Annotated in this window: 53 protein-coding genes and 1 tRNA gene (2 of these 54 only partly in view); 23 read left to right on the top strand and 31 right to left on the bottom strand. The window is 72.1% G+C overall.

Annotation, left to right across the window (positions count from 1 at the left end; all coding sequences use genetic code 11):
• Window positions 1-828, bottom strand: the 5' portion of a protein-coding gene (gene asnS / locus LUTJ29_RS0105800; RefSeq protein ID WP_027071707.1) for an asparagine--tRNA ligase. Its footprint begins 573 nt before the window's first position; the window shows 828 of its 1,401 coding nt (coding positions 1-828); it begins with the start codon at window positions 826-828; the stop codon falls past the left edge of the window.
• Window positions 829-930: 102 nt separating this feature from the next.
• Here asnS and LUTJ29_RS0105795 point away from each other — a divergent pair, with 102 nt between their 5' ends.
• The 4 genes from LUTJ29_RS0105795 to rplI all read left to right on the top strand — a co-directional run bounded on the left by LUTJ29_RS0105795 (window position 931) and on the right by rplI (window position 2,798).
• The gene (locus LUTJ29_RS0105795) at window positions 931-1,272 is read left to right on the top strand and encodes an iron-sulfur cluster assembly accessory protein (protein WP_027071706.1); all 342 of its coding nucleotides are present in this window, start codon (window positions 931-933) and stop codon (window positions 1,270-1,272) included.
• Between the two features lie 230 nt (window positions 1,273-1,502).
• Complete coding sequence (gene rpsF, locus LUTJ29_RS0105790) at window positions 1,503-1,940, top strand: 30S ribosomal protein S6 (RefSeq protein WP_027071705.1); 438 nt, start codon at window positions 1,503-1,505, stop codon at window positions 1,938-1,940.
• Between the two features lie 11 nt (window positions 1,941-1,951).
• Window positions 1,952-2,182, top strand: coding sequence for a 30S ribosomal protein S18 (gene rpsR / locus LUTJ29_RS0105785; protein ID WP_027071704.1), 231 nt, complete (start codon window positions 1,952-1,954; stop codon window positions 2,180-2,182).
• Window positions 2,183-2,345: 163 nt separating this feature from the next.
• Window positions 2,346-2,798, top strand: a complete 453-nt coding sequence (gene rplI / locus LUTJ29_RS0105780; protein WP_027071703.1) for a 50S ribosomal protein L9 — start codon at window positions 2,346-2,348, stop codon at window positions 2,796-2,798.
• Between the two features lie 94 nt (window positions 2,799-2,892).
• On the opposite strand, the gene LUTJ29_RS16355 is transcribed toward rplI, so the two are convergent.
• Window positions 2,893-4,446, bottom strand: coding sequence for a DUF1501 domain-containing protein (locus LUTJ29_RS16355; protein WP_051322747.1), 1,554 nt, complete (start codon window positions 4,444-4,446; stop codon window positions 2,893-2,895).
• Window positions 4,447-4,456: 10 nt separating this feature from the next.
• Window positions 4,457-6,223: a DUF1800 domain-containing protein gene (locus LUTJ29_RS16350; protein WP_186442027.1), complete on the bottom strand. Its 1,767-nt coding sequence runs from the start codon at window positions 6,221-6,223 to the stop codon at window positions 4,457-4,459.
• Between the two features lie 328 nt (window positions 6,224-6,551).
• On the opposite strand from LUTJ29_RS16350, the gene LUTJ29_RS0105765 reads away from it, so the two are divergent.
• The 8 genes from LUTJ29_RS0105765 (at window position 6,552) to LUTJ29_RS0105730 (ending at window position 13,099) form a co-directional block, all read left to right on the top strand.
• Window positions 6,552-7,040 (top strand): 8-oxo-dGTP diphosphatase, encoded by a 489-nt coding sequence (locus LUTJ29_RS0105765; protein WP_027071702.1) that lies wholly within the window; start codon window positions 6,552-6,554, stop codon window positions 7,038-7,040.
• Window positions 7,041-7,143: 103 nt separating this feature from the next.
• Window positions 7,144-8,886: a 3-hydroxybutyrate oligomer hydrolase family protein gene (locus LUTJ29_RS16345; RefSeq protein ID WP_051322745.1), complete on the top strand. Its 1,743-nt coding sequence runs from the start codon at window positions 7,144-7,146 to the stop codon at window positions 8,884-8,886.
• 71 nt (window positions 8,887-8,957) lie between these two features.
• A complete protein-coding gene (locus LUTJ29_RS0105755; protein WP_043740587.1) occupies window positions 8,958-9,578 on the top strand; it encodes a CDP-alcohol phosphatidyltransferase family protein in 621 nt (206 codons plus the stop codon).
• A gap of 64 nt (window positions 9,579-9,642) precedes the next feature.
• Window positions 9,643-10,899 (top strand): class III poly(R)-hydroxyalkanoic acid synthase subunit PhaE, encoded by a 1,257-nt coding sequence (gene phaE / locus LUTJ29_RS16340; protein WP_186442028.1) that lies wholly within the window; start codon window positions 9,643-9,645, stop codon window positions 10,897-10,899.
• Between the two features lies 1 nt (window position 10,900).
• Window positions 10,901-11,968, top strand: a complete 1,068-nt coding sequence (locus LUTJ29_RS0105745) for a class III poly(R)-hydroxyalkanoic acid synthase subunit PhaC (RefSeq protein ID WP_027071700.1) — start codon at window positions 10,901-10,903, stop codon at window positions 11,966-11,968.
• A gap of 9 nt (window positions 11,969-11,977) precedes the next feature.
• Window positions 11,978-12,373 (top strand): DUF5329 domain-containing protein, encoded by a 396-nt coding sequence (locus LUTJ29_RS16335; protein ID WP_051322743.1) that lies wholly within the window; start codon window positions 11,978-11,980, stop codon window positions 12,371-12,373.
• A 28-nt stretch (window positions 12,374-12,401) separates the two neighbouring features.
• Window positions 12,402-12,614, top strand: a complete 213-nt coding sequence (locus LUTJ29_RS0105735; RefSeq protein WP_027071699.1) for a PspC domain-containing protein — start codon at window positions 12,402-12,404, stop codon at window positions 12,612-12,614.
• A complete protein-coding gene (locus LUTJ29_RS0105730; RefSeq protein ID WP_144774694.1) occupies window positions 12,611-13,099 on the top strand; it encodes a hypothetical protein in 489 nt (162 codons plus the stop codon). The genes LUTJ29_RS0105735 and LUTJ29_RS0105730 overlap by 4 nt, the downstream gene beginning before the upstream one ends.
• A gap of 174 nt (window positions 13,100-13,273) precedes the next feature.
• Here LUTJ29_RS0105730 and LUTJ29_RS16330 read toward each other — a convergent pair whose 3' ends face one another.
• The 5 genes from LUTJ29_RS16330 to xseA all read right to left on the bottom strand — a co-directional run bounded on the left by LUTJ29_RS16330 (window position 13,274) and on the right by xseA (window position 20,215).
• Window positions 13,274-14,701 carry an alpha/beta hydrolase gene (locus LUTJ29_RS16330; protein ID WP_051322742.1) on the bottom strand — a complete coding sequence of 476 codons (1,428 nt, stop codon included), beginning with the start codon at window positions 14,699-14,701 and terminating at the stop codon, window positions 13,274-13,276.
• Between the two features lie 63 nt (window positions 14,702-14,764).
• Entirely contained in the window at window positions 14,765-15,562 is a 798-nt protein-coding gene (locus LUTJ29_RS16325; protein ID WP_051322741.1) for an NRDE family protein, read from the bottom strand.
• Window positions 15,563-15,564: 2 nt separating this feature from the next.
• Window positions 15,565-17,037, bottom strand: a complete 1,473-nt coding sequence (locus tag LUTJ29_RS0105715; protein ID WP_051322740.1) for an aldehyde dehydrogenase family protein — start codon at window positions 17,035-17,037, stop codon at window positions 15,565-15,567.
• 38 nt (window positions 17,038-17,075) lie between these two features.
• Window positions 17,076-18,722 (bottom strand): acetolactate synthase large subunit, encoded by a 1,647-nt coding sequence (locus LUTJ29_RS0105710; RefSeq protein WP_027071696.1) that lies wholly within the window; start codon window positions 18,720-18,722, stop codon window positions 17,076-17,078.
• A 125-nt stretch (window positions 18,723-18,847) separates the two neighbouring features.
• Complete coding sequence (gene xseA / locus LUTJ29_RS0105705) at window positions 18,848-20,215, bottom strand: exodeoxyribonuclease VII large subunit (RefSeq protein ID WP_027071695.1); 1,368 nt, start codon at window positions 20,213-20,215, stop codon at window positions 18,848-18,850.
• Between the two features lie 166 nt (window positions 20,216-20,381).
• Between xseA and ispG the strand changes: the two genes are divergently transcribed.
• A complete protein-coding gene (gene ispG, locus LUTJ29_RS0105700) occupies window positions 20,382-21,662 on the top strand; it encodes a flavodoxin-dependent (E)-4-hydroxy-3-methylbut-2-enyl-diphosphate synthase (RefSeq protein WP_144774687.1) in 1,281 nt (426 codons plus the stop codon).
• On the top strand, window positions 21,655-22,338 hold the full coding sequence (locus tag LUTJ29_RS16320; protein WP_043740584.1) for a phosphatase PAP2 family protein: 684 nt from the start codon (window positions 21,655-21,657) through the stop codon (window positions 22,336-22,338). The genes ispG and LUTJ29_RS16320 overlap by 8 nt, the downstream gene beginning before the upstream one ends.
• 57 nt (window positions 22,339-22,395) lie before the next feature.
• Here LUTJ29_RS16320 and LUTJ29_RS0105690 read toward each other — a convergent pair whose 3' ends face one another.
• Complete coding sequence (locus LUTJ29_RS0105690) at window positions 22,396-23,289, bottom strand: GGDEF domain-containing protein (RefSeq protein WP_027071693.1); 894 nt, start codon at window positions 23,287-23,289, stop codon at window positions 22,396-22,398.
• Between the two features lie 93 nt (window positions 23,290-23,382).
• On the opposite strand from LUTJ29_RS0105690, the gene LUTJ29_RS0105685 reads away from it, so the two are divergent.
• Window positions 23,383-26,127: a serine/threonine-protein kinase gene (locus tag LUTJ29_RS0105685; RefSeq protein ID WP_027071692.1), complete on the top strand. Its 2,745-nt coding sequence runs from the start codon at window positions 23,383-23,385 to the stop codon at window positions 26,125-26,127.
• Window positions 26,128-26,134: 7 nt separating this feature from the next.
• Here LUTJ29_RS0105685 and LUTJ29_RS0105680 read toward each other — a convergent pair whose 3' ends face one another.
• The 7 genes from LUTJ29_RS0105680 to LUTJ29_RS0105650 all read right to left on the bottom strand — a co-directional run bounded on the left by LUTJ29_RS0105680 (window position 26,135) and on the right by LUTJ29_RS0105650 (window position 31,906).
• Complete coding sequence (locus LUTJ29_RS0105680; RefSeq protein WP_051322784.1) at window positions 26,135-27,001, bottom strand: DMT family transporter; 867 nt, start codon at window positions 26,999-27,001, stop codon at window positions 26,135-26,137.
• Window positions 27,002-27,054: 53 nt separating this feature from the next.
• On the bottom strand, window positions 27,055-28,086 hold the full coding sequence (gene murB, locus LUTJ29_RS0105675) for a UDP-N-acetylmuramate dehydrogenase (protein ID WP_027071690.1): 1,032 nt from the start codon (window positions 28,084-28,086) through the stop codon (window positions 27,055-27,057).
• Window positions 28,087-28,093: 7 nt separating this feature from the next.
• Window positions 28,094-29,149 (bottom strand): quinone-dependent dihydroorotate dehydrogenase, encoded by a 1,056-nt coding sequence (locus LUTJ29_RS0105670; RefSeq protein ID WP_027071689.1) that lies wholly within the window; start codon window positions 29,147-29,149, stop codon window positions 28,094-28,096.
• Between the two features lies 1 nt (window position 29,150).
• On the bottom strand, window positions 29,151-29,432 hold the full coding sequence (locus LUTJ29_RS0105665) for a DUF4190 domain-containing protein (protein WP_027071688.1): 282 nt from the start codon (window positions 29,430-29,432) through the stop codon (window positions 29,151-29,153).
• Between the two features lie 45 nt (window positions 29,433-29,477).
• Window positions 29,478-30,224, bottom strand: a complete 747-nt coding sequence (locus tag LUTJ29_RS0105660) for a metallophosphoesterase family protein (RefSeq protein WP_027071687.1) — start codon at window positions 30,222-30,224, stop codon at window positions 29,478-29,480.
• A gap of 18 nt (window positions 30,225-30,242) precedes the next feature.
• Window positions 30,243-31,775: an aldehyde dehydrogenase family protein gene (locus tag LUTJ29_RS0105655; RefSeq protein ID WP_027071686.1), complete on the bottom strand. Its 1,533-nt coding sequence runs from the start codon at window positions 31,773-31,775 to the stop codon at window positions 30,243-30,245.
• Between the two features lie 54 nt (window positions 31,776-31,829).
• Window positions 31,830-31,906 (bottom strand) — tRNA-Arg (locus LUTJ29_RS0105650).
• Window positions 31,907-32,087: 181 nt separating this feature from the next.
• On the opposite strand from LUTJ29_RS0105650, the gene gntA reads away from it, so the two are divergent.
• Window positions 32,088-32,798: a guanitoxin biosynthesis heme-dependent pre-guanitoxin N-hydroxylase GntA gene (gene gntA, locus LUTJ29_RS0105645; protein WP_027071685.1), complete on the top strand. Its 711-nt coding sequence runs from the start codon at window positions 32,088-32,090 to the stop codon at window positions 32,796-32,798.
• Entirely contained in the window at window positions 32,795-33,436 is a 642-nt protein-coding gene (locus LUTJ29_RS0105640) for an urea carboxylase-associated family protein (RefSeq protein WP_027071684.1), read from the top strand. The genes gntA and LUTJ29_RS0105640 overlap by 4 nt, the downstream gene beginning before the upstream one ends.
• A 27-nt stretch (window positions 33,437-33,463) precedes the next feature.
• Here LUTJ29_RS0105640 and azu read toward each other — a convergent pair whose 3' ends face one another.
• The 11 genes from azu to ccoN form a co-directional block, all read right to left on the bottom strand.
• Window positions 33,464-33,919 carry an azurin gene (gene azu / locus LUTJ29_RS0105635; protein ID WP_027071683.1) on the bottom strand — a complete coding sequence of 152 codons (456 nt, stop codon included), beginning with the start codon at window positions 33,917-33,919 and terminating at the stop codon, window positions 33,464-33,466.
• A 125-nt stretch (window positions 33,920-34,044) separates the two neighbouring features.
• A complete protein-coding gene (locus LUTJ29_RS0105630; protein ID WP_027071682.1) occupies window positions 34,045-34,767 on the bottom strand; it encodes a sulfite exporter TauE/SafE family protein in 723 nt (240 codons plus the stop codon).
• Window positions 34,757-34,960: a cbb3-type cytochrome oxidase assembly protein CcoS gene (gene ccoS, locus LUTJ29_RS0105625; protein WP_027071681.1), complete on the bottom strand. Its 204-nt coding sequence runs from the start codon at window positions 34,958-34,960 to the stop codon at window positions 34,757-34,759. Before ccoS ends, LUTJ29_RS0105630 begins: the two co-directional genes overlap by 11 nt.
• The gene (locus tag LUTJ29_RS0105620) at window positions 34,957-37,374 is read right to left on the bottom strand and encodes a heavy metal translocating P-type ATPase (protein WP_027071680.1); all 2,418 of its coding nucleotides are present in this window, start codon (window positions 37,372-37,374) and stop codon (window positions 34,957-34,959) included. The genes ccoS and LUTJ29_RS0105620 overlap by 4 nt, the downstream gene beginning before the upstream one ends.
• Before the next feature lie 22 nt (window positions 37,375-37,396).
• Window positions 37,397-37,897, bottom strand: coding sequence for a FixH family protein (locus LUTJ29_RS0105615; RefSeq protein WP_027071679.1), 501 nt, complete (start codon window positions 37,895-37,897; stop codon window positions 37,397-37,399).
• A complete protein-coding gene (locus LUTJ29_RS0105610; RefSeq protein ID WP_027071678.1) occupies window positions 37,897-39,441 on the bottom strand; it encodes a 4Fe-4S dicluster domain-containing protein in 1,545 nt (514 codons plus the stop codon). Before LUTJ29_RS0105610 ends, LUTJ29_RS0105615 begins: the two co-directional genes overlap by 1 nt.
• 228 nt (window positions 39,442-39,669) lie before the next feature.
• Window positions 39,670-39,966, bottom strand: a complete 297-nt coding sequence (locus LUTJ29_RS0105605) for a hypothetical protein (protein ID WP_027071677.1) — start codon at window positions 39,964-39,966, stop codon at window positions 39,670-39,672.
• The gene (gene ccoP / locus LUTJ29_RS0105600; RefSeq protein WP_027071676.1) at window positions 39,963-40,907 is read right to left on the bottom strand and encodes a cytochrome-c oxidase, cbb3-type subunit III; all 945 of its coding nucleotides are present in this window, start codon (window positions 40,905-40,907) and stop codon (window positions 39,963-39,965) included. The genes LUTJ29_RS0105605 and ccoP overlap by 4 nt, the downstream gene beginning before the upstream one ends.
• On the bottom strand, window positions 40,904-41,044 hold the full coding sequence (locus LUTJ29_RS18335) for a CcoQ/FixQ family Cbb3-type cytochrome c oxidase assembly chaperone (RefSeq protein WP_084524696.1): 141 nt from the start codon (window positions 41,042-41,044) through the stop codon (window positions 40,904-40,906). Before LUTJ29_RS18335 ends, ccoP begins: the two co-directional genes overlap by 4 nt.
• Window positions 41,041-41,673 carry a cytochrome-c oxidase, cbb3-type subunit II gene (gene ccoO, locus LUTJ29_RS0105590; RefSeq protein WP_027071675.1) on the bottom strand — a complete coding sequence of 211 codons (633 nt, stop codon included), beginning with the start codon at window positions 41,671-41,673 and terminating at the stop codon, window positions 41,041-41,043. The genes LUTJ29_RS18335 and ccoO overlap by 4 nt, the downstream gene beginning before the upstream one ends.
• On the bottom strand, window positions 41,670-43,145 hold the full coding sequence (gene ccoN, locus LUTJ29_RS16315) for a cytochrome-c oxidase, cbb3-type subunit I (protein ID WP_043740582.1): 1,476 nt from the start codon (window positions 43,143-43,145) through the stop codon (window positions 41,670-41,672). Before ccoN ends, ccoO begins: the two co-directional genes overlap by 4 nt.
• 275 nt (window positions 43,146-43,420) lie before the next feature.
• Here ccoN and hemN point away from each other — a divergent pair, with 275 nt between their 5' ends.
• The 6 genes from hemN (at window position 43,421) to LUTJ29_RS0105555 (ending at window position 50,403) form a co-directional block, all read left to right on the top strand.
• The gene (gene hemN / locus LUTJ29_RS0105580) at window positions 43,421-44,839 is read left to right on the top strand and encodes an oxygen-independent coproporphyrinogen III oxidase (RefSeq protein WP_027071674.1); all 1,419 of its coding nucleotides are present in this window, start codon (window positions 43,421-43,423) and stop codon (window positions 44,837-44,839) included.
• Window positions 44,840-44,872: 33 nt separating this feature from the next.
• The gene (locus tag LUTJ29_RS0105575) at window positions 44,873-45,628 is read left to right on the top strand and encodes a cyclic nucleotide-binding domain-containing protein (protein WP_051322739.1); all 756 of its coding nucleotides are present in this window, start codon (window positions 44,873-44,875) and stop codon (window positions 45,626-45,628) included.
• Window positions 45,629-45,919: 291 nt separating this feature from the next.
• Window positions 45,920-48,205 (top strand): nitric-oxide reductase large subunit, encoded by a 2,286-nt coding sequence (locus tag LUTJ29_RS0105570; protein WP_027071672.1) that lies wholly within the window; start codon window positions 45,920-45,922, stop codon window positions 48,203-48,205.
• Between the two features lie 97 nt (window positions 48,206-48,302).
• Window positions 48,303-48,569 carry a DUF6522 family protein gene (locus tag LUTJ29_RS16310; RefSeq protein WP_043740581.1) on the top strand — a complete coding sequence of 89 codons (267 nt, stop codon included), beginning with the start codon at window positions 48,303-48,305 and terminating at the stop codon, window positions 48,567-48,569.
• A gap of 160 nt (window positions 48,570-48,729) precedes the next feature.
• Window positions 48,730-49,956: an NnrS family protein gene (locus LUTJ29_RS0105560; protein WP_232221157.1), complete on the top strand. Its 1,227-nt coding sequence runs from the start codon at window positions 48,730-48,732 to the stop codon at window positions 49,954-49,956.
• Between the two features lie 42 nt (window positions 49,957-49,998).
• A complete protein-coding gene (locus LUTJ29_RS0105555) occupies window positions 49,999-50,403 on the top strand; it encodes a SirB2 family protein (RefSeq protein WP_027071670.1) in 405 nt (134 codons plus the stop codon).
• 3 nt (window positions 50,404-50,406) lie between these two features.
• Here LUTJ29_RS0105555 and LUTJ29_RS0105550 read toward each other — a convergent pair whose 3' ends face one another.
• From LUTJ29_RS0105550 to LUTJ29_RS16300, 4 genes are all read right to left on the bottom strand, one after another.
• Window positions 50,407-51,027, bottom strand: a complete 621-nt coding sequence (locus LUTJ29_RS0105550; RefSeq protein ID WP_027071669.1) for a trimeric intracellular cation channel family protein — start codon at window positions 51,025-51,027, stop codon at window positions 50,407-50,409.
• A 22-nt stretch (window positions 51,028-51,049) separates the two neighbouring features.
• Complete coding sequence (locus LUTJ29_RS0105545; RefSeq protein WP_027071668.1) at window positions 51,050-51,949, bottom strand: pirin family protein; 900 nt, start codon at window positions 51,947-51,949, stop codon at window positions 51,050-51,052.
• Between the two features lie 427 nt (window positions 51,950-52,376).
• Window positions 52,377-53,546, bottom strand: coding sequence for a copper-containing nitrite reductase (nirK, locus tag LUTJ29_RS16305; RefSeq protein ID WP_043740578.1), 1,170 nt, complete (start codon window positions 53,544-53,546; stop codon window positions 52,377-52,379).
• A gap of 142 nt (window positions 53,547-53,688) precedes the next feature.
• On the bottom strand, window positions 53,689-54,478 hold the 3' portion of the coding sequence (locus LUTJ29_RS16300; protein WP_043740576.1) for a patatin-like phospholipase family protein. It continues 263 nt past the right edge of the window; 790 of the gene's 1,053 nt are visible here — the last part of the coding sequence; its start codon lies off the right edge, out of view; its stop codon occupies window positions 53,689-53,691.

Raw genomic sequence — 54,478 nt, 5'->3', positions numbered from 1 at the left:
CGCGCGGAACATGTACTTGAGGAACTCCTCGGCCACGCGCGCGTCCTCGGCGAGGTCGGCGAACGCGATCTCCGGCTCGATCATCCAGAACTCGGCCAGGTGGCGGGTGGTGTGCGAGTTCTCGGCGCGGAAGGTCGGGCCGAAGGTGTAGACCTTGCCCATCGACAGCGCGAACGCCTCGACGTTGAGCTGGCCGGAGACCGACAGGAACACTTCCTTGCCGAAGAAGTCGCGCGAGAAGTCCACCGCGCCGCGCTCGTCGCGCGGCAGGTTGGCCAGGTCCAGGGTCGAGACCCGGAACATCTGCCCGGCGCCCTCGGCGTCGGAGGTGGTAATGATCGGGGTGTTGATCCAGTAGAAGCCGTTCTCGTGGAAGTAGCGGTGCGCGGCCTGGGCCAGGCAGTGGCGGATCCGGGTCACGGCGCCGAACAGGTTGGTGCGCGGGCGCAGGTGCGCGACCTCGCGCAGGAACTCCAGCGAGTGCGGCTTGGGCTGGATCGGGTAGGTCTCGGGATCGTCCACCCAGCCCACGACCTCGATCCTCGTGGCCTGGATCTCGAAGCTCTGGCCCTTGCCCTCGGACGGCACCAGGGTGCCGGTGGCCACGACCGCGCAACCGGAGGTCAGGCGCCTGACCTCGGACTCGTAGTTGGGGAGCGTGGCCGGCGCCACCACCTGGATCGGCGCGAAGCACGACCCGTCGCTGACGTTGACGAAGCTCAGTCCCGCCTTGGAATCGCGCCGGGTGCGTACCCAGCCACGCACGGTGACTTCGCCGCCGGCGGGGATCCTGCCCGCGAGCGCGTGTTCGACGCTGGAAACCGTCATGCCTTGGGGTCCTGCGAGGGGCCGATGGGTGGAACGCACAGTCTAACGCGCGCAACCGCCGCCTCATGCCGGTTTCAGGCGCGGCGGGCTAGAATCCCGTGCATGGCCATCAAGCTCACTCCCGCCGCCCTGGAACGCGTCCGCAGGTTCCTCGCCACCGAGCCCGGTGCGCTGGGCCTGCGCTTCGGCGTCGAGCGCACCGGATGCTCGGGCTGGGGCTACGTGGTGGACATCGCCCGCGAGGCGCGCGAGGGGGATTCGGTGACCGAGCAGGACGGGGTCCGGATCCACGTCGACCCGGACAGCCTGCCGATGGTGGACGGCACCACGATCGACTTCGTGCGCCGGGGCCTGAACCACGAGTTCGTGTTCGACAACCCCAACGCGGCCGCCGCCTGCGGCTGCGGCGAGAGCTTCACCACGGACGCCGGCAAGGCGGCCTGAGGCCGCCGGGCGGCATGCCCGCCGCCGCCGGGGGGGGCGGCCGGCCTTCCGGGCACCCGGACGGGAAGGGTCCGGCCGGCGTCTTGCCCGCAAGTCATTGATCCGTCATAATGCGCGGCTCCCTGCGGCCTTGCCGCCCGGGAGCCCTTGCTCCACCGCGTCCATCCCGGGCGTCGGGGGGCTGTCCGGATCCGCCCGCGAGGGCGACCGAATACCCGAAAGGAACCTCCATGCGTCATTACGAAATCGTGTTCCTGGTCCATCCGGACCAGAGCGAACAGGTGCCGGCGATGATCGAGCGTTACAAGACGCTGATCGAGAACGGCAACGGCAAGGTCCACCGGCTCGAGGACTGGGGGCGCCGCCAGCTGGCCTACCCGATCCAGAACCTGGTCAAGGCCCACTACGTGCTGCTCAACATCGAGGCCGCCCAGGACGTGCTGAACGAGCTCGTCGAGGGCTTCCGCTTCAACGACGCGATCCTGCGCCACCTGGTCATCCGCCGCGACAAGGCCGAGACCGAGCAGTCGCTGATCATGAAGAACAAGGACGAGAAGGGCGACAAGCCCGACCGTAACGAGCGCCGTCGTCGCGACGACGAGGAAACCCCGTCCACCGATGGCGACAGCGCCAAGGCCGAACAGGCCGAGCCGTCCGCCGCCGCCTGAGGAGCACACACATGTCCAAGTTCTTCCGCCGTCGCAAGTACTGCAAGTTCACCGCCGAGGGCGTGCAGGAGGTCGATTACAAGGACCTCAACACCCTGCGCCAGAACCTCACCGAGAACGGGAAGATCGTGCCGAGCCGCATCACCGGCACCAAGTCGCGCTACCAGCGCCAGCTGGCGACCGCGGTGAAGCGCGCCCGCTACCTCGCGCTGATCCCGTACACCGACAACCACAACATCTGACCGGGCCATCCCCCGGGCGGGCGCGCCACCCGGTGGCGGCGCCGCGGCCCCGGGGCGCCGGCAGCGGCCGCCCCGCACCGCGGGGCCGGCCGACCCGATCCGTCCGATTCGGACAGCAACCGTTGCGGCGCGCCAGCGTCGCTAACGAATACGGAGACATCCCATGGAACTGATCCTGCTCCAGCGCGTCACCAACCTCGGCAACCTCGGCGACAAGGTCACCGTCAAGCCGGGCTATGGGCGCAACTACCTGGTGCCGCAGGGCAAGGCCGTCCCGGCCACCCCCGCCAACATCGCCGAGTTCGAGGCGCGCCGCGCCGAGTACGAGGCCAAGGCCCAGGCGATCGCCGACGAGGCCCAGGCGCGCCTGGCCAAGATCGACGGCGCGAGCGTCACCATCTACGCCAACGCCTCCACCGAGGGCAAGCTGTACGGTTCGGTCGGCCCGCGCGACATCGCCGAGGCCCTGACCAAGAACGGACTGCCGGTCGAGAAGTCCGAGGTCGTGATGGGCGAGGGCCCGCTGCGCAACACCGGCGAGTACGAGGTCACCGTGCACCTGCACGCGGACGTCGAGGCGACCGTCAAGGTCATCGTCGAGGCCGAGCCGGCCTGATCCCGGCCAGCGGCTGGATGTTCGACAGGACAGGCGCCCCGGGGCGCCTGTCCTTTTTCGTGCCGGCGGCAGCGGGACCGGCCGCCTCGCCGGCCTAGAGCCGGTGCTCCTGCATCAGCCGGTACAGGCGCAGGCGCAGCCGCAGCAGCGGCTGGGAAATCCGCTTCGGGATGTGCACGGTGCCGCGGCGGTGCCGGATCGGGCCGCTGGCGGCCTCGCCCGCCACCTCGGCCGGGGCCGACGTGGTGCGGATGTCCGACAGGGCCGGCTGCGGGGCCTGGCGCACCGGCTGGCGGACCGGCTCGGGCGCGACCGCTCGCGGCGCCGCCGAGGCCGAGGCCGAGGCGAACAGGCCCAGCGGCGTGTAGTTGCCGAAGCCGGGAAACACCTGGTCGACCGCGGCGTGGCCCATGCGCTTCTGCAGCAGTTCGGCGAACACCCGGCGGTAGTCGGTGGTGACCGGGATGTCGCCGAAGTAGGGCGACAGGGTCTCGGGATGCAGCCCCGCCCAGGTGCCGTAGAAGCGGCCGCCGTTCACCGGGCCGCCGAGGACGAGCAGGGGGTTGCCGTAACCGTGGTCGGTGCCGCCGCTCCCGTTCTCGCGCACGCGCCGGCCGAACTCCGACTGCACCACCACCGTGACCCGTGCCATCTCGCCGGTCCGGGTGAGTTCGCCGTAGAACGCGGCCAGCGCCGCCGACAGTTCGGCCACGCGGTCGCGGTAGTAGCCGCCGCCGTCGTTGCCCTGGCTCTCGTGGGTGTCCCAGCCGCCCACGTCCAGCGCCGCGTAGCGCAGGCCCAGGTCGAAGCGGATCGACTGCGCCACGGTCCACAGCTGGCGGGCGAAGTTGGTGCTCGGCCAGCCGTCGGGCAGGGTGGCGGTGTAGGCCTGCTGGGCGACCGTGCGCAGCGCGGCATCGGCGGCGCGGCCGGCGTGCTCGATGCCGACGTTGCCCTGCCACAGGCTGGCGAGGGTCTCGCGTACGCCCTTGAAGCCGGCCGGCGAGTCCTGACGGACGGCCTGCCAGGCCCATGCGCCGCCGTTGAGCTGGAAGTCGGTGGGGCTGCCCATGGTCAGCGCGCCGGTGGCGCCGAGCATGTTGGCCGGCATCCGGCTGTTGACGGCCAGCGCCGGCATCACCACCGAGGAGGGGACGCCCGACTGCGCCTGTAGCGCCCGCGCGAGCCAGCCGGTGCCGTTGCCCTTGCTGCCGGGCGTGCCGAAATCCAGGTACTGCTGGGCGTCGAAATGGCTGCGCGTGACCGTGGTCTGCATGCCGCAGCAATGCACGATGGCGAGCTTGCCGTCGGCCCAGATGTCGCGCAGGCCGCTGGCCGCGCCGTGCAGGCCGAAGCCGGTTGCGCTGCCGCCGGTCGAGAGCGGCAGCGCCGCGTTCTCGCCGCTGACCGGCACGTGCAGGCGCGGGCGTGCCTCCTCGTAGTGGTTGCGGTCCTCGCCCGAGACGGGGAACACGAGGTTGAGGCCGTCGATGCCACCGCGCAGGAACACGTGCACGATGGTGTCGTAGCCGTTGGCCGCGGCGTTCGCGTCGCCGGAGAAGAACAGGGCGGGTCCCGCCGCGCCCACGGTGGCCGCGGCGCAGCAGCCTTTCAGGAATTCGCGGCGATCGAGTTCGATCCTGGTCATGGTCGCGTCCTCAACGGCTCAGGAATTCGGGGGTCATGAGGATCAGCGCCACCAGGCTGCGCAGCCGCTGGTGGTTGTAATGGTTCTTGAGGTCGCGCGTCGAGCTGCGATCGCTGTCCTCGAGCACGGTCGTGGCCGGGTCCCCGTTCTGGGCCATGAACGCGCGCAGCGCCGCCAGGCGCTGGGACTTGGGCAGGTAGCCCAGGATCTGCCGGCACCAGAAATCGACGATGCGGTTCGCGGTCCACTGGTTGGCGGGGATGTTCTGGCGGGTGGTCTCGAGGATCGGCAGCAGCTTGACGTTGCTGTCGTCGGGGCGGCTGGTCTCGGTGAGCCAGAGCAGGACCTTCCAGGTCATGCCGAAGTTGCTCGCGCCCGACCAGGCGGTGGTGATGTCGGGGTAGCCGTTGGGCGCGGCCCAGTCGTACGGCTGGTGGCCGGTGAATCCCATGCGCCAGTTGAGGTCGCCGCTGCGGTTGTCGTCGAAGTTGTAGGTCCAGTCGCAACCGGTCACCCGCAGTGCCGCCGCGACCGCCTCGAACGGCCGCCGCATCTTGCGGCCCCACGCGTTCTGCGCCTCTTCCGACAGCAGGATGTGGCGCAGCGTCCTGGCGATCTGGTCAGGCGCGCGCCAGTTGTCGCGGAACACCTTGGCCGCGCTGTCGACCAGCGACTGCGGCGGCTCGTCGCTGAGGAAGCGACGCACCAGCTTCTTGCAGATGAACCTGGCCACCCGCGGGTGGCTGGCGAGGCGGTCGAGGATGTCGCGGCCATCCTGCAGCGCGGGGCGCTCGGGGTAGAGGAAGGTGCCGAGCACGAACTTCGGCCCCGAATCGTGCCAGGGCGCGTGGTAGTGGAACTGGCCGTTGTCCTTGTCGGCGTGGGTGAACTCCCAGTGGTTGTCGTTCATCGTCCAGCCGGTGAACGCGGCCGCCGTCTCGTACACGTCGATGTCGGTGTAGCCGATCGGGTAGCTCGGGTCCTCGGGGCAGGGCGGGACCTTGAACGGATCGACGAAGCCGAGGTAGTTCTCGGCGCCGAGCGTGTGCAGCTCGAGCAGTTCGCGGGCGAAGTTCTCGTTCGGCCCGCCGCGGCGGTTGGACTTGTTGTCCAGGTAGTACAGCATCGCCGGGCTCTTCGCGACCGCTTCGAGCATGGCGCGGAAGTTGCCGAAGGCATTGGCCCGGATCACGTCGCGGTTGTAGTGCCCGAACACCGGGCAGATGCTGTAGTCGCTGACCATCACGTTGAAATGGTCGTGCCAGAACATCGTGGTGACTTCGAACAGCTGCCGCTTCGAGAACACCGCCCGCACCAGCGCCTCGCGCTGGACTTCCCAGCCCGGGCGCATGCGGATGTTCCATTCGGCGCCCGAACGCACGTGGTCCTCCCACTGCTGGGCGAGGGTCTTCTTCAGCGTGTAGTAGCCGGCGGCCTCCAGACGCGCCTCGACGTCGGAGTCGTCGATCGCGTCGGGCTTGAGCTGGCGGTCCACCCAGGCGGTGAGGCGGGCGACGTCGCTGCTGCCCAGCGCGTTGAACTCGGCGATCGACTGCCGGGTCGCGCCGAAGGTCATGTTGTTGAGCACGCGCACCGCGAAGGGCGGCTTGGGCAGGGTGACCAGGCGGCGCTGGGAGGTCTTCTCGGCGAGGCGGCCGGCCGTGGCCTGGAGCGGGTCCGGAGGCGGCTGGAAGCGGGGGGCGCGCGTCAGCTTGTAGCGTTGGCGGTGCGCGCCTTCCAGCATGGCGCGCTCCGCCCCGGAAAGGGCTGGAGTCATGGCGTGTGTCCCTCGGATGTCCCCCCTGCGCCACAGCGTATCGGCGCCCGCGAGACCGGGTTGTGACTGTGCCCACACTCCGCAATCGATCCGCCGGCAGGGCGGGAGGCCCCGGCGCGCCGGGCCGTTCGATACGCCTGCGCATGTCGTTTCATCGAGCGGCCGACCGGTCGACGCATGCCCATTCGCGCAGGCGCAGTGCGCGACGACCGAGGCCCGCGCGACCGGACCGGTCGGGCGCCGGCAATCCGGACGGGGGCGGGGGCCGACGGGTCGCGGCCCAACGCGCCCGCCGCTACCATGCGCGGCTTTCCTTGCGGAGCCGTCCATGCCGTACACGCCCATCCTCGCCACGCTCGGCTACGTGCTGTCGCCGGACCGGCGCCGGGTGCTGATGGTCCACCGCAATGCGCGGCCCGGCGACCACCACCTGGGCAAGTACAACGGCCTGGGCGGCAAGCTCGAGCCGGGCGAGGACGTGGTGGCCGGCATGCGCCGCGAGATCCGCGAGGAAGCCGGCATCGAGTGCGACGCGATGCGGCTGCGCGGCACGATCAGCTGGCCGGGCTTCGGCCGCGGCGGCGAGGACTGGTTCGGTTTCCTGTTCCTGGTCACCGGATTCAGCGGCGAGCCGTACGCGTCCAATCCCGAGGGCAGCCTGGAATGGGTCGACGTCGATCGCATCCTCGACCTGCCGCTGTGGGAAGGCGACCGTCACTTCCTGCCGATGGTGTTCGACGACGACCCGCGCGCGTTCCACGGGGTGATGCCGTACCGCGACGGACGCATGGTGTCCTGGGACTGCACGCGGATCTGAGCGCGGGCACGCGTGCCCGCGCGGCACCGGTGCGCCGCCGCGGCCGGGTACGATAGCCACGGCGCGCGACGCGCCTTCCCCGGACGAGGACGCGGACGCACGCATGTTCACTGCCCGGCGCACCAGCACCCACCGCGGCCATGACGACCTGCTGACCGCGGGCCTGGGATCGGGTGGCCTGCGCGCCATGATCCCGCCGCCGTATGCCGATCCGGCCCGTCCCACCGCGGAGGAACTGCGCCGCAGGGCGATCTGGAGCAGCTGGCGCGGCATCGCCGACCTCGCGCCGGGAGGCGGCTTCGGCAGGCTTTACGGCAGCACCTCGACGGTGCCCGGGCGCGAGTTCCATGCCTACGCCACGCTGCCCGGGGCGCGCCATCCGCACCGGGTGATGCTGCAGCTGCCCGACGGCTTCGATCCGCGCCGGCCGCGACTGCTGGTGACGGCGGCGTCGGGCTCGCGCGGGATCTACGGTTCGGTAGCGTTGGCCAGCGCCTGGGGCCTGCCGCGCGGATGGGCGGTGGTGCATACCGACAAGGCCGCCGGCTCCGACTACTTCGACCTCGACAGCGGGACCGGCTGCCTCTCCGACGGGACGCGCGCGCCGGCGGGCACGTCCGGCCTGGCGTTCGAGCCCGACCCCGCGGACGGCGGCGGCCACGGGGTCAGGGGCATCGCGGTCAAGCACGCGCATTCGAAGGACAACCCCGAGGCGGACTGGGGACGGCACGTGCGCCAGGCCGCCGAGTTCGCGCTCCAGGTGCTCGCCGAGGCGTACCCGGAGCACGCGCCGTTCACGTTCGACGGCACCCGCATCGTGGCCACGGGCATCTCCAACGGCGGCGGCGCGGTGCTGCGCGCTGCCGAAGGGGACGACCGGTGGCTGGACGCGGTGGTGGCCGGCGAGCCGAACGTCTACGCCGACGCCCCCGGCGCACGCTGCCTGTACGACTACGCGACCGAGGCGGCGCTGCTCATGCCGTGCGAGCAGCTGCTCCCCCAGGAGCTGCCGGCGTCGCTGATGGCGGCGCTGGCGGCGCCGCAGCTGGCCGGGCTGTGCGCGCGGCTGGCCGCCGACGGGCTGGTGGAGGGCGCCACCCCGGCGTGCCAGGCGCGCTCGGCGCACGAGCGCCTGCTGGCCGCGGGCTGGACCGTGCCCGCCCTGCGCGCGGGCGCGCTCTCCACCGGCTTCGACATGTGGCGCGCGCTCGCGGTCACGTACGCCTCGGCCTACGGTCGCCATGGCGTCGACGGGCATCCCTGCGGCTACCGGTTCGCGGCCCAGCACCTCGACCTGTCCCCGCGGCCCGCGACCGCGGTCGAGCGCGCGGCCTGGTGGAGCGAGGCCAGCGGGCTGCCGCCGGGGCAGGGCATCGGGATCGTCGATCCCTCGTTCGCGCCGCCCGGGTTCGGGTTCCCGGGCCTGCGCCGGCTGCGCGCGCTGTGGGAAGGCGACGATGCCGACGCGCGCCGGGTGCAGGCGGGCATCGCCGCCACCCGTGCGCGGCCGCCGCGCGAGGGATTGCCGGTGGTCGTGGTGCACGGCATCGACGACGGCCTGATCCCGATCGCCTTCAGCAGCGCGCCCTACGTGGAGGCCGCACGCGCCGCCGGGCGCGACGTGCGCTTCTGGCAGGTGCGCCACGCCCAGCACTTCGACAGCTTCCTCGGCCTGCCCGACCTCGCCACGCGCTACGTGCCGCTGTTGCCCTACGTGCACGCGGCGCTCGACCGCGTGGCCGCGTTCCTTGAGGGGGAGGGGGCGCTGCCCGGGGACGCGGTGGTCGAGCCCACGCCGCGGGCGCCGGGCCAGCGGCTGGAGGCGTGGCACCTGGCCATTCCCTGACCCCGCGCCTGCGTATCGCCCTCACGCGGGTTTTGGCACCCTTGGGGTTTCCCGCTCCCCGGACGACCGCCATGTCCCGTCCCCGCCACTTCTCGATGCTGCGCGACTTCCAGCTCGCCGACTGGTTCACCCTCGGCAACGCAGTCTGCGGTACCGGGGCGGTGTTCGCGGCGATGCGGTTCCTCCAGGACGGCGTGGTGCGCGACCTGCTAGCCGGCATGGCCCTGATCCCGCTGGCCTTCGTGCTGGACGCGCTGGACGGGAGGATCGCGCGCTGGCGAAAGGTCGCCTCGACCCTGGGCCGGGAGCTCGATTCGCTGGCCGACGTGATCTCCTTCGGCGTCGCGCCCGCCGCGCTCGGCTATGCCTGCGGTCTGCAGGGCGGCTGGGACTGGGTGGTGCTGAGCTACTTCGTCGGCTGCGGCGTCAGCCGCCTGGCGCGCTACAACGTGACCGCCGAGACGCTCGCCGACGGCGGCGACAAGGTGAAGTACTTCGAGGGCACCCCGATCCCGACCAGCCTGCTGATCGTGGTCCTGCTCGCGGTGGCGGCCTGGCAAGGCGCGATCGGGGACGCGGTCTGGTTCGGACGGTGGCAGCTCGGCCCCTGGCAGCTGCATCCGCTGGTGCTGGTGTACGCGCTGTCGGGTTCGCTGATGATCAGCAAGACGATCCGGATCCCGAAGTTCTGAGCCTCCGCGGCCCCACCCTGCGTCGCCGGCCGTTGCTATGATCGACCGGCAGCAGGAGGACGGCATGTCGAAGCAGGACCAGGGCGCGGGCGGCGGCGGGCAGGCGCAGGACTTCGAACGGCTGGCGCGGCAGTACTGGGCCGCGTGGGGCGACGCCCTGCGCGGGGCGATGCCCGACGCCGGCCAGATCGGCGCGCACGCGTGGCACGAGGCGATCGACTGGTGGACGCGCTATGCCCACGGTGGCCGCCAGGACGTCAACGACGCGCTGCAGCGCTTCGGTGCCCAGGCCCGCGAATGGTTCGCGCGCATGCAGCAGGTCGCGGCGCAGTTCGCCGGCCGCGAGGCCGACGCGTCCGACATCGCCCGCGCCTGGAAGCAGGCGCTGGGTGCCTCGGGCGCCAGTCCGTTCCCGGAACTGCTGCGTTCGATGCGCGGCCAGGGCCTGGCCGGGCTGGACCAGTGGGTCGAGGACGCGAAGCCCTGGCTGGACGCGGTGCGCAACGAAGGCATGTCCTGGCTGCGGATCCCGGCCTTCGGCGCCGGGCGCGAGCACCAGGAGCGGCTCCAGGCGCTGGCCCGGGCGCTGGTCGAATACGACGAGGCGACCAGCGCGTACAACGCCCTGCTGCTCAAGGCCACCGAACATGCGTTCGTGCGCTTCGAGGACAAGCTGGCCGAGCGCGCCGCGCCCGGGAAGCAGATCGAGTCGACGCGCGCGCTGTTCGACCTCTGGATCGACGCGGCGGAGGAGGCCTACGCGCAGATCGCGCTGTCGCCGGAGTTCCGCACCGCCTACGGCCGGCTGGTGGACGCGCAGATGCGCGTGCGGGCCGGCGTGCACGCGCAGGTCGAGCAGGCCTGCGCCTCGCTGGGGATGCCCACGCGCGCGGAGGTGGACTCGGCGCACCGCAAGATCGTGGAGCTCGAGCGCGCGCTGCGGCGGTTGCGCGACGCGGTCGGGGATGGGCAGGCCGCATCCGCGGCCGGCTCTGGTGGCATTGCAGGCGCGTCGTCCGGCAGGCAGGCGGCGAAGAAGCCAGCTGCGAAGAAGCGGGCGGGCCGCAAGTCCGCCAGCCGTCCGTCGCAGACGACCAAGGCGGCGGATCGGTCCGCGCCCGGGGCGTCGACCGGCAAGCCGGCGAAAAAGGCGGCCGCGCGGACGAAGGCGCCGGCCAGGCGCGCGGCACGCAAGCTCGCGCCGCGGCCGACCGTGACCGCGCGCCGGGCGCCCACCAACGGATTCTCCAGCTTCATTCCCATCCCGGACGCGCCGCTGCCACCCGAGCCGGCGCCAGCCAGGCGCCGCGGAGGACGCTGACATGCACGGTCCGCTCAACATCACGCCCGACCGCCTGGCCGCCGAGGCGGTGCGCTTCCAGCAGAAGCTGGCCGCCGGCCTGCAGACCCTGCGCGAGGTCGGCGACTACGACTACGGCGCGACCGGCAAGGAGGAGGTGTGGCGCGACGGCAAGGTCGTGCTGTACCGCTACGCCGGCGCGAAGGCGCCCACCGCGAAGGTGCCGGTGCTCATCAGCTACGCCCTGGTCAACCGCCCGTACATGGTCGACCTGCAGGAGAACCGTTCGCTGGTGCGCGGCCTGCTGGAGCGCGGCGAGGACGTGTACATCATCGACTGGGGCTACCCCGACCGCTCCGACCGCTTCCTCACCCTCGAGGACTACATCGAGCGCTTCCTCGGCGGCGCGGTCGACGAGCTCCGCCGCCGCCACCGGCTCGACGCGATCAACCTGCTGGGCATCTGCCAGGGCGGCGCGTTCGCCCTGACCTACGCGGCGCTGCACCCGGAGAAGATCCGCAACCTGATCACCATGGTCACGCCGGTCGACTTCCACACCCCGGACAACATGCTCTCGCACTGGACCCGGGACATGGACGTGGACCTGTTCGTGGACACGCTCGGCAACGTGCCCGCGGACCTGATGAACTTCTGCTACCTCACGCTCAAGCCGTGGCGCCTGTTCGTGCAGAAGTACGTGGGTCTGGTCGACATCCTCGACGATCCCGGCGCGCTGGAGGACTTCCTGCGCATGGAGAAGTGGATCTTCGATTCGCCCGACCAGGCCGGCGAGGCCTTCCGCCAGTTCATCAAGCAGTACTACCAGGGCAACGGCTTCCTGGAGGGAGGTATCGAGATCGGCGGACGCGAGGTGGACCTGGGCTTCGTCGACATGCCGGTGCTCAACATCTACGCCGAGCAGGACCACCTGGTGCCGCCGGACGCCTCGCGCGCGCTGCGCGAGGTGGTCGGCACCGACGACTACACCGAGCTCTCGTTCCGCGGCGGCCACATCGGCATCTATGTCTCCAGCCGCGCCCGCGAAGTGCCGGCCACGATCCACGACTGGCTGGCGAAACGGACCCGCTGAGGTCGGCCCGTGGCGATCCGGCGGCCGTGGCTGGCGGTGGCGGTGTCCGCGCTGGCGCTGATGGCGGCCATCCCCCAGGGCGCCAGGGCGGGGGACGCGGACCGCGAGATCGACGCGCTGGTGGCCGCGGTCGGCGCCTCGGACTGCGAGTTCCAGCGCAACGGCCGCTGGCACGCGCCCGCCGCGGCCCAGAAGCACCTGCAGCGCAAGCTCGCCCATGCCCGGCGCCAGGGCCGCGAGGGCACCGCGGAGGAATTCATCGAGCTCGTCGCCAGCCGCAGCAGCCTGACCGGACGTGCGTACCGGGTGCGCTGCGGCGACGGTGGCGAGGTCCCGTCCGCACAGTGGTTCGAATCCGAGTTGCAGCGCCTGCGCGCAGCGGATTCTTCACAACCGGGTGGCTAGACTGGCCCCAGCCAGGAGGACGCGCACCATGAGCCAGGCCACCGCCAAGACACCCGGACTGACCCGATCGATCCACGACCGCGTGCTCGCCGGCGTGCTGGGCGGCATCGCCCATCGCTTCGGCTGGAACCCGACCCTGGTCCGCATCCTGTACGTGGTGGGATCGACCCTGTCGGCCGCGTTCCCCGGCATCCTGGTCTACCTGGCGCTGTGGCTGCTGATCCCGGAAGGCAACGACTGAGCACGGGCGACGACGACCGGCCGGGTCGCGCGCTGCTGCTGGCCGCCGGCCTCCTCTGGACCCTTCCCAATACCCTGGCCGGCCTGTGCGCGGGACTGGCCGGAATGGCGGCGGGCGCGCGCCCGCGCCTGGACCGCGACGCGTTGGCCCTGGTGTTCCATCGCTGGCCGTGGGGCCCGGGCGGGGCGATGACCCTGGGCAACGTGATCCTGCACACCGGCGAACGCCTCGACGTGCGCTGCACCACCTACGTCCACCGCGCCGGCCTGTGCCGCGACCCGGAGGTGCTGCTGCGCGACCACGAGCGCGCACACGTGCTGCAGTACATGGTGCTCGGGCCACTGTTCCTGCCCCTGTACCTGCTGTGCGGCGGGATCAGCGTGCGCAACCGGTTCGAGCGCGCCGCCGACCGCTACGCGCGCAGCGGGCAGGGCTGGTGGCCATGGCCGTGCGAGCCCCTGCCGACGGACGGTCGCACCCCTTGACGCCCGCGTAACGGGCGCTGCGCTAGCCTGCATCCGTCGGAGAAAAAGCGGAAGGCGGCAACGCCAGAAGCAATCGCTCCGGCGAAGAGAAGGCTCAGCCGGACGGGTCATACCGGACGACTGGGCCTTCTTGCATTCGCGATGCGCGCAGTGCGTGCGCCAGCCCCGGCTGGCTCAAGGGGCAGGCGGCGCGGTGGCCTCGCCGGACGCATCCGGACCGGATGCGCCGGCGTCATGTCGTTCCAGCTGCGCCCGGCCGTAGGGACCCTGCACGCGGGGATCGCGGATCCAGTCCGCGACCAGCGCGAAGTAGCCGTCGGCATGGCGCAGCATGATCCGCTCGCCGCCGGTGGCGTCGAACTCGAGCATGCCGTGGTCGGTGTCCGGGAACACCGCCAGGTCCACCGGGCGGCCCTGTGCCTGCAGCGCGCGGATCCGCCGCAGCGTCTCGGCGTTGGGCGCTTCGAGGTCTTCCGCCGCCACCACCCAGAGCTGGCGCGGTGCCAGCTGTTCCAGCACCGGCAGCGGCTCGTAGTCCCAGCTGGTGCCGACGTCCTGGCGCGAGGCGATCCTCCGCACCAGCGCCTGCGGCATCCAGCCAGGCACGCGCAGCACCTGGCCGCTGAACTCGCCCTCGATGTCGTTGAACCAGGGAGCATCGCCGTACTTCCTGCGCACCGCCTGCAGTTCGTCGAAGCCGCTGGTGAACCCCGAGGCCATCAGCCGCGCGGTGGCATCGGTGACCTCGCGCGCCTGTTCGAGCACGTCGTCGCCGTGGCCCTTCGCGCGCAGGTCGTTCATGACCTGCTCGCGGTCCTCGGCCAGCGCGTTCTCGGCCAGGCCGTACAGCGCGACCACGTAATCGGCGTCGCTGCGCGAGGCCGCCAGCGGCGCCACCCAGCCGCCCTGGCTGGCGCCGACGAAGCCTGCGGCCGAGAACCCCGCCGGATGCAGGCGCCGCGCTTCGGTCAGCGCCGCGACCGCATCGCCGGCCAGGGCGTGGAAGTCCTGGGTGTATTCGCCGGCGGAGCCGCCGGTGCCGCGCTTGTCGTAGACGAAGGCGGCCACGCCTTGCGCGGGGAGCAGGTACTGCATGGGATTGGATTCGAGCGCCGAGTAGCGTTCGGACCCGTGGACCAGCACCGCCACCGGGACCGGGTCCTGCGAGCCTCCCGCGGGCAGCACCAGGCGTCCGCGCAGCTGGAGGCCGTCGCTGGCGAACGTGGCGTCCTGCGCGGGCAGCGGCAGCCGGACGGCGTCGCCCTCGGGCCCGCTGGCGAGCGTGAAGTGCATGCGTCCGGCGGGGCAGGGTTCGAAGCGCGCGCGGGCCACTATCGGACCTTCCTCGCGCCAGCCCTCGCGGGCCTGCAGCTCGTCGCCCGGCGCCTTCCCCGCGGTCTCCAGCCGGCCGGTGCGCCCGTCGAGCAGGCGGTAGCGCAGGCCGCCGTCGACCGGCACCAGCGCCATCACGGCGCCATCGGCGAGCTGCCACGCGCCGGCATGGCAGGCGAAGTCTCCCCCGGGCGGGGTGGGATCGTCCCGGCTGCAGCCGCTGGCCAGCAGGACGGACAGGAGCAGGAGGACCAGGCCGGCTGGCTTCATCGCGACTTCCCGGGGGACCAGTGCGCGAGTCTAGCAGCGGCCGCGGCCATGCTCGCCACGGCGTCAGCGCAGGACGCGCAGCACCTGGAACGAACGCGTGGAGACTCGGCCGGCCGCGTCGTAGCCGCGTTCGGCGAACACGATGCGGTCCTCGCCGGCGAGCACCACGCTGCTGCAGCGGGTGCCGTAACGCGGATCGAGGACGAACGGTGGCGACAGGAGGCGTTCCAGCGCCAGGCCGACGCCGGTATCGGGCAGGGCGTCGTCGGCCGCGGGCGTGGTGTCGCGCAGGGCGGCGAACAGCGGCTCGATCGCCGTGGCGAGGTCCTCCACGTCGACCCCGGCGCTGGACGACTCCAGCCACGCCGACAGCGCGCGGGTGGCGAACATGCCCTTGGGCCAGGGCGCGTCGAACGCGCCGTTGGACATCGCGTGCACGCCCGGCTGCACTTCGCTGGCCGCGAACGCCGGGTGGTTGGTGGCGAAGGCGAGCCGGTCGCCGTCCCAGGCCAGGAGATTGAAGCGCCCGTACTCCGGTGCCGAGGCCGACAGCGCCTGCACGGCGTCGAGCGCGGTCGCGTCGCCGCGCACGAAGTCGCGCACCAGCCAGCCGCGCGAGCGCGGCGCGGCCTGCGCCGGCGCCTTGCCGTCGCGCACGTTGGTCACGGCGGCGAGGCGGCCGTGGCGCGAGACCTGCAGCCAGCCGCCGCCCTGGACCAGGTCGCGGCCGCCGTACACGTCCGGCGCGTCCGGATCGAACCCGGCCGGCGCCGCCGGACGGTCGTGCAGTTCGTCGCGGTTGGCGATCAGGGCCAGCGGCCAGCGCGGATGCGTGCGCCAGGCCACGGCGACCAGGCACATGCTCAGGTTCCCGGCCGGTCGCGGATGACGAGCAGGCGCGGTTCGGTCATGTCCTCGATCGCGTACTTCACGCCTTCGCGCCCGAGCCCGGACTGCTTCACGCCCCCATAGGGCATGTTGTCGACGCGGAAGCTCGGCACGTCGCCGACCACCACGCCGCCGACCTCGAGCCGGTCCCAGGCGCGCATGGCATGGACGAGGCGGGCGGTGAACACGCCCGCCTGCAGGCCGAAGTCGCTCGCATTGACGGTGTCCAGCGCCGCGTCGAAGTCGTCGAACGGCTGCAGGCAGGCCACCGGGCCGAACACCTCCTGGCGGTAGAGGTCGCAGTCCGGCGGCACGTTCTCCATCAGGGTGGCCGGGAGCATGTTGCCCTGCCGCGGGCCGCCGGCCAGGCGCCTGGCGCCGGCCTTGCGCGCGGCCTCGACCCAGCCTTCGATGCGCCGGGCGGCCGCCTCGTCGATCACCGGACCGATGAAGGTGTTCTCGTCGCGCGGGTCGCCCATGACCAGCTTGCCCACCCGCGCCTTGAGCTTGCGGCGAAGGGCGTCGTAGACGTCGCGGTGGGCGAGGATGTGCTGCACGCTGATGCAGCTCTGGCCGGACTGGTAATAGGCGCCGAACACCAGGCGTTCGACCACGTCGTCCAGCGGCAGGCCCGGATCGGCATCGACGATACAGGCCGCGTTCCCGCCCAGCTCCAGGGTGACCTTCTTGCGTCCGGCGCGGGCCTTGAGTTCCCAGCCCACCAGGCCGCCGGTGAAGCTGAGCAGGGCGATGCGCTCGTCCTCGGTGAGCGCGGCGGCGTCCTCGTTGCTGCAGGCCAGGATGGAGAATGCCCCCTCGGGCAGGTCGGTTTCGGCGAGGACCTCGCCGATGATCAGCGCGCCCACCGGGGTCTTGGCGGCGGGCTTGAGCACGAACGGGCAGCCGGCGGCGATGGCCGGCGCCACCTTGTGCGCGACCAGGTTGAGCGGGAAGTTGAACGGGGTGATGAAGCTGCACGCGCCGACCGGCACGCGCTTGACCATGCCGCGGTAGCCGCGGGTGCGCTGCGAGATCTGCAGTTCGATCGTCTCCCCCCCGATACGCGTGGCCTCGGCGGCGGCGATGCGGAAGGTGTCGATCAGGCGGGTGACCTCGCCGCGCGCGTCGCGGATCGGCTTCCCGGCCTCGATGCACAGCGCCAGCGCCAGTTCCTCGGCGCGCTCGCCGAAACGGCGCACGCAGTGCTCGAGCACGTCGCGCCGGCGGTCGGGGGTGAATGCGGCCATCGCCTCGCGCGCCGCGAAGGCGGCGGCGATGGCCCGGTCGATGGTCTTCGCGTCGACGAAGGCGGTGCGGGTGGCGACCTTGCCGCTGTACTTGTCCAGCACCTCGAGATCGGTGTTCGGCTGGATCGGGCGGTTGGCCAGGTAGCAGGGATAGCGCTTCGCCAGGGTGCCGGACTTGCTGCTGCTGGTCTTCTTGGGCATCAGGAACTCCGCGGACGGTGTCGGATGGTGTGGGGCGGTCAGGCCACGGCCGCCGCCAGATCGGGGATTTCGCGATTGAGCAGGGCATCGTCGCGACCGTAGTCGATGGGCACCTCGACCAGGTCCACGCCCGGACGCGCCAGCGCCTCGCGCAGCTGCGCCTCGAAGTCTTCGATGGAGGTCGCGCGATGGCCGCGTGCGCCATAGCTTTCGGCATAGCGCACGAAATCCGGATTGCCGTAGTCCATGCCGTAGGCCGGGTAGCCGTCGTGCGCCTGCTTCCACTTGATCATGCCGTAGGCATCGTCGCGCAGCACCAGCACCACCAGGTCGATGCCCAGCCGCACCGCGGTCTCGAGTTCCTGCGAGTTCATCATGAACCCGCCGTCGCCGCACACCGCCACCACGCGGCGCCCGGGCCGGGCGAGCGCCGCGGCGATCGCCGAGGGCAGGCCCGCGCCCATGGTCGCCAGCGCGTTGTCGAGCAGCAGGGTATTGGGCAGCCGGCAGCGGGCATGGCGGGCGAACCACAGCTTGTACAGGCCATTGTCCAGGCAGGTGATGTCCTCCGGGGCCAGCGCGTCGGCCAGCGTGGCCACCAGCCGCGGCACGGCCATCGGGAAGCGCGGGTCGGCCGCGAGCGTGGCCACGTGCGCGCACAGCGCTTCGCGTACCCGGTCGAAGAAGGCGAAGTCCCAGTGCGGCTGCGGGTCCAGCCGTTCGGCCAGCGCCCAGACCGAATGGGCGATGTCGCCGACCACCTCGACCTGCGGGAAGTACACCTGGTCGACCACCGCCGGCGAGTAGTTCACGTGGATCACGGTGCGACGGCCGCGGTGCATCGAGAACGGCGGCTTCTCGATCACGTCGTGGCCGATGTTGACGATGCAGTCGGCGGCGTCGATCGCGCGGTGCACGAAGTCCCCGTCCGACAGCGCCGCGGTGCCCAGCCACAGCGGGCCGGATTCGTCGAGCACGCCCTTGCCCATCTGGGTGGAGAAGAACGGGAGGCCCAGTTTCCCGACGAAAGCATGCAGCATCTTCGAGGTGGTCTTGCGGTTGGCGCCGGCGCCGATCATCAGCAGCGGATGGCGCGCACGCGCGATCGCTTCGGCGGCCGCGGCCAGCGCCTTGTCCTCGGCCAGCGGGCGGCGGCTGTACACCGGCGGCAGCACGATCGCATCGGTCTCGTCGCCGGCGACGTCCTGCGGCAGCTCGAGGTGGGTGGCGCCGGGGCGTTCCTCCTGCGCGCGGCGCACGGCCTCGCGCACCTTCGCCGGGATCGCGTCGGCGCTGATGAGCTGGCGGGTGTACTTGGTCAGCGGGCGCATCATGTCGACCACGTCCACGATCTGGAAATGGCCCTGCCGGCTGCTGCGCACCGGCTTCTGGCCGGTGATCATGAGCATCGGCATCGCGCCGAGCTGGGCATAGGCCGCGGCGGTGACCAGGTTGGTGGCGCCGGGGCCGAGCGTGGACAGGCAGACGCCGGCCTGGCCGGTGAGGCGCCCCCAGGTCGCGGCCATGAACCCGGCGGCCTGCTCGTGGCGCGTGAGCACCAGGCGGATGCCCGAGCTGCGCAGCGACTCCAGCAGGGCAAGCGTTTCCTCGCCGGGAATCCCGAAGACATGGTCCACGCCCTCGGCCTGCAGCGCCTGGACGAAGAGGTCGGAGGCCTTGGTCATGCGGCCAGTCTCACATGGCGGGCGTTAGCGAAGCGTACCGCGCGCGGGCGATCGGTGCGCCCGCAGCGGGCATCGCGTTCCGCACGACGGAATTCATGCCGGGCGACGCGGCGCGGCGGCCGATCCTATCGGTCGGAGGAGCCGGAGCCCCGGGGTTCCACCGCTTCGACGCGAAGCCGCAGGCGACCATCGGCGACGCGCGCCGCCACCGCGTCGCCGGCGGAGACATCGCCGGTGGCGCGCACGACGCGGCCGTCGTCGCGCTGCAGGATGCTGTAGCCGCGCGCGATCGTGGCCAGCGGGCTCACCGCCTCCAGGGAGCGCGCCAGCCCGTGCAGCTGCAGCGCGTCGCGCTGCAGGTGGCGCGCGATCGCCGCCTGCAGCCGCGGCCGGGCGTCGGCGAGCTGCTGGCGCAGGGCCTGGAGCCGGCGCTGCGGGCGCGTGGCCTGCAGCACGGCGCGGGCATGGCGCAGGCGCGCCGCGCGGGCCTCCAGGCCCTGGCGCATCGCGGCCTGCAGCCGCTGCATGGCCTGGTCGCGGCGCAGTCGGTGCGCCTGCAGCCGCGCCTGCGGGCGCTGCGCGTTGAGCCGGAGCGCGGCGCGGTCGGCGCGCTGGGCCAGCTGCCGCAGGTGGTTGGCCTGCAGCGTGGCCATCCGCCGCTGCAGCCCGGCCAGGCGCTGGCCGAGGTCGATCCGGCTCGGCACCAGCAGTTCCGCGGCCGCGGAAGGCGTCGGCGCGCGCAGGTCGGCGGCGAAGTCGGACAGGCTGAAGTCGGTCTCGTGGCCGATCGCCGACACCACCGGCACCGGCGAACCGGCGATCGCGCGCGCCAGCGCCTCGTCGTTGAAGGCCCACAGGTCCTCCAGCGAACCGCCGCCGCGCGCGAGCAGGATCGCGTCGTGGCGGCCCGCCGCGATCGTGCGCCGGAGCATGGCGGTGATCTGCGCCGCCGCGGTCCCGCCCTGGACGGGGACCGGCACGATCTCGACCTCGACCAGCGGGAAGCGCCGCCCCAGCACGCTCAGCACGTCGCGCACCGCCGCGCCGGTGGGCGAGGTCAGCACCGCCAGGCGGCGCACCCAGGCGGGCAGGGGGCGCTTGCGCGCCTCGTCGAACAGCCCCTCGGCCTGCAGCCGCGCCTTGAGTTCCTCGAACGCGCGCCGCAGCGCGCCTTCGCCGGCTTCCTCGAGGGAATCGACCACCAGCTGGTAGTCGCCGCGCGCCTCGTACAGGGTCAGCCGGCCGCGGGCAAGGACCTTGAGTCCCTCGCGCGGCTGGAAGCGCAGCCACTGGCTCTTGGGCCGGAACATGGCGCAGCGCACCTGGGCGCGGGGGTCCTTGAGGGTGAAGTACAGATGGCCCGAGGACGGACGCGCGACGTTGCCCAGCTCGCCCTCGACCAGCACCAGCGGGAAGGCATCCTCGAGCAGGCTCCGGGCCAGGGTGTTGAGCTGGCTCGGAGTGAGGACTTCGCCGCTGGATGGGTCGTTCATGCGGGCAGCATAGCGGCGCGGGCGTGCACGGCCCACCACGCCGCCGCGCGGGGCGGCGGGAAACAGCGTTGCCGGGGCGTCGCGACCGGCGCGGGCGCGGGGGAGGCCGGCCTGCGGACAGTGGCGCGACAGGCGGCGTCCAGCGCTTGCCCGGTAGAATATGCGCATGTCCGCCCAGCCCCAGCCTCCCTGCGCCGCCGAAACCGACCCCGTCGGGTTCGGGCCGCTGCCGCGCAGGGCCACGCGCCAGGTGAGGATCGGCGGGGTCGCGGTCGGCGGCCGGGCACCGGTGGTGGTGCAGTCGATGACCAACACCGACACCGCCGACGTGGCCGCCACCGCGAGACAGGTCGCCGAACTCTGGCGCGCCGGCTCCGAACTGGTGCGGGTCACGGTCAACAACCCCGAGTCGGCCGCGGCCGTGCCGCGCATCGTCGAACGGCTGGCGATGCAGGGCGTGGAGGTGCCGATCATCGGCGACTTCCACTACAACGGCCACCAGCTGCTCGAGCGCGAGCCGGCCTGCGCCGAGGCGTTGGCCAAGTACCGGATCAACCCGGGCAACGTCGGCTTCGGGCGCAAGAAGGACGTGCAGTTCGCGCAGCTGATCGAGTTCGCGATCCGCTACGGCAAGCCGGTGCGGATCGGCGCGAACTGGGGTTCGCTCGACCAGGCGCTGGCGGCCGAACTGATGGACGAGAACGCGCGCCGCGCCGAGCCGTGGGACGCGGGGCGGGTGTTGCGCGAGGCGCTGATCCGCTCGGCGCTCGATTCGGCCGAGCGCGCGGTGGAGCTGGGCCTGGGGCGCGACCGGATCGTGCTCAGCGCCAAGGTCAGCGGCGTGCAGGAGCTGGTCGCCGTGTACCGCGACCTGGCCCGGCGCAGCGATTTCGCCCTGCACCTGGGCCTGACCGAGGCCGGCATCGGCAGCAAGGGCATCGTGGCTTCCAGTGCGGCGCTGGCGGTCCTGCTGCAGGAAGGCATCGGCGACACCATCCGCATCTCGCTCACCCCCGAGCCGGGCGCATCGCGGACCAAGGAAGTGGTGGTGGCCCAGGAGCTGCTGCAGACCATGGGCCTGCGCGCATTCACGCCCATGGTCACCGCCTGCCCGGGGTGCGGCCGCACCACCTCGGAGTTCTTCCAGGAACTCGCGGGCGTGGTCCAGGAGCACGTGCGGGCGAAGATGCCCGAGTGGCGGATCACCCATCCGGGCGCGGAGACCATGACCGTCGCGGTGATGGGTTGCGTGGTCAACGGACCCGGCGAGTCGCGCCACGCCAACATCGGAATCTCGCTTCCGGGCACCGGCGAGGCGCCCTCGGCGCCGGTATTCGTCGACGGCCGGAAGACGGTGACCCTGCGCGGCGAGCGCATCGCCAGCGAATTCGTCGCACTGGTCGACGAGTACGTCGACCGCACCTGGGGCCGCCGCGCGGATGCCTGAGGCCTCCTGGCCGCGGGAGGCGTCCGCGGCCTGCGGCGCGTTCGCGCGCCGCCACGGCTGGAAGCTCGCGCTGCTGTTCGGCGGCATGCTGCTGCCGCTGTGGGGATTCCTGGAACTGGCCGACGAGGTCCACGAGGCCGAGGCGATCCCGTTCGACGAACCGCTGCTGCTGTTCGCGCAGTCGATGGCGGGCGCGGGGCTGGACGGAGTGTTCCTGTTCTTCTCGCAGGCCGGCTACGCCTGGGGCGTGGTGCCGTTCGACATCGGCCTGGTCCTGGTGCTGCTGGTGTTGCGGCGCTGGCGCGAGGGCCTGTTCGCGGCGGTGGCGACCGGCGGCTCGGCGCTGCTGAACATCGCGACCAAGCAGCTGTTCTCGCGCGAGCGGCCGTCGCTGTGGGAGTCGATCGCGCCCGAGTCCAGCTACAGCTTCCCGAGCGGGCATGCGATGGGATCGATGACCCTCGCCATGGTGCTGGTGCTGCTGGCCTGGCCCACGCGGGCGCGCTGGTGGATCGTCGCGGCGATGGCGGTGTTCGTGCCGATGGTCGGCCTCTCGCGCGTGTACCTGGGGGTGCACTATCCCTCGGACATCCTCGCAGGCTGGGCCGCGGCCTCGATCTGGGTCGCCGGCACCTGGCTGCTGGTGATGCGCAACGGACGCGACGGACGCGGCTGAACGCGCCGCATCGCACGCCGCGGCGACGGTTTCATCCGGGAAGGTGCTCGCGGCGGATCAGCCCGCGGCGCAGACGCGGTCGCGGCCGGCTTCCTTGGCGCGATACAGCGCGGCGTCGGCCGCGGCCATCAGGGTGGAGCGGTCCACCGCCGGCGGCACCAGTTCGGCCACGCCGACGCTGACCGTGATCCGGCGCGGGACGCCGCCAGGCGCGAAGTGCGCGGCGGCGACCGCCGCCCGCAGCCGGTCGGCGAACGCGGCCGCCGCTTCGGCGCCGGTTTCGAGCAGCAGCACCGCGAACTCCTCGCCGCCGATGCGCGCGGCCACGTCGTCGCTGCGCACGTGGTTGCGGATGATCCCGGCGATGGTGCGCAGCACCTCGTCGCCGGCGATGTGGCCGAAGGTGTCGTTGACCGGCTTGAACAGGTCCACGTCCACGATGCACAGCGACAGCGTATGGCGGTGGCGGTGGGCACGCGCGATCTCGCGCTCGAGGATTTCGCTGAAATGGCGCCGGTTGTACAGCTCGGTGAGTGCGTCGTGGGTGGCGAGCTGGTAGATCTCCTCGTGGTACCCGGCCTCGACGTTGCCGTGGCCGATGAACTTGAGGATGCTCTCGCCGACCACGATGTGGTCGCCGTCGGCCAGCACCGCCTCGGCCACCGGCTGGTCGTTGACCCGGGTCGGGTTGGTGGCGCCGAGGTCGCGGATCCGGTACTCGTCGCCCTGCAGCCATACCTGGCAATGCGAGCGCGAGACGCTGCGGTGGGAGATGACCAGGTCGGCCTCGTCCGAGCGGCCGATCAGCACCGGCTGCCCGCCAAGGTCGACGCGCCGTCCCAGACCCTCGCCGTGGATGACGACCAGGCACGCGGCCCGCGGCCCGCTGCGGCGCGGCCCGTCGCTGTACACCGTGCGCTGGGTGGTGGGGAGCTGGTCGGATCCGGCCATGGCGTGGGGATTTCCTGACGCGCGAGTGTACCCGGTCGACGGGCGGCGATCAGCCATCGGTTAAGATGGAAACGACGTGGCTTGGGGGGCGCCATGACCAATCCGGGCGACGAACGGGATCCCGACCGCACCGAGCTGCTTGCGACGCGTTCGCCTTCCGCGCCGGCCGAGGGTGGCGCGACGCTGCCGCCGGGCACGCGCGTGGGGCGCTACCGCATCGAGGCGCTGCTGGGCCGGGGCGGGATGGGCGAGGTGTACCGCGCCGAGCAGCTGGAGCCCGTGCGGCGCACGGTGGCCCTGAAGCTGCTGCGCGCGCGCGCGATCGACGTGCGGCGCAAGGCGCACTTCGAGGTCGAGCGCCAGGTGCTGGCGCAGATGCGGCATCCGGCGATCGCCCAGATCCACGACGCCGACACCACGCCCGACGGCCATCCGTTCTTCGCGATGGAGTTCATCGACGGCGCGCCGATCACGCGCTACTGCGAGGAACACGCGCTGCCGCTGGCGCAGCGCCTGGCGCTGTTCATCGAGGTCTGCGAAGGCGTGCAGCATGCCCACCAGAAGGGCGTGATCCACCGCGACCTCAAGCCCGGCAACCTGCTGGTGGACGAGGTCGACGGGCGCCCGCGCCCGAAGATCATCGACTTCGGCATCGCCACCGCCACCGGCGCGGGCAACGGGCGCGAGATCGCCGGCACGCCCGAGTACATGAGCCCGGAGCAGGCGACGGGCGACCAGTCGCTGCTCGACACGCGCAGCGACGTCTATTCGCTGGGCGTGGTCCTGAGCGAACTGCTCACCGGCCGGCGCCCGGTGGCGCAGGGCGAGACCCGCACCGCCGACAGCCATACCCTGCGCCTGCCGTCGGAGCAGCTGCGGACCCTGGCCCCCGGCGAGGCCGAGCGGGTCGCGCGCAGTCGCTGCCAGCCCCTGCCGAGGTTGCGGCGCGTGCTGCGCGGCGAACTGGACTGGGTGGTGGCGAAGGCCATGCAGCACGACCGCGGCCGCCGCTATCCCTCGGCGGCCGCGCTTGCCGACGACCTGCGCCGTTTCCTCGACGGCCGGCCGCTGCTCGCGGTGCCGCCGGCGCGCGGCTACGTGATGCGCAAGTTCGCACGCCGCCACCGCGCTGGGATCGTGGCCGCATCGGTGGCCCTGTTCGCGCTGCTCGGCGGCCTGGCGCTGTCGCTGCACGGCCTGATGCAGGCGCGCGCGCAACGGGCGATCGCCGAACAGCGCAGCGAGCAGCTCGAGCGGGTGGCCGCGTTCCAGCAGTCGATGCTGGAGGAGATCGACATCGAGGCGATGGGCCTGCGCCTGGGCGAGGACCTGCGCGAGCAGGTGGCGCGCAGCGCGCCGGGCATGGCCAGCCAGCTCGAGCAGGTGCTCGGCAAGGTGAGCACGGCCGACCTCGCGCGCTCGCTGATGGAGGCTAGCGTGCTGGCGCGCGCCGAGGACGCGATCGCGCGCGACTTCGCCGACCAGCCGGGGCTCGCCGCGGACCTGCGCGAGGCTTCCGGACGCGTGCACGAGGCGCTGGGGCTGTACGCGGGCGCCGAGCGGACCCTGGCCAGGGTGGTCGATTGGCGCCAGTCCGTGCTCGGGCCGCGCGACCCGGCGACATTGCGCGCGCGCCGCGCGCATGCCTCCGTCTTGCGCCAGCTGTCGCGCTACGACGAGGCGCGGACACTGCTGGAGGCAGCGCTGGCCGACGCGTCCGCCCTGGCGCCCGACGACGAGACGCGCGGCATGCTCGAGCTCGAGCTCAGCGAGGTACAGGCCCTGCAGGGCGACCTGCCCGGCGCGCGCGCCGCCAAGCAGGCGCTGCTGGCGCGGCTCGAACCCTCGCGGGGCGGCGAGGACCGGCTGGTGCTGCAGGTGAAGTCGGGCCTGGCGATGCACATGGCGCGCATGGGCGACCTGCCCGAGGCGCGGGCGATGTTCGAGGAGGTGCTTGCGACCAGGCGGCGGCTGCTGGGCGACGACCACGCCGACACCGTCGCCAGCATGAGCGCGCTGGCCATCGCCCTGGCGATGCACGGCCAGTCGCACGATGCGGTGGAACTGCAGCGGCAGGTCGTCGCGGTGCAGGAGCGGCGCCTGGGCAGCGAACATCCCGACACGCTCGCCGCGCGCGGCAACCTGGCGAGCATGCTCAGCGACAGCGGCGACACCGAAGGCGCGATCGGCGAGGCCGAGGCCGTGGCGGAGGCGCGGCGCCGGGTACTGGGGGCGGAGCATCCGGTGACCCTGCGCGGGATCCTCAACCTGGCCAGCCTGCGTGCCCGGCTGGACGACTTCGAGGGCGCGTTGCCGCTCGAGGAGCAGGTCCTGGAAGCGCGCACGCGGCTGCTCGGACCGGAGCACCCGGACACGCTGTTCATCGCCCTCAACCACGGCATGACCTTGAGCCGCGCCGGCCGCTTGCGGGAGGCACAGGACCTGTTCGCCGCCACCATGCCGCGCGCGCTCGAGGTGCTGGGGACCAGGCATCCGCAGTACCAGCTGGCGATGACCGCCTGGGGCATCACGCTGGAGGACGCGGGCGACCTGGCCGGCGCCGCCGCGCGCCTGGGCGAGGCGCTGGCGCTGCGCGAGCAGTCCCTGCCGCCGGGGGCGCACCAGGTGGTCGATACCGCCTGGTCGCTGGCGCGGGTGCTGCGCGCGGCGGGCAGGACCGCGGAGGCCGACGCGGTGCACGCACGCGTGGTGGCGCCGTTGCTCGCCGCCGATCCCGATACGCTCGACCCGCGCCAGCGCACCCTGCGCGAGCACATCGAGGAGCAGCTCGCCGACGCCGCCGGCCCGCGCGCGGGCGCGGTCGCCGGGCGCCACTGACGCCGGGTCACTCGCCGGGCTTGGCCGCCTCCACCGGCGCGCGCGTGGCCGCGCGGCGCTGGAGCATGGTCTCGCGATGCGCGATGTAGCCGTTGGCGCCGAGCACGATCGCCGCGCCAGCCAGGGTCCAGATGTCGATGGTCTCGCCGAACAGCCACCAGCCGAAGCCGACCAGCACCGGCAGCTGCACGAAGCTGATCGGCTGCAGCGCCGAGACCTCGCCCAACGCCAGCGCGCGCGTCCACAGCAGCTGGCCGAAGGTGCCCATCACGCCGGTGGCGACCAGCCACGCCCAGGCCGTCGGCGATGGCCACACCCACTGGACCAGCGCCGGCAGCAGCGACATCGGCACCCAGAACACGTAGGTGTAGAACACGACGGTGTCGGCCGGGTCGAAGCGCGAAAGCTGCTTGATCTGGATCGCGACCAGGGCGGCGAACAGCGCGCCCAGCAGGGCCACCACCATGCCGGGCGTGAACCCGGTCCCCGGACGCAGGATCACCAGCACGCCCAGGAAGCCGGCCGCGACCGCGGCCCAGCGGCGGATGCGCACCCGTTCGCCCAGCCACAGCGCGGCGCCGATGGTGACGAACAGCGGGGTGGCGTAGGACAGCGAGATCGCCTGCGCGAGCGGCAGGTGGCCCACCGCCCAGAAGCCGCACAGCATCGAGGCCAGGCCGATCGAGGTGCGCGCCAGGTACAGCCCGACGTGGCGGGTGCGCGGCAGTCCCGCGCCGCGGCGCAGGATGAACGGCATCAGCGCGACCAGGCCGAACAGGTTGCGGAAGAACGCGATCTCGGTGGTCGGCACCGTGGCGGTCGCGTAGCGGATCGCCAGCGCCATCATCGCGAACGACAGGGTACTGCCAAGCATCAGCAGCGCGGCGCGGCCGTAGGCCGAGGCGGGACGGCGGGGCGCGGAGAGGTTCACCACTGCGCGCCGATGATCCGTGGCTCCGGCTCGAGCGGCACGCCGAAGCGCTCGTCCACCGAGGCCGCGATGCGCCGTGCCAGCGCCAGCAGCTGCGCGCCGGTGGCGGCGCCGCGGTTGACCAGCACCAGCGCGTGCCGTTCGGAGACGCCGGCGTCTCCGTCGCGATGGCCCTTCCAGCCGCAGGCGTCGATCAGCCACGCCGCCGACAGCTTGCGGCGGCCGGCATCCGCGCCGGCGAACACCGGCAGGCCGGGATGGCGCGCGGCCAGCGCCTCGGCCTGCGCCACGGGCACGACCGGGTTCTTGAAGAAGCTGCCGGCGTTGCCGACCACGGCCGGGTCGGGGAGCTTGCTCCGGCGCAGGGCGCACACCGCATCGAACACCTGCATCGGGGTGGGCTCGGCGATGCCGGCGCCTGCCAGCGCCTCGCGCACGCCGGCATAGCCGGTGCGCGGCGCGGCCGTGCGCGGCAGCGAGAACTCCACCGCGGTGACGATCCAGCCCTGGCCGTCGCGCTTGAACACGCTGTCGCGGTAGCCGAAGCCGCATTCGGCCGGGCCGAGCCTGCGCATGCCCGTGCCGGGTACGAACGCCTCGACCGCATGCACGAACTCGCCGACCTCGACCCCGTAGGCGCCGATGTTCTGGATCGGCGCCGCCCCCACGGTCCCGGGGATCAGGGCGAGGTTCTCCAGGCCGCACAACCCGTGTTCGAGGGTCCAGCGCACCAGCGTGTGCCATTCGGCGCCTGCCTCGGCGCGCACCACCGCGCGGTCGCCCGCGTCGTCGACGATGGCGATGCCGCGCGCCTGCAGCGACAGCACGGGCCCGGGCGCGTCGCCCGCGAACAGCAGGTTGCTGCCGCCGCCGAGCACCAGCGGCGGCTCGCCGCCGGCGTGCCCCAGCGCCGCGGCGAGGGCGTCCAGGCGCATGAGCTCGATCAGCAGCGGCGCGCGCGCCGGGACCCGGAAGGTGTTGCGGGCACCGAGGTCGGCGTCGCGGACCAGGCGCAGGCCCTCGCTCATGCCGCGCTCACAGCACCGGCACGTTGCCGCGGCTCGGTGCCTCCTTGCGCCGGCGGATCGCTTCCACGCATTCCCCGATCAGGGCCGGCCCGCGGTATACCAGGCCGGTGTAGACCTGCACCAGCGACGCACCGGCCGCCATCTTCTTGACTGCGTCGGCGCCCGACATGATCCCGCCCACGCCGACCAGCGGGATCGCCTCGGGCATGCGCGTGCGCAGCATGCGCAGCACCGCGGTGGACTTGTTCATCAGCGGCTCGCCCGACAGGCCGCCGGTCTCGCGCGAGAGCGGGTCGTCCTGCACCGCGATCCGCGAGACGGTGGTATTGGTGGCGATGACGCCATCCACCTGCAGGTCCGACAGTACCCGCGCGGCGGCGTGGACGTCGTCGTCGGAAAGGTCGGGCGCGATCTTGACCAGCATCGGCACCCGCTTGCCGTGCCGGGCGCCCAGCCGTTCCTGGGCCTCGCGCAGCGAGCCGACGAGGCGGCGCAGCGCCTGCTCCTCCTGCAGCTCGCGCAGCCCGGCGGTGTTGGGCGAGGAGATGTTGACCGTGACGTAGTCGGCCAGCGGATACACCCGTTCGAGGCAGAACAGGTAGTCGTCGATCGCCGACTCGTTGGGCGTGTCCTTGTTGCGGCCGATGTTGATGCCAAGAGGCCCGGTGCGGCGCCGCGCGCGCTCGACGTTGCGCACGAGCACGTCGACGCCGTCGTTGTTGAACCCCAGGCGGTTGATCAGCGCGCGATAGCGCGGCAGGCGGAACATGCGCGGGGCGGGGTTGCCCGGCTGCGGCCGCGGCGTGACCGTGCCGACCTCGACGAAGCCGAACCCGAGCCCGAACAGCGCGTCGACGTGGGCGCCGTTCTTGTCCAGGCCCGCGGCCAGGCCGACCGGGTTCGGGAATTCCAGCCCCAGCACGCGCGTGGGGAACGGCCGCGGCGGCGCCCCGAGCAGGCGGCCCAGGCCGAGTCCCTGCACGCAGTCGAGCGCGCGCAGGCCGGCATGGTGGGCGCGCTCGGCTTCAAGCGCGAACAGCAGCGGGCGCAACAGGCCGTACATCTCAGTTCTGCACCCCCAGCCAGACCAGGCCACCGAGCACGAAGAAGACCAGCAGCAGGCCGATCAGGGTCAGGGCCAGCATCGCGTAGCCGAGGATGAGGCCGGCCAGCGCCAGGCCGCCGCCCTCCATGCGCTCCGGTGCGCGCGCGATCTCGCCGCGGGCGAGGTGGCCGGTGACGATGGCCACGATGCTGCCCAGCCATGGCAGGACGGTCCAGCCGAGGATGCCCGAGACCAGGCTGACGATGGCCAGGGTGCTGGTCTGGCGGGGCGGGATGCTCATCGATGCGACTCCGGAACGGGAAGGACCACGGGCAGGGAAGGGGGCTCACCGGGGCTCGGGGGGCAGGCGGCCGTCGCGCAAGGCCTCGGCCCAGACGTCGAACCCACGGCTACGCGCGCGTTGCACGGCCGCGGCATGGTCGTATTCGACGGCGATCAGCTCCACGTCCCAGGTGCCGCTGTCGCGCTGCAGCATCGCATATCGCGCGGCGGGAGTCCCGCTCTGCATGACATGCGGATACGGCTCGGTGCCGCGGAACGCCGGCAGGCCGACGCTGCCCGGGTTCACGCACAGCCGGCCGTCGGCCAGGCGCAGCGCCCTGGGCACGTGGGTGTGGCCGCACAGCACCAGTCCGGCGTCGTGGCCGTCCAGCGCCGGGGCGACCTCGGCGGCCGTGGCCGGGCGCGGGCCGTCGGGCTCCACCCGTTCGAGCAGGTAGTCGATGTCGCTCCGGGGCGAGCCGTGCACGAGCAGCGCTGCGCCCGCGAAGCGGGCCTGGGCGGGCAGGCCGGCGATCCACGCCAGGTGCCCGGACGACAGCGCCTCCCGGGCCACCCGGTCGGACTCGCGCATCCGCTCCGGATCCGCCAGCAGCTGGCGCTCGTGGTTGCCGCGGATGGTCAGCGCCGGGACCGTCATCAGCAGGTCGACGGTCTCGGCCGGCCACAGCGGGCCCGAGGCCACGTCGCCCAGGTTGACCAGGGCGTCGCAGCCGCGGGCGCGGATGTCCGCCAGCACCGCCTCGAGCGCCGGGAGGTTGCCGTGGACGTCCGAGATCGCTGCGATGCGCACGGCCCGTCCCCGCCGACCTCAGAGCTCGAAGACGATGCCCTGGGCGAGCGGCAGCGCGTCGGAGTAGTTGATGGTGTTGGTCTGGCGCCGCATGTACGCCTTCCACGCATCCGAGCCCGACTCCCGGCCACCGCCGGTCTCCTTCTCGCCGCCGAAGGCGCCGCCGATCTCGGCGCCCGAGGTGCCGATGTTGACGTTGGCGATGCCGCAGTCCGAGCCGGCCGCCGACAGGAACGCCTCCGCGATCTTGAGGTTGGTGGTGAAGATCGCCGACGACAGGCCCTGCGGCACGTCGTTCTGCATCGCGATCGCGTCCTCGAGCCGCTCGTACTTCATCACGTAGAGGATCGGGGCGAAGGTCTCGGTCTGCACCACCTCGGCGTCGTTGGACAGGCCGGTGATGATGGTCGGCAGCACGAAGAAGCCCTTGCGGTCGGTCAGCGCGCGGCCGCCGCTCTCGACCGTGCCGCCCAGCGACCTGGCCTTCTCGATCGCCGCCAGGTAGGCGTCCACCGCCGACTGGCTGTTGAGCGGACCCATCAGGTTGGCCGGGTCGGTCGGGTCTCCGATCTTCTTCTCCACCTGCGCGTAGGCCGCCTTGAGCCGCGCCAGCACGTCGTCGTAGATCGAGGCGTGCACGATCAGGCGCCGGGTGGTGGTGCAGCGCTGGCCGGCGGTGCCCACCGCACCGAACACGATCGCCGGGATCGCCAGCTTCAGGTCGGCGCTCTCGTCGACGATGATCGCGTTGTTGCCGCCGAGCTCCAGCAGCGAGCGGCCCATGCGCCGGGCCACGCGTTCGCCGACCACGCGGCCGACCTTCGTCGAGCCGGTGAAGCTGATCAGCGCCACGCGACGGTCGTCGACCAGGCGCTCGGCCAGCGCGTTGTCGGTGTCGTTGAACATGAAGAAGATGTCGGGGAAGCCGCCCGCGCGCAGCGCCTCGTTGCAGATCTTCATCGAGGCGATCGCCGAGAGCGGGGTCTTGCCCGACGGCTTCCAGATCGAGATGTCGCCGCAGACCGCGGCCACGAACGAGTTCCAGGCCCAGACCGCGACCGGGAAGTTGAAGGCCGAGATGATCCCGACCAGGCCCAGCGGGTGCCACTGCTCGTACATGCGGTGGCCGGGGCGCTCGGAATGCATGGTCAGGCCGTAGAGCTGGCGCGAGAGGCCGACGGCGAACTCGCCGATGTCGATCATCTCCTGCACCTCGCCATCGCCCTCGGGCTTGGACTTGCCCATCTCCAGGGCCACCAGCGAACCCAGCGCGTCCTTGTGCCTGCGCAGGGCCTCGGCGCACAGGCGCACGGCCTCGCCGCGGCGCGGGGCGGGGGTGGTGCGCCAGACCTTGAAGGCGGCCTGGGCGCGCTCGACGATGGTCTCGTACTCGGCTTCGGTGCTGGTGGAGACACGGCCGATCGTTTCGCCGGTGGCCGGGTTGACCGGTTCGAGCACGCCGGCGCCGCCGCGGCCCCATTCGCCGTTGCCGAGGTAGGTGCCGGATTCCTCGGCCCCCAGGCCGAGCGCTGAGAGGACGGGGTGGGTCATTCGAAAGGCTCCTGTGCGCCGCGGCCGCATGGCGGCAGGGGGCGCGTGAATGGGTGGCGCCCCCGGCGCGATTCGAACGCACGACCTTCCCCTTAGGAGGGGGACGCTCTATCCAGCTGAGCTACGGGGGCAGCAGTGGCGGGGATTTTCGCATGCGGACCCGGAATCCCCAACCGTGGCCGCGGCGTACGCCGGGCCGGGACCGGGGCGATGAACCGGCCCTGACCCCGGGGCGCCGCTGGCGGTACCGCGGCCCATCGGACGCGCCTGCGTGCACGCGCCCGTCTCGCCGCGCCCACTAGGGTGGCCCCCATGACCAGTCCACACCTCTCACAGCAGCAACCCACGCGCGCCGACGACGGCATCACGGCGCGGTTCCTGTCCTTCATCGCCGATCCGGCGTTTCCCTGCGTCGGGTCCAAGGCCGCGCTGGCGCGCGACGCGATCGAGCCGCACGAGTTCGGGCGCCTGGGCGACCGCGCCAACGACGCGCCGCTGCTCGACGTGCTGGCGCGGTTCGGGGCGCGCGACGATGCCGGCGGCGAGGGCGACACCACGGTCCGCTCGTGCGTGGCCCTGTTCGACGGCCCCTGCGACACCGACGAGCGCCGCTTCGAGGCGATGCTGTGGTCGCAGCTCCAGCGCCTGCACGACCTCGACGTGCGCCGCGGCCGGCGCTGGGCCGCGGGCGTGAGCCGCGACCCGGACGACCCGCGCTTCAGCCTGACCCTGGCCGGCCATCCCTATTTCGTCATCGGCCTGCACCCGGGCGCGTCGCGCATCGCGCGGCGCTTCGCCTGGCCGGCGCTGGTGTTCAACTCGCACCGCCAGTTCGACCGCCTGCGCGCGGACGGGCGCTACGCCAAGATGCAGGCGGCCACGCGTGCCCGCGACATGACCCTGCAGGGGTCGCTCAACCCGAACCTGGCCGACTTCGGCAGCGCGGCCGAAACGCGCCAGTACAGCGGGCGCGCGGTCGGGCCCGACTGGAAGTGCCCGTTCCACCCGAGGTCCACCGAATGAGCGGGGAGGTCGAGGCCGGACGCATCGCGCCGTGCTCGGGCCATGCCCTGGAACTGGAGGCGGGCGACGAACTGGTGGTGATCGATCCGATGGGCGAGCAGGTCAGCGACCTCACCGCGTTCGCGCGCGAGGACACCGCCGAATACCTGTCTTCTGGCCGCTCCATCGACTACGCGTCGAAGCTCTGGCTCACCACCGGCGACGTGCTGTACTCCAACCGCAGCCGGCCGATGCTGACCATCGTCGAGGACACCTGCGGCCGCCACGATTTCACCCTGACGCCGTGCTCGAAGGAGATGTTCGAGGCGCTCTACGGCGAGAACCCCGGACGCCCGGGCTGCGAGGGCAACCTGGCCAGCGCGCTGGCGCCGTGGGGGATCGGCCGCGACCGGATCCCGGTGGCCTTCAACATCTTCATGCGGGTGGACTTCGACCCCGCCAGCGGACGCGTGTCGGTGCTGCCGCCGCTCAGCCGGGCCGGCGACTTCGTGCGCCTGCGCGCGGAAATGCCGCTGGTGGTGGCGATGACCGCGTGTTCGGCAGGACAGTCGAACAACTTCAGCTACAAGCCCATCGACTGGCGGGTCGAGCGCCGTGGCGCGACCCGGGCGCAGGTCGCGTCGCCGGCCGGGGGCTGAGGTTCCCGGCCGGCGACGCGCCGCCGGTCACGGCGTGACGACGATCTTCCCGCGCATCAGCGCCGAATGGCCGGGGAACGAGCAGAAGAAGGTGTAGTCGCCACCGGCCTTGAGGCGGTTGCCCGGGATCGTGGCCGACGTGGTCTCGCCGCCGCCGATCAGCTTGGTCGCGCCGAGCACGCGGGCGTCGCCGGCGGGCAGGTAGCCGGCCGCGGCACCGGCCTTGATGCCGTCGCGCGCGAGCGCGTCGGCGTCGGCGGTGGCGGCGACCACGATGTTGTGGCCCATCGCCGCCACCGGGAGCTTGCCGGTGTGGACCAGTTCCAGGGAGATGCTCTTGCACGCGGCCGAGACGGTCACTTCCTTCTGGTCGAACTGCATGTTGTCGCCCGCCTCCAGCTTGATCGCGCAGTTGGGGGCGGCCTGCGCCACGCCGGCGCAGCCGAGCAGGGCGAGGGCGAGGAGGGTCTTGCGGATGTCCATGGCATTGCTCCGTGGGGTCGGGTTCGTTTCGTTGGCGCCATCATCGCGCAGCCGCCGCCCGCGTGCCTTGACCTGGATCATTCCGCGGCCGAGGGCGGGCGCCGGTTCATGCGCGCGACAGGCGTTCACGGCAGGGGCCGGCAGCCCAGCGCCGCGAGCACGCCGTGCAGCGCCGGCACCTGCATCAGCCACGGCCCGGCGATGGTGAGCAGGCCCGCGGCAAGCACCAGGGCCGCGGCGGCGTTGCGCAGGCCGGGTCGCTGCAGCCACAGGCCCATGCGCTGGCCCGACCAGGTCAACGGCAGCATCACCGGCAGCGTACCCAGGCCGAAGGCGAGCATGGTCAGGGCGCTGTTGCGCGGATGGGCCTGCAGCCAGGCCACGGTCAGCAGGCTGTAGCTGAGCCCGCAGGGCAGCCAGCCCCAGAGCGCGCCGATGCCCAGCCGCCGCGGCAGGGTGTCGGCCGGCAGCAGCCTGCGCTGCAGCGGCCGCAGCCACTCCCAGGCGCGGTTGCCGGGCTGGGCCAGGAGCCGCGGCAGGATCCGCACGCCGAGCAGGCGCAGCCCCACCACCACCAGCGCCAGGCCGGCCAGCGCGCGCAGCGAGATGCCCAGCCAGGGATTGCGCAGCACTCCCACGAGCCCGTGCCCGAACGCGCCGACGACCAGGCCGGCGAGGGTGTAGCCGCCGATCCGGCCGAGGTTGAGCTGCAGCGCGCCGTTCCAGCCGCCGCCCGGCGCGGTCGCCGACAGGCCGGTGGCGATGCCGCCGCACATGGCCACGCAGTGCAGGCCGCCGAGCAGGCCCGCGGTCAGCGCGCCGAGCAGGACCAGCCAGTCAACCGGCATCGCGCGGCGAATCCTCTTGCTGCGCGGCGGGCGCGTCGGGCGGCGGCGCGGGCCGGTCGTCGTCGGTCAGGATGTCGAGCGCCGGCGTGTCCAGGTCGTCGAACTGGCCGCGGCGCACCGCCCACACGAAGGCCCAGATCGCCAGCCCCAGCAGTACCAGGCTGATCGGCACCAGCATCAGCAGGATCCTCATGACGGCCTCCGGGCCAGGCGCAGGGCGTTGAGCGTGACCAGCAGCGAGGAGCCGGCCATGCCGATCGCGGCGACCAGCGGGGTGACCAGGCCGGCCGCGGCGAGCGGCACCGCGAGCACGTTGTAGCCCAGCGCCCAGCCGAAGTTCTGCCGGATCACCCGGCGCGAACGCCGCGCCAGCCGGACCGCGGCCGGAATCCGCAGCAGGGTGGGCCCGGTCATCACCAGGTCGGCCGCGCGCTGGGCCAGGGCCGCGCCACGGTCCATCGCCAGCGAGACGTCGGCGCCGGCGAGCACCGGCGCATCGTTGAGGCCGTCCCCGACCATGGCCACGATCCGGCCCCGGGACTGCAGCTCGCGCACGACCGCCAGCTTGTCTTCCGGCCGCTGGCGCGCGTGCACGTCGTCGATGCCGAGCGCGGCGGCGGCCGCCTGCACCGGCGCGGCCGCGTCGCCGCTGCACAGGTGCAGCCGGAGGCCGAGCGCGCGCAGCGCGGACACGGCTTCGGCGGCATCCGGGCGCAGGGTCTCGCGCAGCACGAAGCGCGCGACCGCGGACCGTCCGTCGCCGAGCCAGATCGCGCCATCGTCCGCGCCGCCGCCCGCGAACGCCGCCTGGCCCAGGCGCCAGTGGCGGCCCTGGACCACGCCTTCCACGCCGTGGCCGGGCACGCTGCGCGCGTCGGCGACCGCGAGCCTGGCGTCGGCCTGGGCGAAGGCGGCGGCGAAGGGATGGCCGGCGTCGCGCTCCAGCGCGGCGGCGATCGCGAGCGCCGCGTCGCGGTCGAAGCCGGCGAAGGTCTCCACCCCGGCCAGTACCGGGCGTTCGTCGCTCAGCGTCCCGGTCTTGTCGAACACCAGGTCGGTGGCCTTGGCCAGGGTGTCGAGCGCGTCGGCGCGGGTGGCCAGCACGCCGGCGCGGGCGAGTGCGCCGTGCGCGGCGGCGAGCGCGGTCGGCACCGCCAGCGACAGCGCGCAGGGACAGCTGATCACGAGCAGGGCGAGGGTGACCTCGAACGCGCGCGACGGATCGTGGATGCGCCAGCCGAGGTACACGAGCGCGGCGGTGGCCAGCAGCCCGACCACGAAGCGGCTGCCCACGCGGTCGGCCACGCGCGCCAGGCGCGGGCGGTGGGACTGGGCCTCCTCCACCAGCCGGGTGAGCTGCGACAGCCGCGTCTGCGGCCCGGTGCAGGTCACCCGCACCCGTGCCGGCGCCTCGCGGTTGACCGTGCCGGCGTACACCGTGTCGCCCGGCTCGCGCCGCACCGCGCCGGGTTCGCCGGTCAACAGGGATTCCTCGAGCCAGGCCGGCCCGTCGAGCAGCACGCCGTCGGCCGGCACCGGCTCGCCCGCGGCCACGCAGGCCACGTCGTCCACGCGCAGTTCCGACAGCGGCACCGACTCGCGGCTCCCGGAAGAGGTCTCGCGGGTGGCGAACGCCGGCCGCGCCCGCGCCAGCGCGTCGACCTGGGCGCTGGCCACGTTGCGCGCGCGCTGCTCGAGCATGCGCGCGGCCAGCAGCAGGAACACGAACATCACCGCCGCGTCGTACCAGACGTGGGCGCCGCCGCGGATGGTCTCGAACACGCTGGCGAAATAGGCCAGCAGGGTGGAGGTGGCGATCAGCGTGTCCATGCCGACGTGGCGCTCGCGCAGTTCGCGCCACATCCCGGCCAGGAACGGCCAGCCGGAGTAGAACACCACCGGCGTGGACAGCAGGAAGGTCAGCCAGCGGAAGAAGTCGCGCGTGGCCGGCGCCATGGTGCTGTCGAAGTCCAGGTACAGCGCCTCGGCCATCATCATGGCCTGGAACATGCCGATGCCGGCGATGCCCAGCCGCAGCAGCCAGCGGTTGCGCTCGGCGATGCGCGCGCGCTCGCGGGCGTCGCCGGTGGCGAGGTAGGGGCGGTAGCCGAGCGAGGCCAGGCGCCGCAGCACCGCCGAGAGCGGAGTGCGGCCGGGGTCCCAGTCGATGCGCACGCGCCCGGTGACCGCATTGGCGGTGACCTCGCGCACGCCGGGCTCGCGCGCCAGCGCCTTCTGGATCAGCCAGGCGCAGGCGGCGCAGCGCATGCCGTCGGTGAGCAGGGTGATGCGGCGGCCGCCGTCGACGGCGTGGGCGTGCTCGCGCAGCAGGTCCTCGCGGTCCCATGCCGACAGGTCGGGCAGGTCGTCGCCGACGCGCCCGGCGGCGGCGGTGCGCAGGCGGTAGTAATCGCCGAGGTCGGCGTCGCGGATCCAGCGGGCCGCGGCCAGGCAGCCGTCGCAGCAGTAGGGATTGCCGTCGGCGTCGCGGACCTGCGCGGCGCCGCTGCGCGACGCGGGCTCGCCGCAGTGGGCGCAGGCGGGGCCGGCGGCGGTCGATTCCTGCGCCAGCGCCCCGGTGCCGAGGCCCGCGGTGCGCGCGTTCATCGTCGTGGCCGGCCGCGCGCCGTCACGGCCCCAGCGCCGGCGCCAGCCGGACCGCGCGCTGCTCGCGCGGCATGCGGCCCTGCAGCCGCCAGCTGCCGTCGGTGGCGGTGAGCAGCACCACCCAGTCGTGGCCGTGGTCGACCTCGCCGTCGCCGCGCCAGCCGGTGTCGTCGGGCGAGAGGTCGAACTCGACGTCGCCGTCCTCGCGGCTGGGATGCTGCAGGACCAGGCGGACCGGCGCGCCGCGGTCGAAGTCGCCGGTGGCCGCGATCACCTGGACCACGCCCTCGTCGGCGCGCAGCACCGCACTCAGGCCGAGCTCGCGGGCCCGGGTGTCGGGGCCGAGGTCGGCGGTCTGGATCTGCGACACCCGCTGCACCTCGTCGCGCACCACGTCCGCGCCGCCGCTGCGGGTGGCGATCACCACCAGGCTGACGCCGGCCACGACGGAGGCCAGGGGCAGGCCCACCACCAGCCACATGACCGGGGTCTTCCACCAGGGCTTGTGTTCGCGATCGTCCATCACATCGGTCCGAAGAAGCTGCTGTCGACCACTTCGCGGCTCGCGCCGTCCTCGCTCTCGACCACGAAGCGGATGTCGTTGCGCCCGCTGGCGCCGTCGGTCGCCACCACCACCACCGGCACCGCGAGTACCGCGCCGGCGGGCACCGGCACCAGGCCGTCATTGTCGCGCAGTTCCAGCCCCGGGGCGCCCTCGACCGCGATCCTGAACCGGCGCTCGGCATCGGCCTTGTTCACCAGCTTCAGGGTGTAGGCGTTCTCGACCAGGCCGTCGGCGGTTTCGCGGTACAGCGCATTGCGGTCGCGCAGCGCCTCCACGATGAGGTCCGAGCGGGTGCCGACGCCGACCGCCCAGGCCACGATGAACCCCGCCAGCAGCATCCCGTAGAGGATGATGCGCGGCCGCAGCACGCGCGTGGGCCTGCCGTCGATCGCGTTCTGGGTCGAATAGCGGATGAGCCCGCGCGGGTAGCCCATCTTGTCCATGACCTCGTTGCAGGCGTCGATGCACGCGCCGCAGGCGATGCACTCGTACTGCAGGCCGTTGCGGATGTCGATGCCGGTCGGGCAGACCTGCACGCAGATGGTGCAGTCGATGCAGTCGCCGAGCTGCTCGGGGCCGAACTTCGGCAGCGGCTCGACCTCGCGCAGGTCCCCGTCCCAGGTGATCGTGCCCTTGGCGTGCGCGGCCTGGGTGGCCGCCGACGGATGCTTGCTGGCGCGGAACACGTAGTCGTAGGCCGTGTTCGGGTCGAGCAGGCCGCGGGCGCGCTCGAGCACGCTCGCCAGGCCGCGCTTGCGCGGGCCGCGCGGCTCGCCGCGCATCGGGTCGTAGGCGATGATCAGGGTGTTGCGGTCGAACATCGCGCTCTGGAAGCGCGCGTACGGGCACATGTACTTGCACACCTGCTCGCGCAGGAAGCCGGCGTTGCCCCAGGTGGCGAAGGCGTAGAACAGCACCCAGAACGTCTCCCAGCCGCCCCACGACAGGGTGGCCAGGCGCGCGCCCAGGTCGGTGATCGGGGTGAAGAAGCCGACGAAGGTGAAGCCCGTCCACAGCGCGAACGCCGCCCACAGCACGTGCTTGGCGCCCTTGCGCAGGACCTTTTCCCGGGTCCAGGGGCTGGCGTCGAGCTTCATCCGCTTCGGCCGGTCGCCCTCGGTCCAGCGTTCCATCCACAGGAACACCTCGGTCCAGACCGTCTGCGGGCAGGCGTAGCCGCAGAACAGCCGCCCGGCCAGGGCGGTGAAGAAGAACAGGGCCAGCGCGGCGATGATCAGCAGCAGCGCCAGGAACAGGAAATCCTGCGGCCAGAAGGTCAGGCCGAAGACGTGGAACTTGCGCGCGGGCAGGTCGAACAGCACCGCCTGGCGGCCGTCCCAGCGCAGCCACGGGAACAGGTAGAACATGCCCAGCAGCCAGACCACGGCCGCCACCCGCAACCGGCTGAGGGTGCCGGACACGTCGCGCGGATAGACCTTGCGCTCCTTGACGTAGAGCGAGCCGCCCTCGTCGACGACGTCGATGGGGATGTGACGGCTCATCGCGCGTTTCCGGCGCGCTGGCCGGGGCGCGCGGGGAGGGGCGGCCTGGGGGAAAGGAGGATCATCGGCAGTGGCTCCACCGGTTCACGATCACGGCGTGGCTGATGGCGGTGCGGACGGCTTCCGCCGCCCACCAGTATCGGGGTGGGACGGGCGCGGCCAAAGCGACAGAATGTCCCAGGGGCCGGCCCGGGAGTTCGGGGGATGCCGCGGCGCCGTCGGCCGGGTTCAGTCGGGCGGCAGGGGCCGGTTGAAGCGGCTCGCCGGGCGCAGCAGGATCCAGGTGAACAGGCTGGAGGCGGCGGTGGCCGCCCAGAACATGAAGAAACCGAGGGTGTAGCCCAGCTCGCGGGTCAGCGGCAGCGACGGGAAGGTCATGTCGCGCAGCTCGATCGGGTCGATGAAGGCGAAGAACACCATGGTGCACACGCCCGCGGAGAAGAAGCTCGGCCACAGGATCGCGCCGACCCGCTGCGCCATGGGGCGCGGCGGGTGGTCGAAACGTGGCTGGGTGAAGTCGGTCATTGCCGTGCCGGTGGAGGGTCCGCCTGGCTGGAGTTTGACAAAGACCACACGTAGGCCGCCACCAGGCGCGAGCGGGTCTCGCCCAGCAGGTCGCGGTGGGCGGGCATGACGCCGTGCCGGCCCTCCATGATCGTGGTGCGGATGCTCTCCAGGGTATTGGGGTAGAGCGTCTCGCGGACGGTCAGGTTCGGGGCGCCCAGTTCCGGGTTGCCCTTGCCCTCGGGGCCGTGGCAGGCCACGCACAGGCCGTCGAAGTACTTCTTGCCGCGCGCGGCCATGTAGTCGTTGCGCAGCGTGGCCTCGACGTCCGGCGTGCGCAGGGCGCGCACGTAGGCGGCGGTCTGGGTGATGGCGACGTCGCCGCCCATGCCCGCGAGCACGGTACCCAGCGGCGGCATGATGCCCTCGCGGCCGTCGAGCACGGTCTCCAGGATCCGCTCGGGCGCGCCGCCCCAGTTCCAGATGTCGTCGGTCAGGTTGGGGTAGCCGGGCGCGCCCTTGGCCGCGGAGCCGTGGCAGGCCGCGCAGGTGTTGGCGAAGATCGAGCGGCCCAGCTCCAGGGCCTGCGGGTCCTGCGCCAGCTGCGGCAGCGGCCGCCCTGCATAGACCGCGAAGGTCTCCTCGAGCTGGCGGTCGCGGCGGGCCTTCTCGGCGTCGTGCTCGGCCGCCGAGCTCCAGCCGCCGAGGCCGGGCAGGTTGCCGAAGCCGGGGAACCAGGCCAGGTAGGCGATGCTGAACACGATGGTGATGTAGAACAGGTTGATCCACCACCTCGGCAGCGGTTTGTTGTACTCGGTGATGTCACCGTCCCAGACGTGGCTGGTCTCCTCCGGGCGCGGATCGCCCGGGCGCCGGCGCGCCGTCCACCACAGCAGCCAGACGCAGCCCCCGATGTTGAGCACCACCAGGGCGATGACGTACAGCGACCACGCATTGCTCATCGGGAGGACTCCTCGTCGTCTTCCAGCGGCAGGCGCGCAGCCTGCTCGAAGTCGTGCTTGCGCCTGGGGCTCCAGGCCCAGATCCAGCCGCCGATGAAGCACACCAGCAGCACTGCGGTGACGATTCCGGAGATCATGGCGTTTCCCCCGCCCGCGGCGCGTGCCGCCCCAGGCCCTGCAGGTAGGCGACGATGGCGTCGAGTTCGGTCTTGCCGGCCACCGCCTCGCTCGCGCCGGCGATGTCCTCGTCGGTGTAGGGGTCGCCCAGGCGCTGCAGCGCGCGCATGCGGCGCTGCACCTCGGCGGCATCGACCCTGTTGGCGGCCAGCCAGGGATAGGCCGGCATGTTCGACTCGGGCACGACGTCGCGCGGGTTGTTCAGGTGCACGCGGTGCCAGTCGTCGGAGTAGCGCCCGCCCACGCGCGCCAGGTCGGGGCCGGTGCGCTTGGAGCCCCACTGGAACGGACGGTCGTAAACCGATTCCCCGGCCAGCGAGTAGTGGCCGTAGCGCTCGGACTCGAAGCGCAGGGTGCGGACCATCTGCGAGTGGCAGTTGTAGCAGCCTTCGCGGACGTACACGTCGCGCCCGGCCAGTTCGAGCGCGGGGTAGGGCTCGACCCCGGGCAGCGGCTCGATCGCCTCGGCCTGGTACATGAGCGGGACGATCTCGGCCAGGCCCCCGAAGGAGACCACCACCGCGATCAGCACCGCCATCAGGCCGACGTTCTTCTCGACCTTCTCGTGGGCGTGGGAGTTCGCGCTCATGCCTGCGCTCCTGCGCGCGCCGCGACCGGCGCCGTGTCATGGGAGGAATCGGGGGGAAGGACCGGCTGGTCGGCGGCGACCGCGTTGGCGCTGCGATAGGTCTTCCACACGTTGAGCGCCATCAGGAACATGCCCGACAGGACCACCACGCCGCCCAGCAGGCGCACCAGGTAGTACGGATAGGTCGCGTTGAGCGCCTCGACGAAGCTGTAGGTCAGGGTGCCGTCGTCGTTGGTGGCGCGCCACATCAGGCCCTGCATCACGCCGGCGATCCACATCGAGGCGATGTACAGCACCACGCCGATGGTGTGCAGCCAGAAGTGCAGGTCGATCCACTTGGTCGAGTACATCTCGCGGATGCCGAGCATGCGCGGCATCAGGGCGTAGATCGCGCCGATCGAGATCATCGCCACCCAGCCCAGGGCGCCGGCGTGGACGTGGCCGATCGTCCAGTCGGTGTAGTGGGACAGCGAGTTGACCGTCTTGATCGACATCATCGGCCCCTCGAACGTGGCGATCATGTAGAAGCTGACCGCGACGATGAGGAACTTCAGGATCGGGTCGGTGCGCAGCTTGTGCCACACGCCCGAGAGGGTCATGATCCCGTTGATCGCGCCGCCCCAGCTGGGCGCGAGCAGGATCAGCGAGAACACCATGCCCAGCGACTGCACCCAGTCGGGCAGGGCGGTGTACTGCAGGTGGTGCGGTCCGGCCCACATGTAGACAGCGATCAGCGCCCAGAAGTGCACGATCGACAGCCGGTACGAATACACCGGGCGCCCGGCCTGCTTGGGCACGTAGTAGTACATCATCCCGAGGAAGCCCGCGGTCAGGAAGAAGCCCACCGCGTTGTGGCCGTACCACCACTGCACCATCGCGTCGACCGCGCCGCTGTACACCGGGTAGGACTTGCCCAGCCCGGCGGGGATCGAGATGTTGTTGACGATGTGCAGCAGCGCGATCGCGATGATGAACGCGCCGTAGAACCAGTTGGCCACGTAGATGTGCTTGACCCGGCGCTTGGCGATGGTGCCGAAGAACAGGACCGCGTAGGCCACCCAGACCGCGGTGATCAGCAGGTCGATCGGCCACTCGAGTTCGGCGTACTCCTTGCCCTGGGTCAGGCCCAGCGGCAACGTGATCGCGGCCGCGACGATCACCGCCTGCCAGCCCCAGAACACGAACGCCGCCAGCCTGTCGCTGAGCAGGCGCACGTGGCAGGTGCGCTGGACCACGTGCAGGCTGGTGGCGAACAGCGCGCAGCCGCCGAACGCGAAGATCACCGCGTTGGTGTGCAGCGGGCGCAGGCGCCCGTAGCTGAGCCAGGGGATTCCGTGGGTGAGGTCGGGCCAGTACAGCTGGGCGGCGATGAGCACGCCCACTGCCATGCCGACGATCCCCCAGACCACGGTCATGACCGCGAACTGGCGGACCACCTTGTCGTTGTACGTATCTGCAGCGGCCTGTTGCATGGCGCGTCCCGGGTTTGAACGATGACAGGGTAGGAGGGACGCGGCGGCGGGGCCTTGATCACGATCAATCCGCCCCGGAGGTCACAGGTTCCGGCCGCGTCCGGGCGCGCCAGCGGCCCGCGTCCACGGGGGACGGCGGGTGTTCGGCATGGTCGGGCCCGCGGCCATTATCGCCAGCGGCACCCTGGACCGTGCTGGACAAATTGCCCCAGCGCGGGCCGGACGCTTGATCAGGGTCAAGGCGCGCGGGCCCGGCGAAGGGGAGACTGCGCCGCATGCAGACCACCACCTCCACCGTCCAGCCCGATCGCGCCTGGCGCTTCGACCCCGAGCTGCTGCGGCGCTACGACCGGCCGGGACCGCGCTACACCTCGTACCCGACCGCGCCGCATTTCGCGGAAGGCTTCGGCGAGGAGGACTTCCGCGACGTCGCCCGGCGCAGCAACGACGACCCGATCCCGCGCCAGCTGTCGCTGTACGTGCACGTCCCCTACTGCCGCAGCCCGTGCTTCTACTGCGGCTGCAACCGGGTCATCACCCGCGACGAGTCGCGCGGCCGGACCTACCTGGACCGGCTGCTGCGCGAGGTCGCGATGGTGGCGCCGCTGTTCGACCGCGACCGCGAGGTGGTGCAGCTGCACCTGGGCGGCGGCACCCCCAACTTCCTCGCCCCGCGCCTGCTGGGCGAGCTGGTGGCCGGACTGGGCCGCCAGTTCAGCTTCAGCCACGCCCTGGACCGGGATTTCTCGATCGAGCTCGACCCGCGGTTCGTCTCGCCGGCCGACATCGAGACCCTGTCGGCGATCGGCTTCAACCGCACCAGCCTGGGCGTGCAGGACTTCGACCCGAAGGTGCAGGAGGCGATCAACCGCGTCCAGGGCGTCGACGAGACCCTGGCGATCATCGACGCCTGCCGCCGATTCGGCATGCGCTCGGTCAACGTCGACCTGATCTACGGGCTGCCGCTGCAGACCCTCGAGGGCTTCGGGCGCACGCTCGACACCGTGATCGCCGCGCGCCCCGACCGGCTGGCGATCTACGGCTACGCGCACATGCCGCGCCTGTTCAAGGCCCAGCGCCAGATCCGCGACGAGGACCTGCCGGACCCCGAGACCAAGCTGGCGCTGCTGGAACTGGCCGTGCAGCGGCTGGGCGACGCGGGCTACGAGTACATCGGCATGGACCACTTCGCCCTGCCGGGGGACGAACTGGCGCGGGCCCGGTGCGAAGGCGGCCTGCACCGCAACTTCATGGGCTATACCACCCATGCCCAGACCGACCTGGTCGGTTTCGGGGTCAGCGCGATCAGCCACGTCGGCGAGAGCTACACCCAGAACCACCGCGACCTGCCTTCGTGGGAGGCGGCCATCGACGAGGGCCGGCTGCCGTTGTGGCGCGGGCTGGTGCTGGGGACGGACGACGTGATCCGCGCCGGGCTGATCCAGCAGCTGATGTGCCAGGGCGAGATCGACACCCGCCAGGTCGAGCGCACCTGGGGCATCGACTTCGGGGAATACTTCGCCGACGCCCTGGCCGCTCTGCGCCCGCTGCAGGACGACGGCCTGGTGCAGTGCCCGCCGGGCCGGATCCGGGTCACCCCGCGCGGACGCGCCCTGTTGCGTATCATTGCCATGTGCTTCGACCGGTATCTGGACAACCAGGGCGAGGGAACGCGGTATTCCCGGACCATCTGACCTGCCATCCGGCCTGGCAGCGGGGCGGCGTGCGTGGCTGAACGCGAACACCCGGGAGCGGTCCGCGGGACCCCGATCGCCGACGACGGCGACGAATTCACGTTCTGCAGCACCTGCGCGTTCTCGGCGGCCTGCCTGTCGGAGGGCTACGACAAGAGCCAGCTGCGCGACCTGCACGTGCTGGTCGAGCACGTGGGGCCGTTCCGCGAGGGCGACCACATCTTCCGCGAGGGCGACCCGTTCAACGCCATCGCCGCGGTGCGCGGCGGCACGGTCAAGACCTACGTGAACGACGCCAGCGGCCGCGAGCAGGTGCTGGGCTTCTTCCTGCCGGGCGAGGTGATCGGGCTCAACGCGATCGCCAGCGCCCGCTACCCGTGCAACGCGGTGGCGCTGGACACGGTGATGCTGTGCCGGTTCTCGTTCCCGATGATGGCCACGCTCGCCAGCCGCATGCCGGGCCTGCAGCGGCACCTGTTCAACCTGCTCAGCCAGGACATCGGCAAGGCCTCGCTGCTGGCCGGCAACTACACCGCCGACGAGCGCCTGGCGGCGTTCCTGGTGCTGCTGTCGCGGCGCTTCGCCGAGCGCGGCTTCTCGGCCACGCGCATGCGCCTGACCATGGCCCGGACCGACATCGCCAACTACCTGCGCCTGGCGCCCGAAACCGTGAGCCGGGTGCTGCGCCGGCTGCAGGACGAGGGCGTGCTCAGGGTCGACCGCCGCGACCTGGAGATCCTCCAGCCCGCCGTGCTGGGCGAACTGGCCCACCACGTCCTGCGCGACTGAGCCGCGCGTCCTCCTCCCCACGCCGGGCCTCGCCCGAAAGCCCGATCTCTCCCTCCTCGCCTGCGGGGAGGGCCGGGGTGGGGCACCTCGCCCCGCTCCCGGCCGATGGCCGCACGCCCGGGTCCCGCCGGATGCGAGGCGCCGCCATCGCGCGAACGCCCCGGGCGCCGGCCTCCCGCGCCGCTTCCCCCCGGCCGCACGGACGACATCCACCCCTGCTTGACGTAGGTCAAGGTGGGGGTCGTCGCGTCGCAAGACGATGCGCCGGACCCTGAATGAGGTTCCGGAACCATGGATTCGACACGCAAGCTCTGGGCAGGACTGGCGCTCCTGCTGTTCGCCTCGTTCGCCGCCCTGTTGTGGATCGGCAGCGAGATCCACCGCCAGGCGCCCCCGATGCCCGAACGGGTGGTCACCACCGACGGCACCGTGGTCTACACCCGCGCCGACATCGAGACCGGGCGCCAGGTCTGGCAGTCGATCGGAGGCCAGCAGCTGGGTTCGATCTGGGGCCACGGCGGCTACGTCGCCCCGGACTGGGGCGCGGACTGGCTGCACCGCGAGGCCGAGGCGATCCTCGACGCCTGGGCCGCGCGCGAGCACGGCGTCGACTCGTACCAGGCGCTGGACGAGCCAACCCGGGCCGCCTACGCCAAGCGCGTGCAGGCGCTGCTGCGCCCCAACACCTGGGACGCGGACACCGGCACCATCACCGTCGACGCCGAGCGCGCCGCGGCGATGGCGAAGGTCTCCGCGCACTACGAAAGCCTGTTCTCCAACGACCCGGCCACGGCGGAGCTGCGCGAGGCCTACGCCATGCGCAACGACACCGTGCCGGACCCGGAGCACCGCCGCCAGCTCGCCGCGTTCTACTGGTGGGCGGCCTGGGCCTCGGTGACCGAGCGCCCGGGTTCGCAGATCAGCTACACCGCCAACTGGCCGCATGACGCCCTGGTCGGCAACACCCCGCCGTCCAACCTGCTGATCTGGACGGTGTTCAGCGTGCTGTTCCTGATCGCCGGCGTCGGCCTGCTCGGCTGGCACTACGCCACCGGCCACGGCGAGGAGATGCAGCCGGTGCTGCCGAAGTCCGATCCGCTGGCCTCGATCCGGGTCACGCCCTCGATGCGCGCCACCGCGAAGTACTTCTGGGTGGTGATCGCGCTGTTCCTGGTGCAGATCCTGCTGGGCGCGACCACCGCGCACTACCAGGTCGAGGGCCAGGAGGCCTACGGCTTCGCCCTGTCCGAGATCCTGCCGTATTCCCTGACCCGCACCTGGCACACGCAGCTGGCGGTGCTGTGGATCGCCACCGCATGGCTGGGCATGGGCCTGTACATCGCCCCGGCCATCTCCGGGCACGAGCCGAAGTTCCAGCGCCTGGGCGTCAACGTGCTGTGGACCTGCCTGCTGGTGATCGTGGTCGGTTCCTTCGCCGGACAGTGGATGGCGGTGATGCAGAAGCTGGGCCTGGCCCACAACTTCTGGTTCGGCCACCAGGGCTGGGAATACGTGGACCTTGGGCGGTTCTGGCAGTGGTTCCTGTTCGTCGGCCTGCTGCTGTGGCTCACCCTGGTCGGCCGCGCGCTGTGGCCGGCGATGCGCAAGGGCGCGGAGTCGCGCTCGATCGTGGGCCTGCTGTTCCTGTCGGTGGTCGCGATCGGCGTGTTCTATTCGGCCGGCCTGATGTGGGGCGAGCACAGCCACCTGTCGATGGTCGAGTACTGGCGCTGGTGGGTCGTGCACCTGTGGGTGGAAGGCTTCTTCGAGGTGTTCGCGGTGGCGGTGATCGCCTTCCTGTTCACCCGCCTGGGCCTGCTGCAGGTGCGTTCCGCCACCATCGCGGTGCTGTTCGCCACCATCATCTTCATGGCCGGGGGCGTGCTTGGCACGCTGCACCACCTGTACTTCGCCGGCACCCCGACCGCGGTGATCGCGCTGGGCGCCAGCTTCTCGGCGCTGGAAGTGGTGCCGCTGGCCTACGTGGGCTTCGAGGCCTGGCACAACTACCGGCTGGGCAAGGCCACGCCGTGGATGGCGAAGTACAAGTGGCCGATCATGTTCTTCCTCGCGGTGTCGTTCTGGAACCTGGTGGGCGCCGGCCTGTTCGGCTTCCTGATCAACCCGCCGCTGCCGCTGTACTACATGCAGGGCCTGAACCTGACCGCCAACCATGGCCACACCGCGATGTTCGGCGTGTACGGGATGCTCGGCATCGGCCTGATGCTGTTCTGCCTGCGCGGGCTGAAGCCCGACCTCCGGTGGAACGAACGCCTGCTGAAGACCAGCTTCTGGTCGCTCAACATCGGCCTGGCCGGCATGTCGCTGTTCACCCTGCTGCCGCTGGGCATCCTGCAGCTGGATGCGGCGATCGAGCACGGCTACTGGTACGCGCGCTCGGCGGAATTCATGCAGCAGCCGATCGTCGACCTGCTGGTGTGGATGCGGGTGCCGGCCGACACGGTCTTCAGCGTCGGCGCCCTGGCCCTGGCCTGGTTCGTGTTCCGGCTGTGGGTGGCGCCCAGGCGCGATGCGCTCCCGGCCGCGGACGCGGCGCTGGCCAGGGCGGGTTCCTAGGCGCAGGGAGCGCGGCGCGGTTGCGCACCCCGGCGGCCGGGATACGGCAGCCGGGGTGCACCCGTTCCGCGCGGATCAACTGGACGGAGGTGTTGCCATGACGGACGCGCGGCGGATCGACATCGCCCTCAACCCCGACGTGGAAATCGATGCCGCACTGGTGGCCGGCGGGCTGGGGCTGGAGGTCGGCGAGTTCCGCGAGCTCATGGAGCAGCGCAGGATCACCGTGCTGTGCGAACGCGGCACCGGCGAGGACGCCGGGCTGTATCGCGCGACCTTCTACCACGGCGCGCGGCGCCTGCGGCTGGTGGTCGACGCCACGGGAACGCCCGTGGCCCATCCAACCGCCACGCACCCGCGGTAGGAGCGGCTTCAGCCGCGACCGGCTCCCTTCAGTTGCCGATGACTGCAGGGGCGTCCGGGTCGCGGCTGAAGCCGCTCCTACGGGACAGGTGCGGGGGAAAGCGGCCGCGGCTTGACCTGCGTCAACGTCCCCTTCGCCCGGCCGGACGATGATGGACGCCATGACCACGCTCGCTGGATCCCGCCCGTCGCCGGGCCTGCTGGCCGCGGCCCCGCACCGGCTGATGTTCTTCATCGGCGCAGGCAACCTGCTGCTGGCCATGGCCTGGTGGGCGGCGTGGCTGGCCGCGCAGCGCTGGCCGGGGCTGCTGCAGGTGCCCGATGCCGCCGCGTATCCCGGCTGGCTGCATGCCTTCGTCATGCAGTACCAGGTCCTGCCGAGCTTCTTCTTCGGCTTCCTGCTCACCGTGTTCCCGCGCTGGATGGGCCTGCCCGACGTCCCGCGCTGGCGCTACGTGCCGGTGGGGGTGGGCATGTTCGGCGGCCAGGCGGCGATGCTGCTGGGCGCGCTGGGGCTGGAGGTGGCGCTGGTGGTCGGCCTGTTCATGACCGTGGCCGGCTGGTCCGCGGGCACCTGGATCCTGGCGCGGCTGGTGCGGTCCGAACGCGGCACCACCTGGCACGCGCGCTCGTGCCTGGCGGCGATGGGGCTGGGGCTGGCCGGCGTGCTGTGCTTCGGCGCCTTCCTGCTGGGTGGCCCGGCGTGGTGGGTGCTGGTCGCGATCAAGCTCGGCACCTTCGGCCTGCTGCTGCCGGTGTACCTCACGGTCGCGCACCGGATGTTCCCGTTCTTCGCCGCGAACGTCGTGCCCGGCTACGTGGCGTGGCGGCCGATGTGGGTCCTGGCCGCGGCCTGGGCGCTGGCAATGGCGCACCTTGCGCTGGAAGTCGCCCACGCCTATGCCTGGCTCTGGATCGTGGACCTGCCGATGCTGGCCCTGTCGCTCGTGTGCCTGTGGCGCTGGTGGCCGCGCGGGCGCGCGCCCGGGCTGGCGTCGGTGCTGTTCCTCGGCCTGCTGTGGTGGCCGGTCACCTTCGCGCTGTTCTCGGCCCAGAGCCTGGCCTATCTCGCCACGGGCGCGTTCGTGCTGGGCCGTGCGCCGGCGCACGCGCTGTTCATCGGCGTGTTCGGCAGCCTGCTCGTGGCGATGGTGAGCCGCGTCACCCAGGGACACTCCGGTCGGCCGCTGCGGATGTACCCGCTGGCCTGGTGGGCCTTCGTCGGGATCCAGGTGGCGGCGGTGCTGCGCATCGTGGCCGAGGTGCTGCCCGACGCGCTGGCCTGGCAGGCGCTGGCGGCGCTGGCGTGGCTGCTGGCGCTGGCGCCGTGGGTGGCGCGCATCGGCACGATCTACCTGTCGCCGCGCGCGGACGGCAAGCCGGGATGATCCCGTTGTCACGCGCGCCCCGTTGATGCCACGAGTCCATCGATGATCGAGTTCTATCCGCAGATCAAGCACGCCCACATCGGCCTGGCCCTGTTCAGCGGGGGGCTGTTCGCACTGCGTGGGGCGATGCTCCTGACGGGGGCGGGATGGCCGAACGCCGCGCCGGTCCGCTACCTCAGCTACGCCGTCGACACCGCGCTGCTGACCGCGGCGATGATGCTGCTCACCATCCTGCCGCGCGAGCTGTACGCCAATGGCTGGCTGGCGGTGAAGGTCGCCCTGATCGTGGCCTACGTGGTGCTGGGCGTGTTCGCCCTGCGCCGGGGCCGCACCCGCGGCGTGCGTGCCGCCTGCTACGTGGCGGCGCTGCTCGTGTTCGCCCAGGTCTACTGCATCGCGCGCAGCCACCATCCGCTGGGCGCGCTGTACCTGCTGTGCTGGGCCTGACGCTCAGTCCGGCGCGTCGATGCGCGGCACCGGCAGGCGCCAGCCACGGCGGATCGCCAGCCAGCGCAGCACGAAGCAGGCCACCGCGCCGGCGACCGCCACCGGCGCCGCCGGCAGCGACAGGGCGTGGCCGGCGACCACCACCAGTGCGCCGACGCACGCGGCCATCGCATAGAGCTCGCGATGCAGGACGCTGGGTACCGTGGCCACCAGCACGTCGCGGACGATGCCGCCGCCCACGCCCGAGAGGATGCCGAGCATGACCGCGCCGGTCGGGCCCAGGCCCGCGCCGAGCGCCTTGCCGGCGCCGAGCACCGCGAACAGGGAGAGCCCGATCGCGTCCGAGACCTGGACCGGATTGCGCATGCGTTCGACCTGGTCGTGCCAGCGGAACGTGACCAGGCCCGCGGCCACCGAGACGGCCAGGTAGCGCCAGTCCACCACCGAGGCCGGCACCAGGCCCAGCAGCACGTCGCGGATGATGCCGCCGGCGGTGGCGGCGGCGAACGACAGCACCAGCACGCCGAACAGGTCCAGCCGGTGCCGGACCGCCACCAGCCCGCCGCTGATGGCGAAGGCGAACGTGCCGAGGAAGTCGATCAGGGCGACGAAGGTGGCGGTCATGGCGTGGCGCGAGTGCGCGCGTTCAGGACATCGGCTCGGGTTCGCGCACGCCGGGAAGCCCGGGCGGCAGCGGGATGAACTCCGCGTCGTCCAGGTCGGGCAGCTTCATGCGGCCGGCCGCCCAGTCCTCGCGTGCCTGCTCGATCCGCTCCTTCGACGAGGACACGAAGTTCCAGTCGATGTAGCGGGGGCCGACCGGCTCGCCCCCGAGCGCCATCAGCACCGCGTCCTGCAGGGCGTGGAGGGTGACGGCATCGCCCGGCGACAGCAGCGCCATGCTCCCGGTCTCCACGCGCTGGCCGGCGATCTCGACCTCGCCGCGGGCGACGTACACCGCGCGCTCGGGGTACTCGGCGGGCAGCGAGACGCGGGTCCCGGCTTCCAGCTGCCAGTGCACGTAGAACTGCGGCGAATCGATCGGAACCGGCGACGCGAGGCCCAGCAGGCGGCCGGCGATCAGGCGCCCGGTCGCGCCCGCCTCGGTGAACTCGGGCAGGGCGTCGGCGGGGTAGTGCCAGAACCCGGGATCGATTTCCTCGCGTTCGGTGGGCAGGGCGACCCAGGCCTGGATGCCGTCCATCGGGCCGCCTTCGGCGCGCAGGCGTTCGAAGCGTTCGGAATGGGTGATGCCGCGGCCGGCGGTCATCCAGTTCACTTCGCCCGGCCGCACCGGCTGCTCGGAACCGACGCTGTCGCGGTGGGTGATCTCGCCTTCGAACAGGTAGGTGACGGTGGACAGGCCGATGTGCGGGTGGGGGCGCACGTCGGCCTCGCGCGGCAGGCCAGGCGCGATGTCCTTCGGCCCCATGCGGTCGAAGAAGATGTAGGGGCCGACCATGCGGCGCCTGGCGAAGGGCAGCACGCGGCCGACCTCGAAGCTGCCCAGGTCGCGGGTGCGCTGCCGGATGACGAGTTCGATCATGGCGGTCTCCGGGGGTGCCGCGGCGGCTGCCGCGGGCCCATGATGGCAGCTGCGGGGCGGCGTTGCCGCGTCGCGCGTGCCACACAGCGGGCCACCAGCGGGACCGTTCCGCCCCGCGACCCGCAGGAGCGGCTTCAGCCGTGACCGACGCGACACGCGTCGCATGGCCTGGCTGCGCGCGCTGCGAGGCGTCGCCCCGGCCCCGGCGCCTCCCGGAAGGCGGGCCGGGCCGCCCGGACATCCCTGCGCCCTCTCCACCGCCCCGCCTCCGCGCCCGTGCGCACCAGGCCCCCCTGTGCATCACCCTGTCGCGCGCGCGTCCCCGTTTGGGCGCGGGAACACGCGCGAGGACGCGCGGCTCCGGAGAAAAAAGGCCACCCCCGCGGAGGCGGAGGTGGCCAGCTGGCGTTGGAGAGGACGCCGTGGATCAGCGATCGAGCGGGAGCGACAGGTCGGTGCCGGGCTTGATCGGACCGACCGGCGAGGGCGTGGTCATCAGGTCGTGGTTCCACTGGTCGCCGTCGACCTTGATGTGCGCGGCCGCACCCAGCAGCACCGCCTCGATCAGGTTGTGGTTGAGGTACACGTGCAGCCCGGGCTGGCGGAAGGTGTAGAGCGCCGCGCCCGCCGAACCACCGCGGATGAACCAGGTCTCCAGGTCCCTGAGCGGGGCATTGGCGAACTTGCCTTCCTCCCACACGTAGTCGCCGTGGCCGCCGATCAGGTGCGGGCGCGTGTCGCGGTTGGCCTGCGAGTGCACCAGCAGCACCGTCTCGCCGACCTTCGCCGTCATCGCGTTGTCGCCGGTCAGCGCACCGACCGCGCCGTTGAACACCACGTGCGAGGGCACCAGGCCGCGCATCGCCTCGAGCACGTCCGGCAGCGACTCGGCGTGCGAGCCATAGGACTTGAAGTTGCCGTCCGCGTCGCGCGGGATGTAGAACTCGGTCTCGCCGATGTAGTAGGCCCGATCGTAGCGCAGCGGCTTGCCGTCGCCGTCCTTCAGCCCGTCGCGCGGCAGCACCATGACCGTGCCGTGCATGCCCTGCACCACGTGCCAGGGCGTCATCGGGCCGCCCGGGGCGCAGTGGTAGACGAAGGTGCCGGGGCGCGTGGCCTTCCAGCGCAGGGTCACTTCCTCGCCCGGCTGGATCACCGTCAGGTCGCCGCCGCCCAGGGCGCCGGTGGCGGCGTGGAAGTCGATGTTGTGCGGCATCGAGTTGCTGGCGGGGTTCACCAGGGTCAGCTCGACGTAGTCGCCCTCGTGCACGACCATCAGCGGGCCGGGGATCGAGCCGCCGAAGGTCATCGCGAGCATCTTCGTGCCCTGGCCGTCGACGACGATCTCCTTCTCGACGATCGGCAGGGTGAACTGCACCACCTTCGGCCCGCCTTTGGCGACCTGGTCGTGGTCGTGGACGAACGGCGGGCGCTTGAGGGTGACCTGCTGCCGGGGCAGGGCGGAGAGGTCGGACGCCTGGTCGAGGGTGGCGTTCACCAGCTCGAGGGCGTCGACCGCGTGGGCCGGCGCCGGCGCGGAGGCGCCGATCGCCAGGGCAAGGGCGGAAGCAAGGAGGCTGGCGTGCAGGAGTTTCATGAGGGAGTCCTCGGATATCCACGTCGGTGGGGTCGTGGATATCGTCGCGGGCCCCCGCGCCGCTGCCGTTGATCGAGGTCAATCGCAACCGCGCGGATCGTGCCCGGATGCGTCCTGCTTGACCTGGATCAAGCGCGGCGGCTCAGCCGCAGGGGCGCTCGCGCGAGAACGGGTTGAGCCGGCGCACCCAGCTGTCGCCGCAGTCGATGTCGGCCGGCTGCGCGGCCGCCGCTTCCTCGGCCCGGCGCCGTGCGGCGGCGTCGAGCCGCTCGCGCTGGAAGGCCTCGATCCGGGCCCGCAGCTGCGGCAGCGCGGCCAGCGCCGCTCGTTCGCCTTCGAGGATCGCGGCGTGGCGCTGTTCGAAGCTGACCGGGCCGATGTCGTTGACCCGCGGCCGGATCACCACGTCGGCGCGTTCGAGTTCCTGCCGCCCGAGGGTCTGGCCCATGATCGTGATCGACTGGTTGACGATCCCGGCCAGCGCCGTGGGCGTGGTGCCGCTGGCCTTGCTGGAGATGTCCACGGCGATGACGATGTCGGCGCCCAGCTGGCGCGCCGCGTCCACCGGCACCGGGCTGACCACGCCGCCGTCGACGTAGCTGCGGCTGCCGATGCGCGCCGGTTCGAACACGCCCGGCACGCTGCTCGAGGCGCGCACCGCCTGGCCGGTGTTGCCGCGCACGAACACCACCCGGTCGCCGGTGTCCAGCCGGGTGGCGACGGCGGCGAACGGACGGCCGAGGCGTTCGATGGGACGCCCGCCGAGCTCGCGGTTGACGTAGTCCTGCAGCGCCTGGCCCTGCACCAGGCCGCCCGAGAACAGGCGCACGTCGCGCAGGCTGGATTCGTCGAGCGCCATCGCGCGCTCCTGCAGGGTGAACGGATCCATGCCGCCGGCGTACAGCGCGCCGACCAGGCTGCCGGCGCTGGTG

Source organism: Luteimonas sp. J29 (genome assembly GCF_000472505.1).
In the GTDB taxonomy this organism is placed as follows: Bacteria; Pseudomonadota; Gammaproteobacteria; order Xanthomonadales; family Xanthomonadaceae; genus Luteimonas.
This window is presented reverse-complemented; position numbering and strand designations above follow the sequence as displayed.

Excerpts from the sequence above, each read along its gene's own strand:
- LUTJ29_RS0105555 (WP_027071670.1), top strand. The coding sequence starts at position 49,999 with ATGATCGAGTTCTATCCGCAGATCAAGCACGCCCACATCGGCCTGGCC.
- LUTJ29_RS16320 (WP_043740584.1), top strand. The coding sequence starts at position 21,655 with ATGCCTGAGGCCTCCTGGCCGCGGGAGGCGTCCGCGGCCTGCGGCGCG.
- LUTJ29_RS0105690 (WP_027071693.1), bottom strand. The coding sequence starts at position 23,289 with ATGGCCGGATCCGACCAGCTCCCCACCACCCAGCGCACGGTGTACAGC.
- LUTJ29_RS0105755 (WP_043740587.1), top strand. The coding sequence starts at position 8,958 with ATGTCCCGTCCCCGCCACTTCTCGATGCTGCGCGACTTCCAGCTCGCC.
- LUTJ29_RS16355 (WP_051322747.1), bottom strand. The coding sequence starts at position 4,446 with ATGACCAGGATCGAACTCGATCGCCGCGAATTCCTGAAAGGCTGCTGC.
- LUTJ29_RS0105545 (WP_027071668.1), bottom strand. The coding sequence starts at position 51,949 with ATGATCGAACTCGTCATCCGGCAGCGCACCCGCGACCTGGGCAGCTTC.
- LUTJ29_RS0105655 (WP_027071686.1), bottom strand. The coding sequence starts at position 31,775 with ATGACCCACCCCGTCCTCTCAGCGCTCGGCCTGGGGGCCGAGGAATCC.
- LUTJ29_RS0105680 (WP_051322784.1), bottom strand. The coding sequence starts at position 27,001 with ATGCTTGGCAGTACCCTGTCGTTCGCGATGATGGCGCTGGCGATCCGC.
- ccoO (WP_027071675.1), bottom strand. The coding sequence starts at position 41,673 with ATGAGCGCGAACTCCCACGCCCACGAGAAGGTCGAGAAGAACGTCGGC.
- rpsF (WP_027071705.1), top strand. The coding sequence starts at position 1,503 with ATGCGTCATTACGAAATCGTGTTCCTGGTCCATCCGGACCAGAGCGAA.
- azu (WP_027071683.1), bottom strand. The coding sequence starts at position 33,919 with ATGGACATCCGCAAGACCCTCCTCGCCCTCGCCCTGCTCGGCTGCGCC.
- LUTJ29_RS18335 (WP_084524696.1), bottom strand. The coding sequence starts at position 41,044 with ATGATCTCCGGAATCGTCACCGCAGTGCTGCTGGTGTGCTTCATCGGC.
- LUTJ29_RS0105615 (WP_027071679.1), bottom strand. The coding sequence starts at position 37,897 with ATGGACGATCGCGAACACAAGCCCTGGTGGAAGACCCCGGTCATGTGG.
- LUTJ29_RS16325 (WP_051322741.1), bottom strand. The coding sequence starts at position 15,562 with ATGTGCCTGGTCGCCGTGGCCTGGCGCACGCATCCGCGCTGGCCGCTG.
- LUTJ29_RS0105665 (WP_027071688.1), bottom strand. The coding sequence starts at position 29,432 with ATGAGCATCCCGCCCCGCCAGACCAGCACCCTGGCCATCGTCAGCCTG.
- nirK (WP_043740578.1), bottom strand. The coding sequence starts at position 53,546 with ATGAAACTCCTGCACGCCAGCCTCCTTGCTTCCGCCCTTGCCCTGGCG.
- LUTJ29_RS0105795 (WP_027071706.1), top strand. The coding sequence starts at position 931 with ATGGCCATCAAGCTCACTCCCGCCGCCCTGGAACGCGTCCGCAGGTTC.
- LUTJ29_RS0105570 (WP_027071672.1), top strand. The coding sequence starts at position 45,920 with ATGGATTCGACACGCAAGCTCTGGGCAGGACTGGCGCTCCTGCTGTTC.
- ispG (WP_144774687.1), top strand. The coding sequence starts at position 20,382 with ATGTCCGCCCAGCCCCAGCCTCCCTGCGCCGCCGAAACCGACCCCGTC.
- ccoP (WP_027071676.1), bottom strand. The coding sequence starts at position 40,907 with ATGAGCAATGCGTGGTCGCTGTACGTCATCGCCCTGGTGGTGCTCAAC.
- LUTJ29_RS0105715 (WP_051322740.1), bottom strand. The coding sequence starts at position 17,037 with ATGCCCAAGAAGACCAGCAGCAGCAAGTCCGGCACCCTGGCGAAGCGC.
- LUTJ29_RS16350 (WP_186442027.1), bottom strand. The coding sequence starts at position 6,223 with ATGACTCCAGCCCTTTCCGGGGCGGAGCGCGCCATGCTGGAAGGCGCG.
- rpsR (WP_027071704.1), top strand. The coding sequence starts at position 1,952 with ATGTCCAAGTTCTTCCGCCGTCGCAAGTACTGCAAGTTCACCGCCGAG.
- LUTJ29_RS16330 (WP_051322742.1), bottom strand. The coding sequence starts at position 14,701 with ATGAAGCCAGCCGGCCTGGTCCTCCTGCTCCTGTCCGTCCTGCTGGCC.
- LUTJ29_RS16345 (WP_051322745.1), top strand. The coding sequence starts at position 7,144 with ATGTTCACTGCCCGGCGCACCAGCACCCACCGCGGCCATGACGACCTG.
- LUTJ29_RS0105605 (WP_027071677.1), bottom strand. The coding sequence starts at position 39,966 with ATGACCGACTTCACCCAGCCACGTTTCGACCACCCGCCGCGCCCCATG.
- ccoS (WP_027071681.1), bottom strand. The coding sequence starts at position 34,960 with ATGAGGATCCTGCTGATGCTGGTGCCGATCAGCCTGGTACTGCTGGGG.
- murB (WP_027071690.1), bottom strand. The coding sequence starts at position 28,086 with ATGAGCGAGGGCCTGCGCCTGGTCCGCGACGCCGACCTCGGTGCCCGC.
- xseA (WP_027071695.1), bottom strand. The coding sequence starts at position 20,215 with ATGAACGACCCATCCAGCGGCGAAGTCCTCACTCCGAGCCAGCTCAAC.
- hemN (WP_027071674.1), top strand. The coding sequence starts at position 43,421 with ATGCAGACCACCACCTCCACCGTCCAGCCCGATCGCGCCTGGCGCTTC.
- LUTJ29_RS0105640 (WP_027071684.1), top strand. The coding sequence starts at position 32,795 with ATGAGCGGGGAGGTCGAGGCCGGACGCATCGCGCCGTGCTCGGGCCAT.
- gntA (WP_027071685.1), top strand. The coding sequence starts at position 32,088 with ATGACCAGTCCACACCTCTCACAGCAGCAACCCACGCGCGCCGACGAC.
- rplI (WP_027071703.1), top strand. The coding sequence starts at position 2,346 with ATGGAACTGATCCTGCTCCAGCGCGTCACCAACCTCGGCAACCTCGGC.
- LUTJ29_RS0105735 (WP_027071699.1), top strand. The coding sequence starts at position 12,402 with ATGAGCCAGGCCACCGCCAAGACACCCGGACTGACCCGATCGATCCAC.
- LUTJ29_RS0105670 (WP_027071689.1), bottom strand. The coding sequence starts at position 29,149 with ATGTACGGCCTGTTGCGCCCGCTGCTGTTCGCGCTTGAAGCCGAGCGC.
- LUTJ29_RS0105610 (WP_027071678.1), bottom strand. The coding sequence starts at position 39,441 with ATGAGCCGTCACATCCCCATCGACGTCGTCGACGAGGGCGGCTCGCTC.
- LUTJ29_RS0105630 (WP_027071682.1), bottom strand. The coding sequence starts at position 34,767 with ATGCCGGTTGACTGGCTGGTCCTGCTCGGCGCGCTGACCGCGGGCCTG.
- LUTJ29_RS0105745 (WP_027071700.1), top strand. The coding sequence starts at position 10,901 with ATGCACGGTCCGCTCAACATCACGCCCGACCGCCTGGCCGCCGAGGCG.
- ccoN (WP_043740582.1), bottom strand. The coding sequence starts at position 43,145 with ATGCAACAGGCCGCTGCAGATACGTACAACGACAAGGTGGTCCGCCAG.
- phaE (WP_186442028.1), top strand. The coding sequence starts at position 9,643 with ATGTCGAAGCAGGACCAGGGCGCGGGCGGCGGCGGGCAGGCGCAGGAC.
- LUTJ29_RS0105685 (WP_027071692.1), top strand. The coding sequence starts at position 23,383 with ATGACCAATCCGGGCGACGAACGGGATCCCGACCGCACCGAGCTGCTT.
- LUTJ29_RS16310 (WP_043740581.1), top strand. The coding sequence starts at position 48,303 with ATGACGGACGCGCGGCGGATCGACATCGCCCTCAACCCCGACGTGGAA.
- LUTJ29_RS0105620 (WP_027071680.1), bottom strand. The coding sequence starts at position 37,374 with ATGAACGCGCGCACCGCGGGCCTCGGCACCGGGGCGCTGGCGCAGGAA.
- LUTJ29_RS0105560 (WP_232221157.1), top strand. The coding sequence starts at position 48,730 with ATGACCACGCTCGCTGGATCCCGCCCGTCGCCGGGCCTGCTGGCCGCG.
- LUTJ29_RS0105765 (WP_027071702.1), top strand. The coding sequence starts at position 6,552 with ATGCCGTACACGCCCATCCTCGCCACGCTCGGCTACGTGCTGTCGCCG.
- LUTJ29_RS0105550 (WP_027071669.1), bottom strand. The coding sequence starts at position 51,027 with ATGACCGCCACCTTCGTCGCCCTGATCGACTTCCTCGGCACGTTCGCC.
- LUTJ29_RS0105710 (WP_027071696.1), bottom strand. The coding sequence starts at position 18,722 with ATGACCAAGGCCTCCGACCTCTTCGTCCAGGCGCTGCAGGCCGAGGGC.